Source organism: Helicobacter sp. L8, assembly GCF_003660355.1.
Lineage (GTDB): Bacteria > Campylobacterota > Campylobacteria > Campylobacterales > Helicobacteraceae > Helicobacter > Helicobacter labacensis.
This window is the reverse complement of the sequence record NZ_QXQR01000004.1, coordinates 1-56,606: the sequence shown is the minus strand read 5'-3', so window position 1 is coordinate 56,606 and position 56,606 is coordinate 1. Positions and strand designations below refer to the sequence as shown.

The following is a 56,606-nucleotide window of genomic DNA, read 5'->3' as shown; positions in this document are numbered from 1 at the left end:
CACAGGGTATCACACACCTCCCGGTGGCACTCTACGCCTTAGAAGGGGGAGTCGCCTTGCTTTACAAGGGCTTTAGAATCGCCATCATCGCCACCAATTTGAGCAAAACCTTCCGCGAACAACCCGAAAGCCACAACATCGGCACGGCTGAAGTCAGTTTTGCTTTTTAGAGTGTGGGCTATCTTCTAGGATTGGCTTCAGTAACGCGGATAGTTCTACCCATAAAATCCGTGTTGTCTAGAGTGCTGATCGCTTTGAGCGCGCCTTCGTCTTCCATTTCCACAAACCCAAATCCCTTAGGTCTTTTGGTTTCTCGATCTAAAATGAGTTTGACAGAACTCACCGCCCCAAACTGGCTAAAGAGCTCTTCTACCTCTTGCTCTGTAGCGCTATAAACCAAATTCCCTACATAAATATTCTTCAAAGTGCTCTCTCCGCGAAATTTCTCTTTAGCTGACGCTAAAAGACGCGCCCATTCTAGCGCAATCTAGCTTAAATTGTCCTATTCATTGCGCAACACCGCTAGTGCATTTACGCTGGCTGCCTTGCGCGCGGGGTAGTAAGAAGAGAGCGCGACAATCAAAGTAGCCCCAATGAGTGTGCCTAGAAAATCGCCCATCGCCAAATCTAGGGGCAGTTTATCCATGCCATAGACATCAGCAGGCAGAGAAATAATAGGGAAATGCGCCAACAAGCCCATCGCCAAAAAAGCCAAGATCACGCCCAAGATAATCCCGCTCCCCCCAATTACACTCCCCAAGACAAAAAAACTCTGCTGAATCTCCTTAGTGCTAGCCCCTAGACTGAGTAATAGAGCGATCTCTTTGCGGCGGTGCATCACCACCATGAGTAAAGAGCTAATGATGTTTAAAGAGGCCATTAAAATAATGAGCATCAACACGATAAAAAGCGCGCGCTTTTCTAAAGCCATTGCCGAAAAGAAATTCCCATTTTGTTGCCACCACCCCTCAATGCCTATGCCGTGATTGGGAATCTCCTTAAGTGCTTCTTTGATTTTGTCCATATCCTCCATTGCATGTTGTGAATACACATGGATTCCATCATATACCCCAGCAGGCAAGTTTCTGATTGCGCTCAGAGCTTTTAAATTAGTATAAAGATAGCTATTGTCATAAGCCCTAAGCCCGGATTCAAAGACCCCGTCTACCTCAAAGCGTTTCATGGTGGGGGAAAGCACAAAGCCAGTGGGCTCTAATTTGGTGAAAAATAGATCCAATTTCTTGGCGTTGCCCAGTAAAAGCGATTCTTTTAAGGTTTTACCCACAATGAGGTGGAAGGGCGTGGATTTAAAGCGTTGTAAACTCTGTGTATCAAAGCTTTTTTTTAAAATGGTGTTGATGCGCAATTCCCTGTCTATGTCCACCCCAAATAATAGCCCTCCATTCACCATGCCATTAAAGCGCGCCACAACCTGCATTTGCAAGTAGGGGCTAAAGAGCAAATGGGGAAACTTGCGTTCTAAGGCTTCTAAAGTGTTTTGTTCAATGCCCGCATAACTTGTTGTATACAAAGTTAAGGGGTAGTTCATCACAAATAGTTTGGCTTCGAACTCCTTATTCATGCCATTCATGATCGCCATCGCCACAATGAGCACCATCACCCCCACCCCCACCCCCAAAAAAGCCAACAATGCGGTGATGCTAATAAAGGGCTGGTTTTTATCAAAGCGCAAATAACGGCGCACCAAGAAGGGCACCAAAGAGGGCGCGATCACACTCATTTGGGTTTGGCAAAAATCCCTTTTTTAGGACCACTCTTGGCATGGCAATGCTTGTATTTCTTCCCGCTCCCGCAAGGACAGGGCGCGTTCCTAGAAATGCTCTTGGGCACTTCTTTTTCTTCCATCTCCCAATTACTCAAAGCCAACTCAATTTCTGAATTATTAAAACTCAACTCCTCGCGGGCTTCCTCTAGGTCGCTAAAGAATCTCTGGGTGTCCTCATGGGTGCTATGGCTCAATTCTAGCTTATGGAAAGTCTTGATCGCCTCTAGCTTGATCGAGTCGATGAGTTCTAAAAAGAGATTGTAGCTTTCTTTTTTATACTCCACCAAGGGGTCTTTCTGGTTATAGCCTCTAAGCCCGATCCCGGTCTTGAGATTGTCCATCGTGTAGAGATGTTCGCGCCACGCGTTGTCCAAAATCTGTAGATAGATGATGCGCTCGATCTTGTTGCGATCCTCTATCCCCTCCATCTTGGCTTGGTATTGCTCTTCTAGCGCGCCAAGAATAAACGCCTCCAAGCTAGCTAAACTATCCTCCTCCAAGTCCTCAAAATCAATATGGGCGTTGAACTCCTCCTGCAAGACATGGGCGATACTCTGTAAATCCTGCGCGCTGAAATCCTGCGCCTCAAAGGCTTGTTGGCTCTCTAAAATCTTCATCACCGCATATTGGCGATTCTCCTCGATACGCGCGCTGATGTCGTAATTATCATCCAACAACTCGTTGCGGAATTTGTAGACGGTTTTGCGTTGCTCGTTGGCTACATCATCGTATTCTAGCAAGTGTTTACGACTCTCAAAGTGTAGGGCTTCTACCTTCTTTTGGGCGTTCTCTACAGAGCGTGTTACTAGCTTGGATTCAATGTATTCCCCATCTTTCAAGCCCAATTTTTCCATCACCCCCTTAATGCGATCGCTCCCAAAAATGCGCAACAAGCTATCCTCTAGGCTCAAATAAAATTGACTAACCCCCGGATCGCCCTGCCGCCCGCTACGCCCTCTAAGTTGGTTGTCAATGCGCCTGCTCTCATGGCGTTCTGTGCCAATGATGTAAAGCCCGCCTAATTGCTTGATCTCCTCACTGAGCTTAATATCCACTCCACGCCCAGCCATGTTAGTGGCAATAGTAACAGCCCCTTTGAGTCCGGCATCCTTGATGATCTCGGCTTCTTTGGTGTGCTGTTTGGCGTTTAAAACGGTGTGGGGGATGCGCTCTTGTTGCAACAAAGCATGTAAAACCTCGCTTTTTTGGATGCTCGCTGTGCCCACCAGCACGGGTTGCCCCTTGGCGTGCAATTCTTTGATCTTGGCGATCACCGCTTCAAATTTCTCCCTCTCACTCTTATAGATGAGATCGTTTAAATCCTTGCGCTGGATGGGGATATTGGTGGGAATAGAGATCACCTCCAAATTATAGATTTCTAAAAACTCCGTGGCTTCTGTTTGGGCAGTGCCCGTCATGCCCGCTAGCTTGTCATAGAGCCTAAAATAGTTCTGAAAAGTGATGTCCGCTAGAGTTTGACTCTCTTCTTTGATTCCCACTTTTTCTTTTGCCTCTAGGGCTTGGTGTAAGCCCTCACTAAAGCGCCGCCCTTCACTCAAACGCCCGGTGAATTCGTCCACAATCACCACCTCCCCATTAGAAACCACATAGTCCCTATCTCGGGCAAATAAGTAATGCGCCTTGAGGGCTTGATCCAAATGGTGGGAGAGAATGGCGTTGTCTAGGCTGTAGAGATTATCCACCCCAAAGAGATTTTCAGCCTTCTTAATGCCCTCTTCGGTGATGAGAATCACGCGGTTTTTTTCATCAATGGTAAAATCTGTGTCAAGTTGCATGTTTTGGGCGACCATGTCCGCGCGTTCGTAATTCTCCATGCGCTTATTGACTGGTCCTGAGATGATTAGGGGCGTGCGGGCTTCATCAATCAAGATCGAATCCACCTCATCAATGATCGCAAAGGCGTGTTCTTTTTGCGCCTTTTGATCCAAAGAATACTTCATGTTGTCGCGCAAATAATCAAAGCCAAATTCATTATTCGTGCCATAAACAACATCATTGGCGTAAATCTCTAGGCGTTCCTCATCAAAACTTCCCCCCACCACCACGCCCACACTATAGCCCAAAAAATTATAAAGAGGCTCCATCTCCCTAGCATCCCTTTGGGCTAAATAGTCATTCACAGTCACCACATGCACACTTTGCCCGCTCATCGCATGCAAAGCCACTGCCAAAGTCGCCACCAAAGTTTTCCCCTCCCCGGTTTTCATCTCAGCGATCTTGCCCTCGTGCAAAACCATGCCCCCGATGAGTTGCACATCAAAATGGCGCATACCCAACACGCGCTTAGAAGCCTCCCGCGTGATCGCAAAACTCTGGCATAAGACCTCATCTAGACTTCTTTCTTGATGGCGCACTTGGGCTTTCAAACCCTCAAAGGCTTCTTGCAACTGCGCATCGCTAAACACGCTACACTCTTTCTCTAACGCATTGATTTTTGCTACGCGTTGTTGGTAAGCCTTGATGGCGCGCTGGTTTTTCGTGCCGATAATTTTATTCACAAGGGTTTTAATCATGCGAGTATCCATGTTGTTTTAAAGCCTAGATTCTAACAAAATTTTATACAATCGCGCCTAAAAGAAAAGACAATGCGTTGGATCGTGTTTTTATGCTTGGGCATGGGCGGGCTTTTGGGGCTGGATTTAAAATTCCAGAGTTTTAGCGCGCATTTTAAACAGGTGGTGTTGGGTGAGGGACCCAGCCCCGTGTATGAGGGCGAGCTCTTTGCCAAACTCCCCGATTCAATCAAATGGGTTTATTACAAGCCCTCCAATAAAGAGATTTACATGCGTGATAAGCGTGTGGTGGTCTATGAACCCCAGCTCATGCAAGCCACTCTCACCAAACTAGACAAGTCTTTAGATTTCTTTAGCATCGTTAAAAAAGCCAAACTCCAAAAAGATGGGCGTTACAAAGCCAAGATCAAAGACACCACCTATTATCTCACCTTACAAAATGGCTTGCCCTACTTGCTGGAGTTTGCCGACAAACTGGACAATAAAGTCCAAATCACTTTCAGCGCTGTGCAAACCAATGTCCCCTTAGAGGACTCTGTATTCACCTTTGTGCTCCCTAAGGGGGTAGATTTGGTGCGTCAGTAAATGCGCTTGAAATCCTCAATGACCTCTTGATACATCTCTAGAGTCTGCCTGATGGATCGATCTAAAGTGTAATTTTGTGTGCTTTGCGCGTAGGCTGTTTGCATTTGGGCGCGCTCTGTGGGGTGATCTAACCAATAGTCAATTTGGCGCGCCAAATCTGTAGGATCATTGGCTTTAAATAAAGAGCGATCATCTAGGGCAAATTGATTGGTCGCGCTGATCTTGCTATCTGAAATGATAGGCACAATCCCACAACTCATCGCTTCCAAACAGGCGATCGCCTCTCCCTCCACATCAGCACTGTGCACATACAAATCGCATTGGTAAAGCAATTCTACCAAGGCACTAGGTTCTACAAAGCCAAAATCCACAGAGTGGGCTAACTTACGCGCTTGCTTTTGCAACGCGTCCAAACAAGGTCCCTGCCCCTTGAGGTGTAATTGGATTTGGGAGCGGTGTTTGCTCAAATGCACCGCGTCAATAAGCACTTTTTGGTTTTTTTCAGGCGAATAACGCCCCACCATGACGATGTGGTAGAGATCGTCTGTCTTGGTATTATGGGTGCGGGGGGTGTAAAGAGGATCAAAACCATTGGAAATCACATATTTTTTTCCCCCATAGGCATGCCTATTTAATTCGGCTTTAATGAGCGCAGAGGGGCAATGGATATGGTTGAGGTGTTGGTAATAATTCTGCCTAAACCACCAAAAGATCGCCCGGTTTAACCACGCTAACCTCTCTAATTTGATATTATAAGTGATGTGTTCTGGCTGTAAGTGAAACGCCCCCACAAAGGGGATTTTCATAGCACGGGCTACTTCTATGGCGATCTTTTCTAATTTAAAGGGTAAAAAGAGATGGATGATGTGTGCCCCTTCAAAGGCGCGTTGCAACACTTCCTTTTGGGGTTTGCCAAAGAGGATATGTTGTTTATGCGCGATTGGGGTTACTAAAGGGATATGGCGTTCAGGCACGCTATAAAATCCCTCTCCTTGCACGAAAGGCGCGACCACGCGCACCTCATGCCCATGTTTTTGCAGGGCTTTATAAAAGCGGTAAGCCGTCATAGAAGTGCCATTGCTCTTGTTTTCAAAACTATCCACCACCAGCACAACAACCACTACTCCTCCTTAAAGTTGAACTTAAAGGGGCGTTTTTCAAAAACTAAAATCTCAAAATCCCCCTCAAACACCTTGATCTCCATAAATTCCCCCTCCACACGCACAGACACTTTTTTAGAGCTAGTGTGGTTGATGGTGGCGTTGAAATAAATCTCTTGTTTTAATTCAATGGGGGCAAGTAAACTGAGCTTGATCGAACTAATGAGGCTATTTTTTTTGTTGAGCGCGCATAGGGCTGCAAAACTTGCTGCTCCCACGATAAAGCCCGCATGCACCACATCTTCCTCACATAACATGAATTCTTTAGGAACGAGGCAAACTGTAGCTCGCCCCGATCCAAAAGAAATCAAATCCGCGCACAAGGTTTGCTCTAACCTAGAACAAACCACCAAACCTTCCTCAAGGGGGGGGGTATCACTCATGTCTAGCCTTTTGTTAAGATGAAATAACCCCGCACGGGGGGATCATAGCCCTCAAGAGTCTTAGAGCCACTAGAGTCTAAAAAATGCTCCAAACTCAAACCCTCAATCCACGCGCTCTTGTGTTGTTCTTGGGTGGTGGTGGGGCATCTAGCAAACAGATCACATGCGCTAAAACCCGCTTTAAGTGCCCAATTTTGCAAAGCACTAGGGCTAGGGATAAAATAGACATTGCGCATCTTGGCGTAAGTGCGCGGGCAAAGAGCCACCTCTAGGGGGCTCTCGTAAATGAGGGTGTCTAAAACCAACACACCCTGTTTATTTAACCCCATGTGCAAGGCTTTGAGCGCGCTATGGGGGTCTTTTCTATGGTAGAGCACGCCCAAGCAAAAAATCACATCAAAACGCCTAGGGTAAGCGCGCAAATCCTCCACTCCCAAACTCTCATAGAGAATATCAAGCCCCAATAATGCGTTTAGATACGCAAATTGGGCTTTGTAAAGCGCGCTAGGATCAAACCCGGTTAAACTCGCGCAAGCCTGTTTAGCCATACAAAAGAGATGGTAACCATTATTGCAACCCACATCAGCAACATGCTTGCCTCTTAGCTCTAAGCAATCTTTGAGAAGTTCCCATTTAAAATCGCTCCGCCATTCGCTTTGGATTTTAAAGCCCCGATCGCGCCCCTCTAGCATGAAAGGTCCCTTACGCCAAGGGCGCAAAGCCCATGCCTTTTCATAGAGTTGATCCAAATCCACCCCCTCATTAAGATAGATACGCAAGCCCTGATCCACACAATAACTAGCCAAACAAACTCCCTTGTTGGGGTTTATCCATTAACAGCGCGCCTATGTCCACATCCCCTAAGATAAAGCCCAAAGTGAAGGGGGCGCGCAACAAGTATCTGAGATGATCTGCATTGTGGTAGAGTTGGTGGGCGATTTTTAAGGGAGTGGGGGTAAAAATCTGCATTCTGTGCCAAGGGGCGCATTGGCGCGCGTAAGCAAGCCATGCAGGCATTTCTTGGGGGCTAATCCCGCCCACTAGCACCTTAGAGCCGTGCGCGCAGGGTTCTAGCGCGTCATTAGTATGAAAAACACGCAGGGGTAACATGCCTAAGTGTTCTAGTTGGGCGCGCTCTCCTAGTGCCTGACAAGCGCACAAAGCGCGCTTTAGTTGCGGGGCATAAAAGCTAGGCAATTTGAGATCAAAGCGCACGCCTTGATAGAGAACACTCAAACTAAATAACGACTTGGACAAGATTTGGAAGGGCGCAAAATCCTCTAATTCCAATTCTGCTCCAAACAACCCCCGCAAGGCACTCGTGTGCGCCACAACGCAAGAAATTTCCAAAAGGGACAAATTCAACAACGCCACACTCTCCCCCTCGAAGAATACCACACTTTTAGCATGCAAAATTTTAGAGAGAATGGCAAATTCGACACGGGAAACGCAAAGCAAGCGCACCCCCAGTAAGTGGTAGCGCAACAAGCGTTCTAGGGCTTTAACCACTTGGGGGACAACAATCCAAGCGATCTCAGAGTCGCTAATAGTTATGTCTTGATCGCAAAGCACTCCATAAGCCCCATTCTCCAGCGCGCACGCGATATTATGGGGTTGCAGGGCGACAAAGAGCCCCCCCCTAGTGTCTTTAGGATCGGTGCTGATGTGGCTGAAGGCGTGCACGCAAGGCGCGCCTTTAAGCACCCCCCGCGTGATCTCCACCACCTCAGCCACATGCACTAGCTAATGACACTCCCATTTTTCATGGGGGCTAGGGGCGCAATTAACCTTAAGTTTTCTCCATCTCCTGCGCTCAACACCATGCCCTCACTGAGCACTCCTAACATTTTACGCGGTTCTAAGTTTAGCAAAGCACACACCTGCTGCCCCTCTAGAGCTTTGGGCTCATAATGCTTGGCAATTCCAGAGAGAATCACGCGCACTCTATCCCCAAAATCCACACGCAACAATAAAAGCTTATCGCTTTGCTGGAGCTTTTCTGCGCTCAACACCTGCCCTACACGAATCTCGAGTTTTTGGAAATCCTTGAGAGTAATAGGGGCGCGGGGTTTTGGGGCTTTTGTTACTAAGAGTTCTAGGCGGGGGAAAAGGGGCTGGGCTTTTTGGATCACAAAAGAGTCTAGAAAAGGGGTTTTTTGCAGGCGCACAAATGCGCTAGCTTCCAACTCTAAACCCAAAATATCGGCTAACTTGCGCGCGCTCTGGGGGATTACCGGGTAAAGGTAGTAAGTGGCTTTGGCTAGTAGGGTAGCAATTAACCCCAACAACGCCATAATCTGGGCTCGATTGTGCATTTTCCATGGCTCCTCGCGTGCGATGAGCGCGTTAGCCCCCTCAAAGACTTTCCATAAATCCTCTAGGTATTTATGGGGTTGCATCTCTTGCATGCTCGCTTCTAAAGGCTCAAAAAACCCATTTAGAGTGGTGTAATCTTGGGTGTAGTATTGCAAAACCTGCGCGCTCTCAATGCGCCCTTCAAAATAACGCCATGCCATTCCGCTTAGGCGTTGCACCAAATTACCTAAGGTGTTGCTTAAATCCGCATTGGAGCGGCGTAACAACGCCTCAAGACTAAAATCTCCATCTTGCCCTAAGGGCACTTCACGCAAGAGAAAATAACGCAAGGTGTCCTTGCCATAATCTTGGGCGACCTCTTGGGCGTTGATCACATTGCCAATACTCTTGCTCATCTTCACGCCCTCAATGGTCCACCACCCGTGCACACACAAATGCTTAAAAAGAGGCAATTTCAAACTCATCAAAAAGGCGGGCCAGTAGATGGCATGGAAGCGCAAAATATCCTTACCGACCACATGAATAGCGTGGTTGAAATAGCCCATTTTCTCCCCCTCAGGGTAGCCTAGCGCGCTCACATAGTTGAGCAACGCGTCCAACCAAACATAAATGACATGCTTGGGGTCTTTGCATGCGGGGGGGAGCTTGATCCCCCATTCAAAACTGGTGCGTGTGATGGAGAGATCGTGTAAGCCCTGCTCAATGAAGCGCAACACTTCAGGCATGCGGTTGGTGGGCAAGATGGCTCTAGGGTTTTTAGCGTAAAATTCTAACAGGGGTTCTTGGTATTGGCTCAATCTAAAAAAATAACTCTCCTCTTCTAAAATGCTCGTTTCTCTCTGGCAATCCGGACAACGCGCATGGCTGGCGACAAAACTCTCACAACTCACGCAATAAGAACCCTTGTAAGTGCCCTTATAAATGTCGCCTTGTTCTAGCATGGTGGCAAAAGCGCGTTGCACGGCTATGGTGTGCGCGTGATCTGTAGTGCGGATGAAGTGATCGTAATCCATATTAAAAAAATCCCATTGCGATCTAAAATGCGCGCTGATTTGAGAGGCGTACTCTAGGGGGCTTAGACCATGTTTTTGCGCGCTTAGGGCGATCTTTTGCCCGTGTTCGTCCGTGCCGGTTAAAAAAAAGACCTCATGCCCTCTAAGGGCGTGGTGCCTCTTTAACATGTCAGCGATGATTGTGGTGTAAGCATGCCCTAAATGGGGGACATCATTGACATAGTAAATAGGGGTAGAGATTAGGGTTTGCATGCGTTTGCCTTTAAGTCTAAAAGCATATAATAGCACAAAAGGATGTCTATGTTAGCCAAGATGCTTTTAAAATCCATGTTTAAACGCTTTAAAAATGGGGATTACCGCGTGATTTTTTGGGATAAGGACATTTATCAAAACGGCACAAAAACCCCTAAATTCACCATCAAATTCAACCGCCCCCTTACAATGGGTGATGTCAAAAAAGACATGTCCCTAACCATCGCGGAAGCCTACATGGATCGCGTGATCGACATTGAGGGTTCTATGGATGAAGTGGCGCGCGTGCTGTATCTACACACCAATTATGCCCATCTACACAAGCATGACAGAGCCATTCCTTTCCAGCAACCCACCAAAGAGAGTTCCAATATCCAAAGCCATTACGATTTAGGCAATGATTTTTACAAGCTTTGGCTGGATGAAACCTTGAGTTATTCATGCGCCTATTTTAAAAAACATGACGACACCCTGCACCAAGCCCAATTACAAAAACTCGATCACACGCTCAAAAAACTCGATCTCAAACAGGGCGAAAAACTTCTAGATATTGGCTGTGGCTGGGGTTATCTCTCGATTCGGGCGGCTCAAGAATACAGCGTAGAAGTGGTGGGGATCACCATCTCAGAAGAGCAATTCAAGCAGGCTAGCCAACGGGTCAAAGACATGGGCTTAGAAGATCGGGTTACTATCCGTCTTTTGAATTATCAAGATTTAGATGGCATGCACGAGCGCTTTGATAAGGTGGTGAGTGTGGGCATGTTTGAACATGTGGGTAAGGAGAACCTGCCTTTTTACTTCAAAAAGGTCAAAGAGGTGCTAAAAGTAGGGGGCGTGTTTTTACTGCATTCTATTCTGTGTTGCTTTGAGGGCACAACCAACGCGTGGATTGATAAATACATTTTCCCGGGGGGGTATTTGCCCTCTTTAAGAGAGGTGATTTCTATTAGTGCAGAGAGTGATTTTCATTTAGTCTTGGCTGAGAGCTTGCGCTTGCACTACGCTAAAACCCTAGACATCTGGTATCAAAACTTCCTAGCCCACCAAGATCAAATCACTAAGATGTATGATGCGCGTTTTGTGCGCATGTGGGGGCTGTATTTGAATAGTTGCGCTTCGGCTTTTCGCGTGGGGAGTGTGGATCTCTACCAACTCCTATTCACCCACAGCGTGGATAATAGCATCCCCTTGACCCATGAGTATATTTACAAGAGCTAAGCCGCTATGGGTTATCCTCTTTAAATTTACGATAGCTTTGATCAAAACCAAATGAGTCCCCCTATTCTCTTAGCAAGCACCTCCCATTTTGCTTGGTGCGCTCTTTTGTATCGCCAATCTTGGCTAGCCCTCTGCTGGGTACCAAATGTGTTGTGAACCAGCAAAGACGCTAGTAAGCTTTAACCCACATCATTAGAGGATATTTTGGCTATGCCACCACACTTTTCAAAGCCAAAAGATCGAACGCGTGTCAAATACAGAGCGTCCTCCACGCCCAAAGCAGGTTAAAGACGCTTGTCTAGCTGTTTGTAATGGTATAGGGCGATGGCGCACAACAAGCCAAAGGGGAGCACAATCCCTAATTCGGGGTAAAATAGACCAGCGATGCTAAATTTTCCCAGCGCAAAGAATAAGCCCCAAAGAATCAAAGAGAGGATGATGAATTTCAAACTCAAGAGAGCAAGATTTTCATAGCGCGCTAAATTGGGGGTATAACGCGCAATGAGGATTGCTGTCAGGGGCACAAAAAAGGGCAAGAAGATAGACACATACAAAAAAGCGCGCACCTTTTTAGTGTCCCCGTGTTGGGCATAGAGCACACGCAGGGAGCGCAACGCATCTGTGATAGAAACGGCCGGCTTATTTTGGTAGATAGTGTCTAGCACTTTGGGGTGAAAACCCTTCAAGGTTTTAAGCAAAGCACTATTTTCTAAACGCAAGCCCTGTTGCCCTAAGACTAGGGGGGTGGGGAGTGTGGCTGTGCTTGCGTCATGCAAAACCCAATACCTGTGTTCAAACACCGCATGGTTAGCTTGGGCGACTGCGCTGAGTTGGTTGTGGGTGAGGGTAAAAATTTTGATGTTTTGGGCGCTTTGCAAGAGGGGGTTAATCTTGCCAAAGTAGACATAGTCATCGTTATACTTCACCAAGAGATTTTCTGAAATATTGGTGGGACCATCCTTGTAGATGATGGCTTGGGCTTTCTCTTGCATGTAGACAAAGGGGGTGGCATTCAGACCAATGAAGATGAGGATTAACACCAAATTGATGACCAACATCGGTCTTAGAACTTGTTTGATAGAGTAGCCAATAGCCAGCAGGGCACTATATTGGTTGGAGCGGATAAAGGCGATGTAAAAGAGCACCAAACCTAAGAGCAAAGAGATGGGGAGAGTGTAGTTAAGGGCATAGAGCGCATCGTAGACAAAGAATAATAAAATTAGATTAGCTGCATCGGGGAATTTGTCTGCATACTGCAGGCTGTCAATGCCAATAAAGAAAAACTCTAAGGCGCACAGAATAATCCCGCAATACTTCAGATAGTAAGAACCTACAAAGAGCCAGAGTCGCATGGGGAGGATTTGTGGGGGTTGTGCGTGAAACGCGCTTGCATGCGCGCAAAATCATCGTGTTCTAAATAAAAGCATAGGGCTTGCAAAGCGCGTTGGAAGACTTGTTGTTTTAGGGGTTCTTCTTGGGCGTTAAAACCCTCCAGCACATGCGTGCGCGCATCCTCACCCCGCCCGATTCCAATCTTGAGCTTGTAAAAGGGGTGTGGGTAGTGCGCCTCTAGGGATTTGAGCCCATTATGCCCCCCAGAACTTCCCTTAGCCTTGAAACGCAAAGCCCCCAGGGGCAGATCTAGATCGTCATGCACGACCAAGAGCGCGCGCACGGCATGCGTGCGCAAAAACGCGCTCAACGCTTCTCCGCTAAGGTTCATGTAAGTCATGGGTTTTAAAAGATAACAAGAATAGGGCGCGATTGTGGCGTAGTGGTAATTAGGGGCACTTTTGAAACGCGCCCCAAATTGTTGGGCTAGCAAATCCAGCACATCAAAACCCACATTATGGCGCGTGTGCGCGTAGACCAAAGTGGGATTTCCCAAGCCCACAAGTAATCTCAAGGGTTATTTAGCCTTAATTACACCCACTACAGCGTTATGGGGGTTTTCTAAGAGTTTGACAGAATCGGGCACCTGCAAATCCCGCACCAAGATCACATCGCCTACATCTAGGGGCGCGACATCTAGCTCGAAACTAGAAATGAGATGTTCTGGGGCGCACTGCACATGCACGCGCTCTTTAGAGAGCATCAAAATCCCCTTGTTTTTCAAGCCCACAGGAATGCCATGCACTTTCACGGGCACATAGAATTTAGAGGGCACCCCCGGATTTAAAACCAGCAAATCCACATGCATCAAGGCGTTGCTCACGGGGTCCTTTTGGTAGCTTTGAATCACCACATGGTAAGCTTGCGCGCCTACCTTGACTTGAAAATCCAAATGGGGCTTGTTTTTGACAAACCGGATAAAATCATTGCTCTTAAAGGTGGCGTAGACATTTTCTACCTTATTGCCATAGAGATTAGCTAGCAAATAGCCCTCTTTTCTAAGGGCTTTCCTTTGGGATTTGGATAGCACTGCGCGCGCCTGACCCTCTAACATCATTGTCCTTCATTAAAAAAGATAAACTCGAATTCTAACATATCCTAGCTTAAGTGGCTAATTTATGCTAGGATCGCCAAAAACTTTAGGATGGCAATGAAGTGGTGGTGCTTGGTGTGGGCGTTGGTGGGGAGTTTAGGGGCTAAGAATTTAAGCTACATGTCCTCATCGTATCAAGGTGGTATGGTTAGTTTTAAAACACGGGGCACGACCAAGCTCTTACAAGGCGCGTCCATTTCTTGGGGCTATGAAATCAATCCCAAACACGATTGGGCTTATGGACGCTACTATGTATTTGTAGATTATGGGAATGTGCTTTTAGAACCCCATTCTAAAAGCCAAGTCAATCTCTTCACCTATGGGGTGGGGGGGGATTTCATGGTGGCTTACAATAAAAACCCCATCAATTCCTGGGCGTTTTTCTTTGGTTTACAGCTTGGGGCTAACACTTGGATCGTGAATCAAAGGGCTAGCGACATCGTGCTGAACACTTGGAATTCTTTTAAAGAGTTGGTATTTGGTCCCTACCAATCCACCTATTTTAGGGCGATTGGGACCTTTGGGGTGCAATTTCGCACCATCGTAACCTGGCACATCGTAGATGTAGAGGTGGGGATGAAAATCTTTTTAAATCCTGAACCCAAAAGTGCCTTTGAGAGGAGTGTGGTGTTCTGCATCTCTCATGCCTGGCACTTTTAGACTAGGGCTAGAGGCGACTGGCGTGATCCCTAAGGTATTCTTGCACGCCTTCATGGGTGGGTTTCATGCCCGCATCGCCTTTGCGCCAACCAGCAGGGCACACCTCGCCATTTTCTTCAAAGAACACCAAAGCATCCACCATGCGCAACATTTCATCTACATTGCGCCCTAGAGGAAAGTCGTTAATGACGGCATGGCGCACTTTTTGGTGTTTGTCGATCAAAAAAGAGCCACGCAGAGCGATCGCCTCGTCAAAAAGCACTTCATAGCTCCTAGCGATCTCCTTTTTGACATCAGAAACCATAGGGAAACTCACTTGCCCGATCCCTCCATTTTCTACAGGGGTGTTTTTCCACGCGTAATGCACCACTTCGGTATCAATAGACACCCCAATTACATTGAAACCCCTGTCATGAAAATCTTTAATGCGGTGATCAAAGGCGATGATCTCAGAGGGGCACACAAAAGTGAAGTCTTTGGGCCAAAAGAATAGCACCGCGCCATTCCTCCCTAAGTTTTTAGAAAGCTCAAAATTATCGTCCACTTGGTTATTGGGCATAATGGCGGTGGCTTTGAAGTCTGGGGCCAATTTGGTAACTAACATGAAAACTCCTAGTGATTATTTGTCAAAAGACGCGCCACTATAGTCAAAATAGCCTAAATAATCAAGAGTCCTTAGTTATACTAGCCCAACTCTTCTTCAAGGATTGGCTTGAAACAACGCTCTGTTAAGCTATTTTGGCGTTCCCTAAAGCAACTCTTGTCTTTCTTAAACCGGCGCGACAAGAAGATCGCGTTTTTCTTAGTGTTGATGTCCATAGGCTTATCCCTCCTAGAAGTGCTCACCATTAGCATGATCATGCCCTTCATCACTTTGGCTAGCACCCCTAATCTCATTTTGAGTCATCCTTACAGCAAAGCCTTCTATGAATGGCTGCACTTCAAAACCCCCCTGCATTTCATGTTTGCCTTTAGCCTCGCTCTAGTGGGACTGTATTTATTCAGGATGGGTTATAGTGTGCTTTTTACCTATCTCAATAGCCGTTTTGCTAACCAAAAAGCCCATAAGATCGCCCAGCAATTATTCTTGCGCCATATCCAAGCCTCTTATTTAGAACACACCAACTTGCACTTAGATCGCATCCGCAACACCATCACCACCAAAAGCAACCAGACAATGGAAGGGTTTGGGGCATTGTGGAATTTGCTCTCAGAGAGCATGATCATTGTGTTTTTATACATTTTGCTTTTGTTGACAAACTGGAAGATGACTTTAGTCTTGAGCGTATTGCTCTTATTGCAGGTGTATTTTATCACCAAACACATGTCCAAGTCCATCCAAAAAAAAGGCCAAGTTGTCAGCACCTCAGGCGAATACTCTTTAAAGGTGCTCTCCAAATTCTTTGGTAACTTCAAACTCACCCGCCTTAAAAATAACCACCTAGAAGCCTGTGAGCGTTTTTCAGAATATAGCCTTAAAAGCGCGCGCGCCAAGGTCGCCTACCAAACCATGCAGGTGATGCCCAATAAAATTTTAGAAACCATTGGTTTTATTTTATTGATCTTGGCGGTGGCTTATGTGCTTTACAAATACGGCGAAGCCCAAATGGTCTTACCCATCATTTCCATGTATGCTCTAGCTCTCTACCGCATGCTGCCCTCTGTGAGTCGTATTTTAAGCAGTTACAACGCTATTGTCTACCACCAACACGCTATCAATGTGGTGTTTAAGGAGTTCCACAAACCCATCCTAGAAGAAGGAGATACCCCCCTGCACTTCAAACACAGTGTCCGTTTGGAAAATGTGTCCTTTGCCTACAAAGCCCACCATCCCGTGTTGCAAAACTTCAATCTCACGATCCACAAGGGACAAAAAGTGGCTTTCGTGGGGCCTAGTGGGTGTGGAAAATCCACTTTAGTGGATATTCTCATGGGCATGTTTACACCCAGTTTGGGCGCAATTTATGTGGACAACCAAGTCTTAAGCCCAGCAAATATCAAAAGCTGGCGGCAGAAATTTGGTTATATCCCCCAACATATTTATCTCTTTGAAGGCAGTATTGCAGAGAACATCGCCTTTGGTAGCCCCCTTGATGAGAAAAGAGTGGTAGAAGTGTGCCAAATAGCGCGCATTTATGATTTTTTAGCCCAGCACGAGGGGGTTTATACCCAAGTGGGCGAGGGAGGGGTGAAGCTTAGTGGAGGGCAAAAGCAACGCGTGGGGATTGCGCGCGCGCTGTATGACAATCCCGAAATTTTAGTGTTAGATGAGGCCACTTCTGCGCTTGATACCTTGACAGAGAGTGAGATCATGGAGGAAATCTACCAAGCTGCCCAAGATAAAACCCTCTTGGTGATCGCGCACCGCCTAAGCACGATCGAGCGTTGTGATATGGTTATTGATTTACAAAATATCTGCCACAATCCTGCAAGTTAAAGTCTTGGAAACTCTCAATATAGCCACTTCCAAGCCCCTTTAACGCCTTGAGCGCGGGGTTGTTATAGCCCAAAAAGGCGATGCCATTAGAGCGCGCGCTGGTGTAATCATTTTGGCTATCCCCAATCAACACCATCTCTTTGGGCGTGTAGCGATACGCCTCGATCAAGCGTGCTAACACCTTGACCTTAGCCGGGGGACTCCCGGCAATGCTTTTAAAGTAGGGCGTGATCCCTAAATAGCTACAAAGTGATTGCAACTCCGTATGCAAAGCTGCAGAGGCGACATGGAAAGGATAGTGTTGGTAATGCGCTTGGATAAAGCCCATCACTTCTGTATTGAGATGACTCTTAGAAAAGAGTTCTTTGGCGATGATTTGACCAAACTCTAACACCAACTCCTCTATTTGGGAGGACTCTAAGGGCGTGCCTAAGATGTGGCGGTAGAAATGATCGATTTTCTCTCCCCTAGAGACTCCCCCGCTTGCGTAGTGGTATACCTCAAAGGCTTGCCATGCTTGGGGGTCTATATCCCCAAAAAGACGCTTATACCCCATGCACTTCAAATGCATGCTATCAAAGATCACTCCGTCAAAATCCCACACCACCACTTTAAATTCCATCAACACTCCTTGAGATTGAAAATCTAACACAATCAAATTAACCGCCCAAATTTACGCTCTCTTCGCTCAAACAACGCGATGATCTCTTGCAAATGTGCGGGAGTAAAATCCGGCCACAGCACCGGACTAAAGAAGAGTTCAGCATAGCTAGATTGCCAAAGCAAGAAATTAGACAGGCGCATCTCCCCACCCGTGCGCACCAACAAATCTACATCGGGCATGCCTGCTGTGTCCAAATGCGCCCCAATGAGCTCTTGCATATCTGTCCCCTCTTTTTTGTGGTGTAAAATGCGCGCGCAAGCCCTAGCGATCTCATCGCGCGCACCGTAATTGAGGGCTAATACTTGGGTTAGGGCACTGTGGTGGGCGGTATCCTTCTCGAGGGCTAAGATGGTTTGGCGCAAAGAGGGGTTAAAGCGTTCTAAATTGCCAATGGCTTTAAAACGAATCTCGTTCTCTAAATAGGTGGATCGCTCTTGAATCAAGTATTTTTTGAGCATGCGCATTAAAAAATCAACCTCTGTTTTAGGGCGACTCCAATTTTCTGTAGAAAAAGCATAGAGGGTTAGATAGGCGATGTGGTTTTGGGCGCACCAAATGGTGATATTGCGCAGGGCGTTAATGCCTTGTTGGTGTCCATGTGTGCGGGGTTTGCCCTGTAATTTCGCCCACCTGCCATTGCCATCCATAATAATTGCTAGATGTCTTAAGGCATTCATTGCGCGCAAATATCCACTAAATAGGCGATGTGTTGGAAGGGGATTTTAGTCTGCTGGCTCAAGCCCACCTCACATGTGCTAGAGCTACAAAACCCGCGTTTTAAATGTTTATCCTTGTAAAAGCGCGCTAAATCTAAGAGGGCGTGTTGGTTTAACTCGGGAGTTAAAAAGCCCTTATTGCCTGCAAAGCCACAACAACCCGTATCGCTGTGCTCTAACACCTCCCCCTGCACGCATGCTTGGGCTAGATCGCGCATAGATTGGCTAAACCCCAATCTTTTAGAGGCGCACATAGCATACAACGCCACACTTTCATCTAAAGGCTTGATTGTGAGGGATTTTAGCAAGATTTCATAGATAAAAATAGGCATGTCATAAATGGGCAAGCCTGTATCATGCAAGCTCTCTACCAAATGCGCGCTACACGCGCTGTGATCGAGCACAATGGGGATCTGTCCATTGTCTGAGAGGCGTTTTAAAAGCTCGGTATTATTGCGCGTGTTTTGTGCGCTCAAGTCCTTATAATTGATAAAAGCCTTGCCACAACAAAATTTAGGCAATTCGTGCGGATAAATCACCCCAAAGCCCGCTTTTTTGCATAGAGATTCAAAGACTTCTTGCAAGCTACGCGAATCAGGCATGCGTTTTGAGGGCGCAAAGGCGCGATTGATGCAAGTAGAGAAATAGAGGACATTTTTAGCTGAGGGTTTGCTGTGCAATTTATAGGCATTGGAGCGGGGCATGTAGGCAGAGATGGCTGGTGTGCCCAGTTTGGCATGGGCTTGCTTGGAGAGTTCTTGCAATCTCTTAGGACCTAAAACCACTTGCCCTATTTGTGCCACGCTTAAACCTACTTTAAGCGCGCTAATGGTGTTGTCCAAATGTTTTAAAATCTCTTTGGCAAGCAGGGGGGCTTTTTCTTGAGCACGGCTTTTAAGCGCGATGGTTGCGCTATCAATGCCCAAAGGGCAAAGAGTGGAGCACATATGACATGCCGCACAGGTTTCATCGCTCAAATAGGCATACCCCTCTAATAACTCCTCTAGCAAGGCTTGATCGCTTACATGTCTTTCTTGAGCGCGCTTTGTCAAATGGGCGATCTCTCTTTGTAGCACGATGCGTTGGCGGGGCGTTAAAGAGAGATAACGACTCGGACAAATGCGCTCACAAAAGCCACACTCCATACAAGGTTCTAGCTCAGGGGTGATAGGCACACTCTCTTTTAAGTTTTTGGTGTGGATGTGGGGATCGTCTGAAATAATGACATCGGGATTAAGCAAGCCTTGCGGATCAAAGAGAGCTTTAATGCGCTGGCAAATGCTATAAGCCTTTGTCCCCCACTCTAGCTTGACAAAGGGGGCAACCATGCGCCCGGTGCCATGCTCGGCTTTGATCGAACCTTGCAAAGAGGCGACCATGTGGGCTAAATTCTCCATCAGCGCGCTAAATTGTGCCCTCTCTTGGGGGTTTTCTAGTAGGGGAGTGATCAAAAAGTGCAAATTCCCACTTAGGGCATGCCCAAAGATCACGCTGTGCTCTTTAAAACCATGCTTTTCTAGCAACTCTTGTAAGTGGGCGATCCCCTCTTGCAAATGCGCCATGTCAAAACATAGATCTTCTGTGATCACGCTTGCCCCCATGCGCCTGCGCCCCGCTACGATGGGGAAAAGCCCTTTGCGGATCTTCCACCAAGTGTTGTATTCTTGAGGCTTGGAGCTTTGCGCAAGGGGGAGGATTGTGCCCACAGCTTGTAATTTTTCTAGCACAAAGGCGCTATTTTTCTCTAAGGTGTTGGGGTCTGCGCTCTCTAGCTGGGCTAAAATGCAAGCATACCCGGGTTTGACTTGAGCTAATACGCTGGGCATCCCCTCCACGCCCTGCACACTGGCTAAACAGGCATAGTCCATCAATTCGGCGGCACTGATTTTATCCGCATTTTGGGCTAAAATGCGCACCGCCTCTAAAGCGGCGTTAAGAGTTTCATAAAAGAGTAAAAAGCAAGTTTTAAAAGGCAAATCGGGGACACAATGGAGCTCACAGCTAGAGATAAAACCTAGCGTGCCCTCTGAGCCAATGAAGAGATGGCTTAAAATCTCAATGGGGTCTTCAAAATCAATGAGGGCGTTTAGACTATAACCGGTGGTGTTTTTGATCTTATATTTCTTGGCAATGAGGGCGTGTAATTCTGTGTCCTCTAGGATTTCTTGGCGCAAATCTAAAAGAGTTTGCAAAAGGGGGGCATGGCTTTGCTTGAAGTTGGCTACACTTCTAGGATCGCTAGTGTCCAAAAGCGCGCCATCGGCTAAGATCAGGCGGATAGATTTGAGGGTTTGATAACTATTTTGCGCCACTCCACAACACATCCCACTGGCATTATTGGCTAAAATCCCCCCCAGCATTGCTGTAGCGATGGTCGCTGGGTCTGGTCCTATTTTTCTCAGGTAGGGTTTTAGGGCATTGTTAGCTTGTGCGCCGATCACACCACAACCCAAGCGCACACTTGAATCCTCAGGGTTGATTTGGATGTCTTGCCAACCCAAACTAGCCATCACCAAGACTCCCTCAGAACATGCTTGTCCAGAGAGTGAACTACCTGCCGCGCGAAAAGTAAGCGGGGTATGGTATTGACGCGCTAGGGCATAAATACGCATGATCTCCGACTCACTCTGTGCCTTGATCACAAGCTTTGGGATATAGCGATAACATGAAGCATCGATGCCATAGACCACGCGGCGTAAATAATCCTTGTAAATTCGATCGCCTAAAAACTGCTGGGCTTCTTGGTAAAAGGCGGTGTAGTTAGCCTGCATGAGATTGAGCCTTTGAAATGAGATAAGGCATTTTAGCACTTCTAGTTGTCTGTGCGTAGGGGTTTTTACATTCCAAACATAAATGTGCTAGAATTTGGGAAAAAATAAAGGATAGTGATGCATGAATACGCCCACCACCGCGTGGATTTACAGGATTTCAACCCTAAGGATTGGTGTATTATAGACATTCGAGATGCACAGGCTTACCAAGAGGCGCATTTGAAAGACGCGATCCACCTCAATGACCTAGAGGCTATTAGGCAATTTGCCCTAGAACGCCCCATGAGCAAAATTCTCTTGCAATGCTACATAGGGCGCAGTGCCGCCCATTATGCTAGCCTATTGCACGAAGCAGGGCTAGAAAATGTCTATTTTCTAAAGGCATGTGTGGAGGATTTTGAAGCGCATGGTTTAGAGATGGTGCGCGCCTAATTGCAACCTAGTATCGTGGTGGTAGGGCTTAGACCGTATGAGGACGATTTGCAGGTCCAAAGCCTTGTTTGCAACACCCTAGAGTATCTGCCCCTTGGTGCGCAAGGTGTGAATATAAGCACACCCCAAGGGGTGCTAGATGTGAGTGGCATCGGCGCGTTGCTATTCACCTCTAAAAATGCCCCCCTAGCCCTAGAACATAGTCTGCAAAACACGCATGTTTTGGCGGTGTTGAAGAGCTTGCCTAGCTTTGTGCTAGCTCCCCAAAGCGCGCGTTGGGCTCAAGATTTAGGCTTCCAAGTTGCCTTTGTCGGGCAAAGAGCCCAAGGCGCGTTATTCGCTCAAGAAGTGTTGCCCCACTTACAGGCGTGCTTGCAAACCAAAAGCGCGTTGTATGTGCGCGCCCAGCACAGCGCGTTCAATTTAGGGGCGTGGTTACAAGCCCATGTCAGCGTGCAAGAACTCATCGCCTACACCAATAAACCCCTAAAACTATCCGCCCATCTCAAGCCCCCACCCCACTCCATTCTCATTTTTAGTGCCCCGAGCGCTTACAAAGCCTTCGTGTTTAATTTTGGCTGGGATACAAGTTACCGCGCCATCGCCCTAGGAGAGAGCACCTACCGGGCTTTTGAATCCCATGTGCGCGCTCTCATTAGCCCTGAACCCAGCTTGCAAGCCAGCGTGGCGTTAGCCAAAGAATTGGCTAGCTGTGTTAGATTAGTCTAAAAAGGAGAGTGGCATGGGCATGGTGGTTTGGGCGGCTTTGGGGGGGGCTTTGGGGAGTTCTTTGCGCTATTTGGTGGGTAAAGTCGCCCCAACACGCTTTTTAATGTGGGAGAGTTTCCCCCTAGGCACTTTCAGTGTGAATTTGATCGGGTGCTTTGTGATCGGCTTTGCGGGGCATTTAGCCACAAGGGGGGTGTTAGGAGATCGCGTGGGGGTATTTTTCATCACGGGGGTGTTGGGAGGCTTTACCACCTTTTCTTCTTTTGGGCTAGATACCCTAAAACTCTTGCAAAAGCAGGCTGTCAGCGAAGCCCTAGCCTATGTGCTAGGCACAAATCTCTTAGGGTTAGGGTGCGTGGCGTTGGGCTGGGGCTTGGCTAAGCTGGTGGGTTAGCCACCTGCTTTTCTTGCGCCTTGATCTCTAAGAAATAGCGCGTTAAGATAAGGGTCTGCAATAAGGTAGCAAAGAAGTTAAAGACGGGGATTAAAGAGAAGAGATAGGCTAAAATCGCCACCTTGTGGAGGGGGATTTTGTGATCCCTTAGCACTTGTGTGTAGCGTTCTTGATTAAAAAGAGAAGTGGCGATGTCAAAACAGAGGGTGTTCTTAAAAAAGAAGTAATGGGGGATTAAAGAGAAGAAGACTCCAACAAAGGGGATGAAGTAAAGCGGGATACACACCAACAAAAACATACACAAATAAGCCAGCTGTTTGAGGAAGTGTTGTAAGCAAAAGTTAAAATCTCCAAAGCCCTCTAGGCAGAGGTCTGGGTAGTCTTTCTTGCGCACGAAAGAAACCACGATGGGGGTGTAAAAGATCGCCACTAGCACATTGCCAACCAAGCTTAAGATCAGCACAAACAAGCCCAGTAAGATGTAAACAAAGGTTTTAAACAGCAACAAGAAAAACGCGGGCATAAACCCCCCGCTGTGCGCGTAACGATACCAGCTAGTGGGTAAAAATCCCTCTATAATGCGCACCAGATTATCCCCAAAGTAAAAGAGCAAAATCCCCCAAAACAACAGCCCGACAAGCACAGGACCCAAATTTAAAAGCAACATTTTCCAACTCAAAAAGTCTTTCCAACTCTCTTGGATGGTGCGCAATGGACCTTTCATGACTCCCTCTTTCTTATTTATTTAAGTTTAGCATGCTAAAATGCAAGCTTATGTGCGCTTGCTGTAGCAGGCTCTCATTTTACAATACTTTGGAGAATTTTATGGTTAAAAAAAGCGTGTTGAGTGTGGTCTTGGCCGGTGTGCTTGGCGTGGGCATGGTGGGGGCAACCACCCTAGCGACCGTTACTTTTCCGAGCGCGCAAACGGGCAAGGCAAATAAAAAGACCAAAAAGGTTAGCCAACCCGAAGTGGTGGACATCACAGAGAGCGATTTTGATGTAATCAAGCAGAGAAACCCCAATTTTGACTTTGACAAGCTCAAAAAAGATCAACAAATGAGCTTGCTAGAACAAGCGATTAACAATCTCTTAATCGAACGAGAAGCTAAAAAAGAGAACTTAGAGGACACCCCAGAGTTTAAGCACAGCATGGAGAGCTATAAAAAGCAACTCTTAGTAGAGATTTGGGCTAAGCGCAAGGCAGAGGTTATTGGCAAAGAGGAAATTCCAGAAGCGCAGCTCAAAAAGTATTACGAAGCCAACAAGTCAAAATTTGTGCAACAAGAGGCACAGGCTAGGCATATCTTGGTTAAGACGGAAGCCGATGCCAAGCGCGTGATCTCTGAGCTCAATAAAGTGCCCAAGAACAAATTGGAGCACGAGTTTATCAAAATTGCCAACCGCGACTCCATTGATCCCAACACCAAAAACACCAAAAACGGAGGCGATCTAGGTAAATTCCAAAAAAACCAAATGGCACCCGAATTTTCTAACGCGGTTTTCTCTCTTAGACCGGGCACCTACACCAAAAAACCCATTAAAACAGAGTTTGGTTACCATGTCATCTACTTGATGAAAAAGAACGAACCTGTAACCCCTACCTACGCGCAAGCCAAACAAACCATCATTGGGATCATCAAAGAACACCAATTCCAAGAGTATGTCAAGGGCGAGTTAGACAAATTGCGCAAACAAGTCAAGATCGACATCAAATAAACCCCTGTTAGGAGCACCCCATGTTAGTCAAAGGCAGTGAGATTCTCAACAAAGCCCACCAAGAGGGCTATGGCGTGGGCGCGTTTAACTTCGTGAATGTGGAAATGTTACGCGCCATTTTTGAGGCAGCAGATAGTGCAAAATCCCCCTTAATCGTGCAAGCCAGTGAGGGAGCGATCAAGTATCTGGGCATTGACATGGTTTTAAGTCTCGTGCAAACAATGGTTAAGCGTTATCCTCACATCCCTGTAGCCCTGCATTTGGATCATGGGACGACTTTTGAGAGCTGTAAAAGAGCCGTGGATGCGGGCTTTACCTCTGTGATGATTGATGCCTCCCACCACCCTTTCAAAGAAAACCTAGAGCTCACTAAGCAGGTGGTCGATTACGCTCACTCTAAAAATGTAAGTGTAGAGGCAGAGTTAGGGCGTTTGATGGGGATTGAAGACAATATCTCTGTAGATGAAAAAGACGCGGTCTTGGTCAATCCGGACGAGGCTGAAGAGTTTGTCAAAATCAGCCATGTGGATTATTTAGCCCCAGCCATAGGCACAAGCCATGGAGCCTTTAAATTCAAGGGCGAACCTAAATTAGATTTTGAAAGGCTTGTAGAGGTCAAAGAGCGCACCAATATCCCTCTAGTCTTGCATGGTGCTAGCGCGATCCCCCAGAAAGTTAGCCAATCCTTCCTAGCCACAGGGGGGGATTTAAAGGGAAGCAAGGGCGTTCCCTACGCGTTCTTGCAAGAGTCCATCAAGGGGGGGATCAACAAGGTCAATATAGACACCGATTTGCGCATCGCTTTCATCGCGCAGGTGCGCAAAGTCGCCAACGAACACCCTAGCGAATTTGACTTACGCAAGTTTTTTACCCCGGGCATTGAGGCGGTCAAAGAGGTCATTGTAGAGCGCATGCACCTACTGGGTAGCGCTGATAAAATCTAGGAGGATTTGATGGCTATTGGGATGAGTGAGCTAAAGAAAAACCTCAAGATTGAGATTGCTGGTGTGCCTTACCGTATTGTGGAATACCAGCATGTCAAGCCGGGCAAGGGGGCAGCTTTTGTGCGCGCCAAGATCAAGTCTTTCCTAGATGGCAAGGTGATTGAGAAGACTTTTCATGCCGGGGATAAGTGTGAAGAGCCTAATTTAGTGCAAAAACCCATGCAATTTCTCTACTTTGATGGCACAAGCTACCAATTCATGGACACAGAAACCTATGAACAGATCGCTTTGAGTGAGGATCAGGTGGGCGAAGCTCCCAAATGGATGCTAGAGGGCTCGCAGGTGCAAGTGCTATTCCACAACCAAAAGGCGATCTCTGTAGAAGTCGCCCAAGTGGTCGCGCTCAAAATCGTGCAAACCCCCCCCAATTTCAAGGGCGACACTTCCAGCGGCAGCAAAAAGCCCGCCACCCTAGAAACCGGCGCGGTGGTGCAAGTGCCCTTCCACGCCCTAGAAGGAGAGGTGATCAAGGTCAATACCCAAACCGGGGAGTATTTAGAAAAACTCAAAGCCTAAAAGGGGGGGGTGCTCACATACTCTTTGGGACCTGCACATCGTCATAGTCGATCGCTTGATCGAAGACCTTACTAACGCCACGCATGATCTGCTGGATCGTCTTGTTGTCAAGCACCTCGATATTGGTCAATAGTTGTTGCAGGCGCGCTGGGTTGTAGCTATTAACCCGCACCAACATAAACACCTCTTGGTTATTGGGGTTGATGTATTCGCCTAGCTGGATTTCCTTGCCTAAGCTCGCTGCGATGGCTTGGGTGATCATCTTGAAAATCTCGCTATCAAAGGGTTTTTGTTCTGCGTTCTGGGCTACAGTGTAAGCCCCCTTGATTTTATCTGCGATGTGGATCGCCACGCGGAACCTAGCGCGCTCCCTAGCGATCTTTTCGGATCGCTCCACCTGCCCGTTGATGACATGGGAGCTGTCTATCCCTTGGGTTACAAACATGCTCCTATCTTGGATCATCCACATAGGCATGTTTTGCAAGAAGACCTGTTTTTGGTGTTGGGGTGCGCACGCACCTAGCCCAAAGACTCCTACCAGTGCTAAGGTGCTGATTTTCCAAGTCATCGACCTACACACCCCTACGCCAAAGCACCCTTGACTTCATTGACCCACGCCTCAATGCGCCCATCGGTGAGATCGTCTTGGTTGTCTTCATCTAAGACTAGCCCCACGAACTTACCCCCCTCTACAGATTTAGAAGCCTCAAAGGTATAGCCATCTGTGGAGGTGAAACCTACAACTTTACCCGCCTTAGCTTTTTCATACAGATGATAAATTCCCTCTGCAAAGGTCTCAGAATAGGTGTCTTGATCGCCCAACCCCACTAGCGCGATGGTTTTATTGGCAAAATCGGCTTCACTTAGAGTGCCCAAAAAGTCCTCCCAATCGCTTTGTAAGTCCCCAGCTCCTGCTGTGGGAGCCACCAACACCACAGAGCTAAAGCTATCAAAATCCGCCTTAGAGGCTTTAGCCACATCAAAAACCTTAGCCCCGCCTAGTTTTTCAGAAAGCTTATTGCTGATAGTCTCAGAATTCCCGCTATCCGTTCCATAAAAAATCCCAACTGCCATAACTATCCTTTAGCGAAATTTAGCATCAAGTGCTCCCCCCATTGTAGCCAAGTTTAAAGAAAATATCAAGCCCCCTTAATGTCCCCCGCGTTCCTTTGTGAAATCATGGTGGGTTTGCGCATCGCTCTCCAAAGCCACCTCTTCAAAGATTTTTTTGACACCTAACATAACCTGCTTGATTGTTTCTGGGTCTAAGAGACTGATCTCTGATAACGCCTTGCCTAAACGCTCTGGGCTATAGCTATTAACCCGCACTAGCATAAACACCTCGTGATTATTGGGGTTGATGTATTCGCCCAATTGCACTTCCTTATCCAAACTAGTCGCAATGGCTTGGATCACTTCTTTAAAGACTTCGTTGTCGTAGGGCTTTTGCTTAGAATTTTGCGTAACATTGAAGACATCTTTAAGCCTGTTGGCGATGTGGATTGCCACGCGGAATCTAGCGCGCTCCCTAGCGATTCCCTCTGAGCGTTCCACTTGACCGTTGATGACATGGGAGCTGTCGATCCCTTGTGTGATGTGCATGCTTTGATCTTGGATCATCCAAGTGGGCATGTTTTGCAAAAAAGCTTGTTTCTTGGGGCTCATCGCGCACGCCCCCAGCATGAGCGCGCCTACCAGCGTTAGGGTGATACGCCTAGACATAACTTTCCTTTAGGTTTGATAGAGGATTGTAGCGTATTTTTAGGCAGAACTTCAATAACAGTGCGCAGAGAGTTTAAAGGGGTTATGGCGGTAAGGATAAGGGTCGATACTCCACTCAAAAACGCGTTCTTGCTGGCGCGCTAGGGGGGTTTTAAAGGTTTTCAAATAGGTTTTGGCAAAGAGCCAATGGGAGAGAATCTCTTGCAACTTATTGTGGAAAGGATTCAACACATCCAGGCGCAGGCTACATTGCTGGAAATCCAATCTCCCTTCATTTTTGATCTTCACTTGCGCGACAAAGGCATTCGTGTAGACAAGCGCAGCGGCATGTTCGATGCTGGTTTGGATTTTCAAGAATTGGTCTTGGGTAACATAGCGCACCCCAAAGGGCGCGCCAAAGAGCGCCACAAACGAGAGCCCCAAACACAGCGCAGAGATCACCCCCCTAAAGACAATCCCCATAGAAAAAAAGCATAAAAAGAGAAAATAATGCCCTCCAAACACCCATAGAGCTAAGGGGCTGGTCTGCGCCCAAAAGGCTTGTAATGTCTCCAAAAGGTGTTGCAAAATGGCGTTCATGGCTATTTATGCGCCCCTTGTGTGGCTAGGGCTTTGGGTTTACTCTTGGTGTCTAGCCAAATATTGGGCACAGCCCCCCCGGGGGTAAGTAAAATCTGGGCGTTTTGGTTGGCTTTAAGCGCTTCATTAAATTGCCCTTGCACCTCAATTTGGCGTAAGCTTAAGAGCTTATCGGTCAGGCTTTGGGCGATGCTCAAATTAGCTGCGGATTTAGCCTTGGCTTCAATCACGATCGCATCAGCCACCCCCTGGGCTTTGATCCGATTGGCATCGGCTTCCCCCTTAGCTAAGGCTGCTAACTTCTGTGCCTCTTGCTTGGCGCGTTCCACCTCATACTTCACCCTTTCAGATTCCTGCCTAGCAATCTGCACCTTTTCAATCTGTTCCTTGATCTTTTGGGGCAACACAATCTCTCGAAGCTGGATTGAACTAAGTTCTACGGGGGCATTGGGCAATTTGGAAACCTCTTTATTGATGTCGGTATTGATCAGCGTGGCGATTTCATTGCGCTTGATGGGCAGATCCTCTGCAGGGTAGCGCCCCACCACGGAGCGTACCACATCGCGCACCACCGGGTTGATGATCTTTTGCTCCCAACTCAAGCCATAAGTGGCGATGGTTTGGGGTGTGGTTTGGGCATTGAGGCGATATTGCACGGTGAGCTCAATAGAAACCGTCAAACCCCTAGAATCCATCACATTGATTGCATCGTTTCTAAAAATGCCTTGATTCTTGCCCACAATCCCCATATCTTCCGTGCGGGAGAAATTGATGGTGCGCACGCGCGTATCGATCACCAAAATATCTTGCACTAGGGGGATGAAAAAGTGAATCCCGGGCTGTAAAGGCAGGGGATCGTATTTCCCGGCGGTGATCTTGATGCCAATTTCACCAGATTGGATAATGGTGAAGGGCTTGGCTAAAACCAACAACACCAACACGATCACAAAAACCACAAAGCTGGTGAATTTCTTAGATTGCAAGAAATTAGGAGGTAGAGTGGGTTTAAAAGGAGGAGGGTTCTTAGGCTGGTTGGAATTTTTCGAATCCTCAGGGCGGGGATTGGATTGTTTGTTTTTGAGATGCTCGTTGAGATCAATGGGCATGGCTGTCCTTGCGCGCGCGGGCTAAAATGGCTGTTGTCATAAACTACCTTTGTCTATACCCTTGTCGTGGGGGTTTATGAGTCTTAGAGTGGGATCTGGAGTGTTGGTAGGGTTTTTTGGAGGGGGGGCGATCTAGGGCATGTGGGTCTAGGGCGATCTTTTGGCTTTTAAATTGTAGGCTCAAGAGTTTTAAGGTGAGTTGAGCGGGTTCAAATTGTTCCATGAGTCGCTCATACACGCTCACCACCTCTTCATCGACCTCTACCTTAGAGAGCGCGCGCACCAAGCGATCTTCATCCATGTTGGGGATTTCATACAGTTCAATGCTAGAACCGATCTCTTTTTGCATGCGCAAGAGTTCTTTATACTCTAGGGGGGTTACTAGAGTGATGGCAATCCCCTTTTTGCCCGCGCGCCCCGTGCGTCCGATGCGATGGATATAACTCTCAGTGTTGAGGGGCAAGTGGTAGTTAAAGACATGGCTTACATCGCTAATATCTAACCCCCGACTGGCTACATCGGTAGCCACCAGCACATCGGCGCGCTTAGATTTAAAAGCCTTGATGGATTCTTGACGCGCGCGCTGTTCCATGTCCCCATGCAAAGGTGTGGTCTTATAACCTCTCTCCACTAAAAATTGGTGCAACTCGTCCACTTCGCGCTTCATGCGCATAAAGATGATGCTCTTGTTGTGGTTTTCTTTATCTAGCAAGCGCATGATCGCCTCATTGCGCTCGTGTTCGTTGATCACATAAAAGCGTTGTGAGATGTCGGCATTGGTAACATGGCTGGGCGCGATGTGGATAAAGGCGGGGTCTTGTAAAATTTTGGTGGCTAATTCTTTGATGGGGGGGGGCATGGTGGCTGAAAAGAGTAAAATTTGCGCGTCCTCGGGCAGGTAGTCAAAGATTTCTTCAATATCATCTAAAAAGCCCATGTCTAGCATCTCATCGCTTTCATCTAATACGACTACCTTAGGCGCAAAATTTTTTAACCTCTTGTGTTTGAGGTGGTCTAAGAGTCGCCCGGGTGTGGCGATCATCACTTGGGGCTTTCTCTCTAAAAGCTCGCATTGCTTGCGGATACTCTGCCCACCATAGACGCAAATAGTGCGCGTGCGCGCGCTCTTGCCCAAGCGGAAAATCTCATCGCTAATTTGCATCGCCAATTCTCTAGTGGGCGTGATGATGAGGGCTTCTACACTTTGGTCGTTCTTGAGATTGTGGATAATGGGCAGAGCAAAGGCGGCAGTCTTGCCCGTGCCCGTTTGGGCTTGGGCGATCACATCTTTGCCCTGCAAAATTAACGGGATAGCCTTTTCTTGAATAGGGCTAGGTTGCACAAAGCCCACATCCGCAATGGACTTCAAAATCTTGGGATGCAAACCCAAATCTTTAAAACTCACAGAAGTTTCTGGCGCGCTGGAATGTTCTGTTGGCATGGATAAAAACAACCTTTGTTGGGATTTTAATGGGGATAATCCTAAAGTAAATTCACGCTATTATAGCTAAAAAACCTTAGGATCGTCCATGCTAGAAAATGGTCTCTTATCTGTTTTTGATCAAACTCCCTTGTTCGCCTCTTTTTTAGCCGGGCTCTTGGCTTTTTTGAGCCCCTGCGTGTTGCCCTTGATTCCTGCCTATCTCTCCTACATTAGCCAAAGTTCCCTAGAAGAGATCAAAAACGGGCGGGTGCATCGTTTTGGGGTTTTGCTCAAGGCGGGGTTATTTGTGCTAGGCTTTGGGATCGTTTTTTGGCTCTTAGGCGCGTCTATGGCGCGTATTTTGCATAATTTCTTTTCGAATGTGTGGGTGCGTGTGCTGGCCGGGGGGATTGTCTTGCTCTTTGGTTTGCATTTTTTAGGGGTGTTGCGCTGGAGTTTTCTCTACCGCGCTAGGGTGCTTAACCTCAACATGGGGGCGCAAAATGCCCTTTTGCGCCACTTATTACCTATTGTGCTAGGTATGGGCTTTGCGCTGGGTTGGACTCCTTGCATTGGTCCCATTTTCACGAGCATTGTGCTCTTGAGCGGGAGCGAACAGGCTTATGGCTTGACGCTTTTAGGGGTGTTTATCGCCGGGTTTGGGATTCCTTGGTTAGTGGTGGCTTTGGCATTGGATAAGGCTTTGAATTTGCTTAAAAGCGTCAAACCTTACATGCGCGCTGTGGAGATAGGCACTGGGGCGATTTTGTTACTTATGGGTGTGCTGATTATGAGTGGCAAGATGGAATCCTTGGGCGCGTGGTTGGGCTAGGGGTGTGGCGTGTTATTGAAAAATGCGTGTGTCAATGGGGTTTCTTGTTGTGTGCGTGTGTTAGATGGGATCATTGCGCAGATAGGCACGCATTTAAACCCCCAAGCCCAAGAAATGTTTTTAGAGTGCGGGCATAAGACTTTATTACCTAGCGCGATAGATTTAGGGGTGTTTTTACACAGCCTAAGCGCGTCCACCTACACACATCTTAAAGCGCAAGCGTGCATGGGGGGGGTTGGCTCTTTAATGGGTGTGCCTCTAGCTCCGCTCTACTCTCTTAAAGAAGCGCATATGGAGCCCCTAGAGTTCGTGCAAGAGTTTAGCGACAACGCTTTTAGCCCCCTAGATTATGGCGCAACTAGGCAGGCTATCGCGCACAAAGACATCGTCTGTTTGCACCCCCTAGACACCAACCAACGCCTGCAAGATTTAGCTCTATTGCGCGCCGCGCTCCCTGACTCTATTCGCGCATGCTTGTATCTCTACAACCTAGAAGGGCAAAAACTTCTGCCCGTGTTAGATTACGCGCGTATGCTCGATCTCAAACTCATTTGTGGGGTGCGGGGTTATGAGGGGCGTTTTAGCATGGGGATAATGGATCAAACCTCCTTGGCTTACGAGCTAGGTTTACCTAGTGTGAGTCCGCTCATCCAAGTTAAAGAAGTGGGTAAAGTGGGGGCTATGGCTTTGCACACAGGGTTGGATATTTTGTTAGATAGCGTGGTGGAACCCGATGCTTTTAATGTCATTAGGGCTTTGAAAACTCTAGGCGCGCCCCTATGGGTGCAAACCCCCCTACACCATTTGGTTTTAGATGAAAGCGTTTACCAACACTACGATCCGCGCACAAAAATTCTCCCCCCTTTAAAAACTAAAGCCACCCAAATGCGCTTGCGCGCCTTGCTTGCCACAGACATTGACATCTTGACCAGTTTACACTACACCCACCCTCTGCACTTACACATCTTCGAGGACGCGCCCTTTGGGATGAATAGCATTGACGCTTTTTTCCCCTTAGCCTACACGCACTTGGTTAAAAGTGGCTGTATTAGTTTGTCAAGATTAATAGAGCTTATCGCCACGAATCCGGCACGCTTTTTAGGGCTCAATTGTGGGAGAGTCGAGGTTGGTCAAGAGGCGCGCTTAATGCTAGTGGATTTAACAGCCAAAAGCCAAGTGGATAACCCGGCTAGCATTTACCATAACCAAGTGTTAGACGCGCGCATAGAGTGGATCATGCAAGGCGATGAGGTGGTGTCTTTATGCAAGAGCTAGAGATCATCGGGGCGCGTGTGGTGGCTACTTGCGATGCCTCTTTTAGGGTGATAGAACATGGGGGCGTGGCAATCTCTAAGGGACAGATTATAGAGGTAGGATCGCTGGCGCGTTTGAAAAGCGTGTATGCGCGCGCACGCGTGGCTTTTTACAAACATGGTCTATTGATGCCAGCGCTCACCAACGCCCATATCCATTTTGAGTTTTCCAGCCATAAAAACACCTTTACTTATGGGAGTTTTGAGAATTGGTTAACTAGCGTGATCCAACACAGAGATTTGGTGTTCCGCCACGCCCAAAGGCATATCCGCCACGCCCTGCGCGTCCAAATGCAAAGTGGGGTGGGGAGTGTAGGGGCTATTAGTAGCTATGGCTTAGAGCGCGAAATTTTAGCCCATTCGCCTTTAAAAGTGGTCTTTTTCAATGAGTTGCTTGCCAGCGCACCCCTAGAGCAGAGTTTTCAAGACTTCCAAGCGCGCTATGCCCAAAGCCTCAAGCACAAAAGCGCGCGTTTTATCCCGGCTATTGCCATCCACGCGCCGTATTCGGCGCATAAGCAACTCGCTCAACGGGTGTTGGAGGGTATAGATAAGCGCACCCCTGTTTGCGCGCATTTTTTAGAATCGCAGGCTGAATTAGAGTGGTTAGAGAATCAAGGGGGTTGGTTTGCGCGCTTTTTTCAAGAAGTCTTGGGAGTGGCTAAACCCATGCCTTCTTACACGGGAGTGCTAGATTTTTTAAACCTGTTTACCAACAAACACCTATTGCTTGTGCATGCCCTCTTTGCCCGTTTGGAGCATCTCAAACACGCCCAAGAGATCGCCACCCAAGCCCACATCATCACCTGCCCTAGGTCTAACCGCCTTCTAAGCGGGCATCTGCTAGACCCTACGCGTTTGCGCCCTTTGGATTTGCCTTACGCGTTGGCTACCGATGGGAAAAGTTCTAATTTAGATGTGAATCTCTTAGAAGAATTGCGCCATGCCCTCTTTGCCCTACCGGGTAATCTAGAAGACAACGCCTTAGAACTCTTGTTAGCCTGTAGCGCACGCGCTAGCCAAGCCTTGGGCTTGAATAATGGGAGTTTAGAAGCGGGCAAGGACGCGGATTTAGCCATTTTCACATGCCAAAAAGCCCACACCCCCCTAGAGATCGCCCTAAGCCTCATACAGGCTAAAAAAGCCCGCGCTCTCTATATCCAAGGAAGGCGCGTTTTTCCCTAGTTTTAAGCCAAATTCAGCTACACTCGAAAACATTGTGAATAAGGGATTTGATGGAATTACACCTAGCCAAACAGAGCAGAAAACACACCAGTAAGAGTCTCAAGGTGCGCCTAGAGGACTTGCTAAACAAATACCACCACCATAACGAACATGTCTTCTACTTCGCGCCCACCAACACGCACAAGGACATGTTAAACGCGCTTGCTTGTTTAGAAAAGCAGGGCTATAAGGCGTATTTAAACGAAGTGAAGATCAGCGCGGACGACAAAGATTTTATTTACGCCCTACATATCATTTAGGAGATGTATTTGCAAAAGACCCTTTATATTGAAACGATGGGTTGTGCGATGAATGAGCGGGATAGCCAGCACTTGGCTGGTGAGCTAGCCAAAGTGGGCTACACCCAAATTGATGACCCCAAACAAGCCGATTTGATCTTGTTAAATACCTGCAGTGTGCGCGAAAAGCCTGAGCGCAAATTGTTTTCAGAGATTGGGCATTTTGCTAAGATCAAAAAAGGGGGGGCTAAGATCGGGGTATGCGGGTGTAGCGCTAGCCACATGGGGGCTAGCATTTTACAAAAAGCCCCCAGCGTGGATTTTGTGCTAGGAGCGCGCAACATTTCCAAGATAAGCCAGATCATCCACCAGCCCAAGGCTGTTGAGGTAGCCCTAGATCATGACGATAGCCATTATCTCTTTGAGAGCACCCAAAGCGCGCTCAAAGCCTTTATCAATGTGTCCATTGGATGCGATAAACATTGCACCTATTGCATTGTGCCCCACACACGCGGCAAAGAGATCTCCATTCCCCTAGACTTGATCTTGAAGGAGGCTAGGCGTTGCGTAGAGCGAGGGGTTAAAGAGATCATCTTGTTAGGGCAAAATGTCAATAATTACGGCGCGCGTTTTTCTAGCGCGCACCCTAAGGTGGATTTTAGCGCGTTGCTATGCGCTCTGTGCGCGATTGAGGGTTTGGAGCGAATCCGTTTCACTTCTCCCCACCCCCTGCATATGGACGATGCTTTTTTGGAGTGCTTTGCGCGCCACCCCAAAGTATGTAAGAGTATCCACATCCCTCTGCAAAGCGGTTCTAATGCGATTTTAAGGGCGATGAAACGCGGGTATACCAGGGAGTGGTATTTAAATCGTGTAGAAAAATTGCGCACGCTTGTGCCCGAAGTGGGGATTGGCACGGATATTATCGTGGGTTTCCCCGGAGAGAGTGAGGCGGATTTTCAAGACACCCTAGATGTGGTGCAACGCGTGCAATTTGACACCCTCTATAGTTTTGTTTATTCCCCCCGCCCCTTGACCCCGGCAGCCCATTTAGAACCCAAGGTGCCCACCCCCATTGCCAAAGATCGCTTGCGCCTTTTGCAACAATGCCACCAAGAACTATTGACCCAAAAAGCCAAGCGGGAATTAGGCAAGGTCTATGAAGTCTTAGTGGAACATATAGAACAAGGGCGCGCGCAGGGCAAAAGCGATCAAGGGCGTTTGTTGAGTTTTGAAGCCCGGGGGGTGAGTGTGGGGGATTTGGTGGCCGTGCAAGTGGTGGCGCACCACAAGGGGAGTTTGCAAGCCCAACGCTTAGGGGCTTAATTTGTGTTAAAACGCTTGCGTAATGGAGTGGTGCTAAAAGCCTTGCCCGTGCTATTGTATTGGGTGTTGTGGCTGTTATTCAAGACTTGTAAAAACCGCTTTTTTTTAGCGCAGAGTCTGCAACGCACCTCTTTTATCGCCAGTTTTTGGCATGGGGAGATCGCTATGTTGCCCTTTGCTTACCTACGGCTTAAAAAAACTCCCAATCTCTATGTGATCGCCAGCCAACATTTTGATGGCTCTTTAGCTGCAAGGCTCTATGAGTGCTTTGGCTTCCATGCGATTCGAGGTTCTAGCAAAAAAGGGGGGGTGAGAGTGCTTGTGGAGGGGATCAAACACCTAAAGGCGGGAGCAGATGTGGGGTTAACCCAGATGGTCCTAGGGGACCTTATCATAGCATCGCCGATGGTGTGGTGGCTTTAGCGCAAAAAAGTGGGGTGGGCGTAGTGGTGTGCCGTGTGATCTTTGCTAACGCCTTCACCTTCAACACTTGGGATCGCTTCCAGCTCCCCAAACCCTTTTCAGAAGTGCGCTACTACATGCAAGAACCTTTCTTTATCCCTAAGGACATGGCTTTAGAGCAGGCTAAGGCGTTAGTGGCGACACGCATGCAGGAGTGTGGCTGATGTGGCGCGCGATTAAGGGGATGTTCTATGACACCATTAAAGAATTGTTCTTTTCTGATGTCTTTATCTGTTTCAATGTGGATCATGAGATTTTAGTGGGGCGGGTGGAACATCTCAAACGGGGCAAAACCTTAGAAGTGGTGAATAAAGTCTACGCGCTCAAAAATGGGGTGATCCCCATTAAAGCCCTGAAGGACGCTAGGAATTTCACGCGAATCTACCCCTTTTCTTATCTGTGTGGCATGGCTAAGAGTTTGGATCAAGGGGTGTGCCCAAAGGAACATTTGGAGCACTATGCCCCTGTGCCTAAGAAAGAGTTGGTGTTTTTAGAAATAGATCAGCATTACTTTTTCATCCCTAAGAAATCCCTCAAAGAGGAGATCGCCTTCTTTGAAAGCGCGCTCTTCAAGGCAGACTATATTTTTTCGCCCTTCTTACTCATGTATGGCTGCATCCGCCCTAATTTACAAGAATGCGCTACCTTGTATGCTATGTTGGAGTATTCTAGGCTCTGTGTGCTCATCACGCACCACAAAAAGATTTGCTACGCGCAATGCTACAATCTAAAAATCCCCGAACATTTGAGTGTGGACACTAAGGAGGAACAAGAGGACTATGCCCAAGAGGAAGTCTTTTTAAAATCCCTATTGAGTTCTATGGAAGCCAATTTGACTCACATGGGCGATACCGCCCAAATGCACGAGCAAATCCCGGGTGAAAACACGCCCTCCTCTTCAGCCCAAGAGATCAAACTCTTAGAAGAAGAAAAAGCCACCCTTGGAGAAATTGTCAGGCTTCTGCAAGACAGCCTCAAGCAGGCTTACAAGCACCCTGTTTATCCCCTAGAAGACTTTGTGGAGCAAGCCTATATCCTCAACACCTACCAGGTAGGATCGCGCATGTTGGAGAAATTGCAAGATGAGTTGATGTTGGAAGTGTCTTGTATCCCCATTTCTGTCGTGGAACAATTGAGTCTATTTGCCCGCAGAGAACAGAACGATGATGCGCTATAGTTATAGTAAACCCCACGCCAAACACATGGTTAGCCCACACACGAAGGTGTGGGTATTTTACATGGTGTTGGCGGTGGGTTTAAGCGTGTGGATGGCGCATTTTTTAAACCAAGAAAGCCGTGTAGCCAACCACAGAAGTGAGATCGCCCAAGTGGAGAGCAATATCTATGGGCATGAGAGCCAACGGGTGCGCAGCAAACACAAGCAATTGGAAAAAAGAGTCCAAGAAGTGGATCACAAGAAAGTTTACATTCTCAATGTCAGGGATTCAATCAAGGGCATTTTGGAGATCATTCCAGATTCCATCACGATCCAATCCATCACCATTGATTATTCCAGCCTCACCATTAAAGGGATCGTGCCCTCTAAAGAAGTGTTCCAATTGTCCTTACAGCAGCGCCTCAATTCCATTTTTGAAAATAGCCAAGTTAGCTTCTACCCCATGGGGAATGGGTCATTTAGGTTTGTGTCCAATAATTCTTCTGTCATACCCTTCATCGACAAGGACCCCAAATGAGCAAAGAAGCCCAAGAGAGCAAACAGGAAAGCCACTTTACCGAGAGCGTAGCCTTTGAGAGGCTGGTTAGAAACTCCCTATTCACTCTGATGTTTTTCCTCTTGGCGATCCTCTCTGTGCGTTTTTTGGTATGGGACAATTTAGAGAAGTTTCGCTCCCAACATGGCGATGAAGTGCAAAAACTCATGATCATGGCGCACAAGCAAAAAGCCTTTTTTGAAACCTTTGCAAACTACCAAGCCTACAAACACTCCATCGCGTCCAAACTCGCCCACCCTAGTTACCAAGATAGTATTAACACACTCAACCAGCTTCTCAAACAACACTTCACCCAAGTGCAAATCCAAGCGGGCACTGAGGACAAACACTCCCAAGCCGACATTATCCACGAAATTTTCTACATCAAAGCCCATGCCCACTCTTTAGACGATCTATATACCTTTTTAAAAAACATGCTCAATATCAGCAATTATGCCCAAGTGGCACTTCCCATCAGTATCACCAAACAAAAGCACGATTTGGCTTTAGAGTTTAGGATTCACATTGAATACAGAGTTACAGAGTTTTAAATTTGACCCAAAGGCTTGCGCTTCTTGCGGGGCGCGTTGTTGCAAGGGCGCGGGTTATGTGTTTTTGAGTGTCATGGAGATACAAGAGATCGCGGCATTCTTGCAGATGTCCCTCGATCAATTTGGGAGGCGCTATCTTAGGCGTGTAGGGCATGCCTACAGTTTGCTAGAGCGCGCAGATAGCCAAAAAGCCTGCGTGTTCTTAGACATCCCAAGCCAACGATGCCAAATCTACCCCGTGCGTCCCAAACAATGCCGCACCTACCCTTTTTGGCACAATGACAAAACCCCTCAAGAGCGCGCGTTAGAGTGCCCGGGGGTGGTGCTTGAGTAAATCAAATGTGGAGGATTTATGCTATATTTTACTAAAGGAGCCAACATGAAAAAAACGACTTCTTTTAGGCGCAAAGGCGCGCTATTAACCATGACGCTTGCTAGCATGCTTTTTGCCCAAAACTTAACAGAAGACCAACAAATTCTCATCACTTCCGATGCGTTCCATCGGGGCGATTTTGCCACCGCCAAGCGGGGCTATTTGCATCTCTACAAGGAAACAAACAACATTTTATATGCCAAAGAAGCGGCGATCTCTGCGGCAAGTTTGGGCGACATTGGCACCGCCGTGAAACTAGCCATGCTCTATAGGAAAATCACCAAGGACAAAAAGGATGTCTCTATCAATAAGATTTTAGTAGATGGCTATATCCAAACCGGGCAGACTGACAAGGCGATCGCGCTCTTGGAAAATATCCGGCGCGAAGACAAGTCCTTGATGTTAGATGATGTGCTAGGTTCTTTGTATTTGAGCCAGAAACGCTACGACAAGGCGTTTTCTCTACTCAACCGCTTTTACAACCAAACCCATAGCGAAGATAGCCTAGAGAAACTCATCACCATCTATTTCATGCAAAATAGCCACCAAGAGGCGGTGAGTTTGCTCAGTTCGCATCTAAAAAATTATGGCTGTTCGCCCGATCTGTGCCAACGCGCCTACAACACTTTTTCGCAACTCAATGAGTTGGACAGGGCTAAGGATGTCTTTGGGGCTCTGTATGAGAGAGATCCCATCGTGCAAAATGCCCAACTCTACATCGCTGTGTTAGTGGCACTCAAAGAATTTGACAAAGCCCAGAAGATTGCCGAGAATTTCCCCTTTGATCGCCGCTTGCTTTTAGACCTCTACACCGCGCAAAAGAAATTCGCTCTAGCCGCCAAACAAGCCAGCCTCATCTACAATGAGAAAAAAGACCCTAGCTTTTTAGCCCTAGAGGCTATTTACACCTACGAGCATCTCAACGCCCTGCACACCCCCAAGAAATCCGAAGTGGTGAAAATCACCCAAAAACTAGAACGCGCCATCGCCGAGCGCACCCAGAATCTCAAACGCACTAAGGGGGATATGAATCCCCAAGACGCGTTTTTTTACAATTTCTTGGGCTATTCTCTCATCGATTACAATTTAGACATCAAAAAAGGCATCGCCTATGTCAAAACCGCCCTAGAGTTAGAACCCGACTCTATTTTCTATTTGGATTCTCTAGCGTGGGGGTATTACAAATTAGGCGAGTGCACGCAGGCTAAAGATGTCTTTGCTAAGATCGACTCTCAAGAAGTCAAAGCCCAGCCCGAACTCAAAGAGCACGCCGATGCAATCGCCAAATGCCACTAGATTTAGACACCCTAAAGCGTTATCTAGAGAACAAACAGGCTTTAACCCCCCTAGAGGTTTTGGGGCGCACTCTAGCTTATAACCCCTATGTGCCCAGACTCAAGGCTCAGGATTTACAGCGCGCCCAAGATCATCCCCAACAGATTGTACGCCTCAATGCGGGTCTAGAACTGGAAGTTTTGCTAGAGCGTTTGGAGTGTGTAGCCAACGCCCTCTTGCTGGATTTCACCCCCCTTTACACCCCCACACCCCCCCTAGAGAGTTTAGACCTGCTAGGCTATGTGCGCCGTCTAAGCTCTAAACCCCTCATCCACCAAGATTATTTTTTAACCCCCTACCAACTCTTAGAAAGCCTAGTGCATGGGAGCGATGGAGTGCTCTTAAACGCGCAACTCTTGGGCGCACAGCTCAAGGACATGTGCGCCTACGCAAGCCGTCTAGGGCTATTAGACATCATAGAAGTGCGTTGCAAGGCGGATTTGAAGGCGAGCGTCTTGGCTAGGGCGAGCGCGCTTTATTTGAGCCAAGATTTTGCTACCCTTTTAGAACTCACCCCCCAACGCTTCCTCATTCTCAAAGACTTTGACGCGCACGATTTGGAGCATGACGGCGTGGACGCGCTGGTTTACCCCTAACTCCCAGCGATTATTTTTTTCACAGATGTAATATATTATTTATTTATTCAATAAGAGTTAAGCTTTTATTATATACAATCAAAATATATTACTAAACAAGTTAGGATTCATAAATGAAACAAGTTAATCAAAATCCTAGTGTGCTTTTAGGAAAGAATCAAACACCAAACACGCTCCCCTCTTTGGCACGCGCCCTCCTGACCTTGAGTTTAGTGGGAGTTGCAAGCCTCTATGCCGAGCAAGAAACCCATACTCTAGGCAAGGTTACCACTTTAGGCGAACGCACCTTTGAGTACAACAACAAGATGTATATCGAGCGCAAAGAACTCCAGCAGCGCCAGAGCAACCAAGTCAACGATCTCTTTAGAACTAGGGCTGACATCAATGTGGCCGGGGGAGGCTTGATGGCACAAAAGATTTATGTCAGGGGCATGGAAAGCCGTCTACTCAGGGTTACCATCGATGGGGCAGCCCAAAATGGGAATATTTTTCACCATGATGCCAACACCGTGATCGACCCGGGCATGCTCAAGGAAATAGAAGTCATCAAGGGGGCAGCCAACGCCTCAGCAGGACCCGGGGCGATCGCGGGGAAAATGGCGATGGAAACCATCGGGGCTAATGACTTCTTGCGTAAAGGGCAAAATTATGGGGGTAGTGCTGCGGTGAGTTTTTACACTAATTTTGGGATGCGCTTTAACACCATTGCTGCTTATAGGGCTGAAAAGTGGGATATACTGGGCTATTTCACCCACCAAAACATCTTTTATTACCGCGATGGGAATAACCTGATGAAAAATCTCTTTAACCCCACCTACGACCTTAGCGACCCCTTTGCGAGCGATAAAGTGATTGGTAGCCCTAGCGAAGAGAACAATGTCCTCTTTAAGATCAACACCTATTTTAACGACAGGGACAGCTTGGCGGTGAGCTATAACATGACGCGTTACAATTCTACGCGTCTATTGCGCCCTAATACCACAAGCGCGATGAGTAAAGCCAATGATCCGGGCACCCAGCCTGCGCCCTTTGTGATAGACTTTGGCAAGGAACTTGCCCACACGATCAACTCTAACAATAATCTCTCTTTCAAATTCAACCATGAGGGTGGGGAGAGTTTCGATCAACCCCGTATCACTTCTACCGCTTTTTTGAGTGTCCGCAATGGGAATTACAATCCCGTCAATAACCCCTTTGCACTCAGCTCTGTAGAACCCACCAACCCAGAATACATCGCCAATGTGCAAACATGGTGCGCGCAAAACCCTAGCGAATGCACCAAAGGGAGTATCACACCCCTATCCACAGGGGGTTATCGCATGACAGATAATAGCACGGGGACTCAGATGGTGCCCAAATACCCCGAATACCACATGGCACCCCCCACCAGTGGCACAAATGGCTGGACCTTGGGCAACGCGGATGCAGAGGGCACTCTGCAACGCGATATTTTCTTGATCAACTCTGGGGTGAATGTTAAGGTGCAACACCCCATTAGCGAGGATTATGGCAATGTCTTTGAATACGGCGGGATTTACCAAAATCTCAGCGTGTTCTCTGGTCTGCCAAGGGGCAATAATGGGCTTTACAAGGGCAATATTAACCCTAATGACCCCACTGGTCCGGGTCTGCCCTATCGCCACTACTATGTGGACCCGGGCACAGAATACCAACAAAACATGAGCTCGCCCAATGCGATCTACCGCGGGTTGCCCCAAAACTCCTATGCCATCGGGCATATCATCGGGGGCTACATGCAGGCTAACTACAATTTCTTAAAAAATCTCATCGTGGGAGCGGGGACGCGCTATGACATCTATCTCTTGCAAGATAAGGATGGTCAGCCCCACATGACTTCTGGGTTTTCTCCCAGCGCGACTATTCTTTATAACCCCATTGACGCGTTGGGCTTGAAACTCAGTTATGCCTATGTAACTAAGGGCGCGTTACCCGGCGATGGGGTTTTGATGCGCGATCCTTCCGTGATCTACCAAAAGAATTTGAAACCAGCTATAGGGCAGAATGTAGAATTTAACATCGACTACAACAACCCCTATTTCAATGTGCGCGGGGCGGCTTTCTACCAGGTCATTAACAACTTTGTCAACTCCTATGGGCAGGACACTTCCAAAAATGGGGGTGGGAACGCCACAGCCAAGAACTTGACGGGCAATTTACCCCAAACCATCGCCATCTTTGGGTATGAGATCAGCGGGAATGTCAAATACAAGAATTTCACGGGCACTTTCTCCTTTGCGCGCTCTTGGCCTACAGCAGCTAACCCCACTGGGTATCCCAAGGGGTATTACTTGCTAGCAGACACCTACGCGCTAGCGGCCACCTATGGGAATGTGGTGATCTTAAAGGGGGATTACACTTTCCCTAGAGCCGGACTCACCTTCACATGGCTTAGCCGTTTTGTTACAAATATGTTTTACAATGGCTATAGTATCTACTACCCGGGCTATGGTTTGATGAATATCCACAAGCCCGGCTATGGAGTGAGTAGTATCTTTGTCAACTGGTCGCCTCCGTCCGGACGCATGAAGGGTTTGCTCTTGAGCGCGGTTTTCAATAATATCTTCAACAAGCAGTATGTTAACCAAACTTCGGTGTGGCAGGCTAGCGCAGACGCGCCCCATGAAGATATGATCGCCACAGCCGGGCATATCCGCATGGCTTTGCCCGAACCCGGGTTTAACGCCCGTTTTGAGGTTTCTTACCAATTTTAATGCGGGGAAACCCGCCCGCTAAAGAACCCCCTCAATGGAATTTTGTTACCATGCGCTCCAAATTTTTTTAAGGAGTTTGTATGCTTTTTGGTGTCATTGGGGTGGGCGGGTTTATCGCCCCCAAACATTTACAGGCGATTCAAGAATTAGGGCATGTATTAGATTGCGCGATGGATGTCCATGATAGCGTGCGCATTTTGGATCAGTATGGGCTAGATTGTGAATTTTTCAACGATCTAGAAGACTTGCACCAATACCTGCAAGATTGCAAGGAGCAAGAGAAATATTTGGACTACATGGCAATTTGTAGCCCTAACTACCTGCATTTTGAGCACATAGAATTTGCCCTCTCGCATGGCGCGCATGTGATCTGCGAAAAACCCCTTGTGCTAGACCCTAGCGAAATTGATGAGATCGCCGCGTTGGAAAAAAAATACAATAGGCGGGTTTTCAATATTTTACAATTACGCCTGCACCCCAATATCATCCAACTAAAAGAGGATGTGCGCGCCGAATTACTCAAAATCCCGGACAAGATTTATGAGGTGTCCTTGACCTATTTGATCTTGCGCGGGAAATGGTATCTCAACTCTTGGAAAGGCGATGAAAACAAGAGTGGGGGGCTGGCGACCAATATTGGAATCCACTTCTTTGACATTTTGCTAGATATTTTTGGGGGCGTGGTAGAAAATGTGGTGCATGTGCACCAAAATGATTGCATGGGCGGGGTGTTGAGCCTAGAACACGCCAAGATTTCGTGGTTTCTCTCTATCAATCCCGAACATTTAGGCGTGCACCGCGACAACGCTTATCGATCCTTAGTGCTAGAGGGCAATGAAATTGACTTTAGCGATGGCTTTGACGATCTGCACACCCAGAGCTACAAACAGATTTTAGAAGGGGAGGGGATAGGCATTGAGAGCGCGCGCCCGGCTGTTGCGCTCGTCAATGCCATTAGGTGTATGCCGGTTAGCGATTTAGACGAAGAGTGCCACCCTCTATGCCACAAAGCCCTAAGCGATTCGCCAGCACCCTAATCGCGCAGGGGTGGGTTTTAGTGTTGGGGGCGTTGTTATTGGGTGGGTGCGCTAAGCAGGCGTATTTAAAGAGTGCTAACAAAGCGCGTTATGCCCAAGACTTCCAACAAGCCATTGCAGACTACCAAAGGGCTGGGGAGTTGGGTAGCGCACGGGCGTATGAAAATTTGGGCTTTTTTTACTGGGAGCGCGCGCCCAAAGACATCACAAAAGCCGTTGTTTCTTTTAGAAAAGCGTGCAAGTTAGGCTCTAAGCAGGCTTGCGCGCTGGTGGCACGCCCCTCTGAGAGCCAAGCACCCACCTATTTAGAAGGCTTGCTCCAAGCCGGTTATACTAATGATCGCCCAAAGATTATGGCTTATTTAAACAAGATGGCACAAATGGGGATCGCACGCGCTTATTTGGCTCGTGGGCTACTAGAAGAGAGCACTAACCCTAAGCAAGCCCTCTTGGACTACCAACAAGCGGGTAAAATGGGGGATATGCAGGCTTACCACACTTTGGGCTGGATTTATGAGCGGGGTTTATTAGGGGTGCACAAAGACATGCACCAAGCGATCAAATATTACAAACGGGGCGCAAAACTAGGCGATCCTTATGCTTGTCATAGCTTAGGGGTGATTTATTGGACTGCTCAAGGCGTGTCCAAAGATCGCAAAAAAGCTAAGAAGTATTTCCTCAAGGCTTGCACACTAGGCTTTAAAGGGGCTTGTGATATGCTCAAAGTGGAGTGGGGATCTGTGCGTTTTTAAAGGTTTTTATCTTGTTTTGATCTAGCCCATTGGTATTTCTCACACTCTTTTTAGGGGATTGGTGCTTGGTTAGTCTTCTTGTATTAGAGTGTGCCCCATGCTAGGTTCTTTGTGTAGATTTTTGATCTTAATATCGTTAGGGGGGTGCTTGATGTGTGCCAAGCCCAATATTTACATTTTAGCCACAGGGGGCACGATTGCGGGGAGTTCTGCAAGCGCGCTCAGTAGTGCTTATAAGTCAGGCTCGTTGGGCGTAGATAGCCTCATTGGGGCGATTCCACAGGCTAAAGAATTAGCCCATCTCAAAGCCGAACAAGTGAGCAATATCGGCTCTCAAGAGATGAATAACACCATTTGGCTTAAACTGGCTAGGCGCGTGCAGACTTTACTCTCTGAAAAAGGCGTAGATGGGGTGGTGATCACGCATGGCACGGACACGATGGAGGAGAGTGCTTACTTTTTAGACTTGGTGATCAAGAGCCATAAACCCATCGTGATGGTGGGCGCGATGCGTAACGCGGATTCTCTAAGTGCTGATGGTCCGCTCAATCTCTACAACGCCATCGCGCTGGCTTGTAGCCAAGAAGCTAGGGGTAAGGGGGTGTTGGTGCTTATGGATGAGAATATCCATGCCGCCAGAGAGGTGAGTAAAACTAACACGACCAGCGTGGCTACTTTCAAGTCGCCCAATAGCGGTCCTTTAGGACAAGTCCTCTATGGGCATGTGCGCTTTTACATGCAACCCTTGCGCAAGCACACATTGGAAAGCGCGTTTGACATCGCTAAAATCCACGATTTGCCCCGCGTGGATATTCTCTATAGCCATGCCAATGATAGTGCAGACTTTGTGCAAAATGCGCTAAAACACGGGGCTAAGGGGATTGTGAGCGCAGGATTAGGCAATGGGAATCTCTACCCAGCCGTGCTAGACGCGTTAGCTGACGCGGCTAAAAGAGGTGTGGTGGTGGTGCGCTCCTCTCGTGTGGGGAGCGGGTTTATCACTAATCCCGGGGAGATTGATGATGCGCAATATGGCTTTGTGAGTGGAGACAATCTCAATCCCCAAAAGGCTAGAGTATTGTTGATGCTAGCCTTGAGCCAACATGCCAACCGCCAACAAATCCAGCATTACTTCGACACACATTGAACCATTAGGATTTTTGGCGTATACTTCTAGGGACTTTTTTAGTAAGGGGTTATTCGTGTTTGTGAAGCGTTTGTTAAAAGTTTCTTTATTATCCTTGGGTTTGTGCGCGTCCTTGCAAGCTGGCAAGCCCAAGCCCATCAACCCACAGGACTTGATCAAAAAAGCCCTACAGGCTAATTTGATGCCCATGCCAACAGGCAAGGCTTTGGACAAATACCTCAAGGATAAGGTGCATAACTTGGGGATTTCTTACAAGGGAGCAGTGCTCACAAAAGCCCAAGTGGAATTAGGGAAGATGCTGTTTTTAGACCCTAGAATCTCCACTTCTTATCTCATCTCCTGCAACACATGCCATAATTTGGGGCTGGCTGGGGTGGATATGGTTTCGCGCGCGGTGGGTGAGGGGTGGAAACCCAACCCGCATTTTTTAAATTCTCCTACGGTTTATAATTCCGTTTTTAATGCCGTGCAGTTTTGGGACGGGCGTGCCGCACATCTAGATGAACAAGCCAAAGGTCCCATCACCAATCCAGTGGAGATGAACGCCGATCCCAAAGTCGTGGAGGCTAAGATCAATTCCATGCCTGAGTATGTCAAGGCTTTTAAGCGCGCTTATGGGAATCATATCAAGATCGATCTCAACCTCATCGCCGATACCATTGCCATGTTTGAAGCCACTCTTAACACCCCTAACCGCTTTGATGACTTCTTGCGGGGCAATGTCAAGGCGTTGAGTCTCAAGGAACAAGAAGGTCTTGCCCTCTTTTTGGAAAAAGGGTGCACAGGATGCCACAATGGGATCAATTTGGGCGGGACAATGCAACCTTTCCAAGTGGCTGCCCCTTATGAGTTTGCCAATGTGGGGGATTTCAAGGGGAATAAAGATGGACTCATCAAAGTGCCCACCTTGCGTAATATCTTAGAAACCATGCCCTATTTCCACAACGGGCAGTATTGGGATATTAAAGACGCGATCAAGGCGATGGGCGCGGTGCAACTAGGAATCCATATCAGCGATGCGGACGCTGCCAAGATCGCTACTTTCTTTGGCGCGCTCACGGGTAAAAAACCCACTATCACTTACCCCCACCTACCCACCATTACAGACAGCACCCCTAAACCACAGGGGATCATGGAAAAGGATATGCCAGCTAAAAGCACCCCGGCAAAAGCACCAGCTAAGAGCACTCCCGCTCCAGCTAAAAGCACCCCGGCAAAATCCTAATTAAGCACAAAGACGCGCGCATTAGGTTATAATGTGCGCTTTTAATCTAAAGGAGAGTTTATGGCTCGTAGATGTGATGTAACCCTTAAGGGACCCATGGTGGGCAACCATGTCAGTCATGCAAACAACAAGAGCAAAAGGCGTTTGCTCCCCAATTTGCGCACGATTCGCATCACCTTAGGAGACGGCACGAAACAAAAAATCCGTGTGGCAGCTTCCACTTTAAGGACCATGCGTAAAAGCCACTAGTCCGTAAGGACGATGTTTAATTTTAAGCCGCTATTCAAGAAGAAATCCCCTAAAGACGACCCCGCGCACCAGATCAACGCGGAGCTTTACGCCCATCTTAAGCTCTTTGCTCCACCGCTGGTGCTAATCCAGCTCTTCATTCTCTTAGGCACTTTGGGCTATTTGGGCTTAGAGAATTACTCCTTAATGCAGGCTTTTTTTCAAACTTCCTACACTTTCACGGCGACCGGGTTTGGAGCCTTGGATGAAAGCAAGTTTGGGACATGGAGCATCTTCTTAAGCGTGCTGATCATGTTTTGTGGGGAAGCTTTGATGACTTTCACGGTCGCCGTGTTGATTGGGATCATCAATAAGGGGGTTTTAGCCAAACTCATTAGGGAGAAAAAGATGATTTATAAGATCGCGCGTTTGAAAAACCACTATGTGATCTGCTACCACAATGAATACACCATAGAACTTGCCAAGCAATTTAGAAGCGCGCAAATCCCCTTTGTGGTGGTGGACGATAACCCTGAATTTGAAGAAGAGGCCATCAAATACAAATACCCCTACCACATCGTGGGCGACCCGCACACCAATTTGAGCATGCTCAAAACCAATTTAAGTAGCGCTAAGGGGGTGGTTACCTTTTCTAAAACCTTTTCTGTGAACATCTCTTTGATCGCCAATGTGCGCTTACTAGAAAAAGAATTAGGGCGTAAACCCTATTACATCATTTCCAGCGCGCACAATGATGAGGATTTAGAAAAGCTCAAGAAGCTAGGCGCGGATAGTGTGGTTTCACCCACAAAATTGATGGCGCAACGGGTGAGCGCGATGGCGATTCGCCCCGATATGGAAAATATTTTAGAACGATTCATTTACAAGAAAGACACCTTGCTAGACTTAGAGGAAGTGATCGTGCCTAAAGAAAGTTGGCTGGTGCAACGCAAACTCAAAGAAGCGCATTTTAGAGAGATCACTAAAGTCTTTGTGATCGGGATTATCCAAAAAGACGGGCGTTACATCCCCATGCCCGAGGGGGATACCATCGTGGCGAGCGAGGCGAAGTTGTTGGTGATTGGGACTTCTGAGGGGGTGGCTAAATCCAAAAACTTGGTGTTGCAACACCACGCCCCAGAGAAGTGGATTATGTAGCGCTGTAGGCGCGCAACAAGCGTTCTTGCTTGAAGTGTTGGTAATCTTGTGTGGCGTAGTTGGCAAAGGGGGTGATGGTGATCCCTCCGCGCGCGCTAAAATACGCCTGCACTTCTAGGTATTTAGGGGCTAAAAGCGCGACTAGATCGTTTAGAATTTTACCCACACAATCCTCCCCAAAAATCCCCTCATTGCGGAAACTAAATAAGTAGAGCTTGAGCGATTTGCTCTCTAGCATTTTCAAATGCGCGATATAGGCGATACGCACGCGCGCAAAATCGGGTTGGGCAGTGATGGGGCATAGGCTGGTGAACTCTTGACTTTCTAGGCAGGTAAAAATGTCCTGCCCGGGGTGGGGGTTGTCAAAAGCCTCTAGCAGGTGGGGGCTGTAGTGTTGTGCGTAGCTGGTCTTACCCCCCAAGTGGCTAAGGGAATTAGGCATGCAAGACTTCTTGGCAACGCCCACACAGGCTACCATGGGAGGCTAAAAAACGCCAACAGCGCGGACATTTCTCTAAAGAGGCTTTGGTTAACACGAACTCGGGAGTGTCCAATAGCACCTCTTTAGCACTCCCCTCCCATGCGCTAGCGCAACTGACCATCAACCACTCCGCATAATGGGGAAATTCCATATCCTTGGGATCTTTGAAGTGGATTTGCACCTCTAGGGAGGTTTTGACTTGCTTGCTTTTCTTGAGCGCGTCCAAGCCTTCACTAAAACGCGCGCGCAATTCCAAGGGACGCTCAAACTGGTTTAACACTCCCTGTGCCCCCTCAAATAAAACGGGCATTTTTAGATCAAAGACTCCCTCCCCAGCCAAAGCCACCTCTTTAAAGAGATCGCTAGCGTGTTCTAGCACCTCCTCAATGGTGTAGGTGAGAACGGGGGCAAGCGCAAAGCTCAAATGGTGGGCTAGATAAAGCATGGTGGTTTGGATCGCGCGCCTAGCGGGGTTATTTTGATCGTCGCAATACAAGCTGTCCTTGCAGATGTCCATGTAAATGCCGCTTAAGTCGTTAGCGATGAAGGTGAATAATTTTTGCAAACCCTTCACAAAATCAAATTGCTTGAAATGCTCTTGCACCTGCATAAAGACCTTAGAGCTTAGGGCTAAAATCCACGAATCGATCAAGCCCAATTCTGGCAAGGGGGTGAGGCTTTTTAGTCCAGCGGTGTTAGCCAGCAAAAAGCGCAAGGTGTTACGCACTTTTTTGTAGCCTTCCGCTGTTTGGGCGAAAAACTCATGGGAAACGCTCAAATTGTCTTGGTAGTCGTTCATCACCACCCATAGGCGCAAAATGTCGCTCCCATAAGTGCCCAATACATCATTGAGGGAAAAGACATTGCCCTTAGACTTGCTCATCTTATGCCCCTTAGAATCCACGGTAAAGCCATGGGTAAGCACCCCTTTAAAGGGCGCGCGCGAGTGCTTGATGCAACTTAGAAGTAAAGAGCTTTGGAACCACCCGCGGTGTTGGTCGCTCCCCTCTAACACTAAATCGCTGGGGTAAACCCCTAAGCGCTCCTCACACACCGCCTTAAAGGTGCTCCCGCTATCAAACCACACATCTAAAATGTGGGTGTTTTTTTCTAAATTAGGGGCTAGGTGTTTGAACGCGGGTGGCAAGAGCTCCTCCACGCTTTGCTCCCACCATGCGTTACAGCCCTTCTCTTTGAAAATGTTGTAGATGTGCTTTAACACCTCTTCTTCTAGCAAGGGTTCTTGGGTGCGCTTATCTAGGAAGAAAGCCATGGGCACGCCCCAATTGCGCTGCCTAGAAACACACCAATCTGGGCGTTGCTCTAGCATGGTTTTAAGACGATTTTTGCCTTGTTTGGGGTAAAAGGCGACATCTTCAATGGCTTCTAAAGCCACTTGGCGTAAGGTTTTTTCACTCCCATCCTCTTGCTTAAAGGGCGTATCCATCATGATAAACCACTGCGTGGTGGCGCGGTATAAGATGGGCTCATGGGTGCGCCAACAATGCGGGTAGGAGTGCGTGATAGTGCTGTGGTGCAACACATGATCGCCTAGTAGCTCGATGATCTGGGGTTGGATTTTAAGCACATGCTGACCCAAAAACTCTTGGGGCAATAGTTTTTTTTGTAAGATTTCCTCGTTGTAGCGCCCGTAATCATCTACAGGCACCAAGACCTCCAAGCCATATTGCAGGCACAAACGATAGTCCTCTTCCCCGTGCCCGGGGGCGGTGTGCACCGCGCCACTTCCCTCTTCTAAACTGACATGATCGCCTAGTAAAACCACCGAATCGCGCTGGTTTAAAGGGTTGGTGCTCAGTGTTCTGTCTAATAATTCACTCTCAAAACTCCCGATGATTTCCCCGCTTAAGATGCCTTGGTTGAGTAATTTTTGGGCTAAATCCAGCGCGGCAATATGCCCCTTGGAGGTGATCGCGTAGGTGGTTTTGGGTTTGAGCGCGATGCCCACATTAGCCGCTAGTGTCCAAGGGGTGGTTGTCCAGATCACAAGGGCAAATTCCTTAGGGCTCTCTTGCGTGCTAAAATGCGCCTGCTGTGCGAGCTTTTGTGCGCTTTGGGGCTGGAGGGGAAAACTCACAAAGATCGAATCGGACTGCTTGTCTTTGTATTCTACCTCCGCTTCGGCTAGCGCGCTCTGGCACGCCCAACTCCAATAGACGGGTTTAAAGCGTTGTTTGAGCAAACCCTTTTTGGCAGCGATGCAAAGCATTTCATAAATACTAGCTTCAAATTCATATCTGTAGGTTTCATAGGGTTTTTCATAATCCCCCACCACCCCTAAGCGCAAAAACTCCTCGCGTTGCACATCAATGAACTTTTGGGCGTGTTGGTAGCAACGATCGCGAAATTCTAGGGCATTTAGAGAGTGGCGTTGTTCAGGGGGCAACTTGTGTTGTGCGGCTTTAAAATCCTTTTCTACCTGTTGTTCTATAGGCAGACCATGGCAATCCCATCCGGGGACATAATCCACCTTCTTGCCCAAAAAGTATTGGTGCTTGACAATGACATCTTTTAGGATTTTATTGAGTGCGTGCCCGATATGCAAATGCCCGTTGGCATAGGGGGGACCATCGTGTAAGATGAAGCTTTGGGGCGCGCTTTGGCGCTGGGCTAGCATGTGTGTATAGACTTCTTGTTCGCGCCAGCGTGCGTAGAGCTTGGGGGCGTTGGCGATAGCGTTGGCTTTCATCGGAAAGGAAGTTTGGGGGAGAATCAGACTATCTTTATAATCTTGCATAAAAAAACCTTTGTGTTGGGATTATGGCAACTCTTCCACATACAAGTGGCTTTGAGCTTTAGGGATGGTTTTGAGTGTGGGGATCGCCAGTACGCGGTAAGACTTAGTGCGATCTAAATAGCTAATGGCTAACACATCGCCCACCTTGACCTCTTTACTGGGCTTGATCTTCACGCCATTTAAAAACACCACGCCCTCTTTAAGCATGTCCAGCGCGATCGCGCGTCTTTTTGTGATATTGGTCGCGTTTAAAAATTTGTCAATACGCATGCGCTATTGTAGCACAACACGCCTAAATCTGTGCTAAGATCGCCAAGGGATTTTGTTGCCTCCAGCGCGCTTTTATCCGCTCAATGGAGGCTAAAGATAACAATCGAAATACGACATAATACTTTAGACAGGTGTTATCGTGGGGTTGGAGTGGAACGCATTAACTTTTGGAGGTTACGCTTTGCTTGTGGATGTTTTCTGGAGAACTGTCATGTTTTTGGGGAGCAGTGTTAGGAGCGTGTTAGGGCGTGTTGTGTTTGTCAGATATGCGCTTGTTTTGTTCGCTTTTATGTGTCTTGAAGCTAAGGATTTTGTGATTCACTGCCAAAAATGCATTATTACGGCTAATCTTAGCGATGCAGAGATTGCCCAAACAAAAAAAGAAATGGGCAAGGAGGCTTTTTATGTGATGGCTGATGATGTCAATCATGACCAGTATGAAATTAGGCGTTATGCCAAGGCCAATCATATCCCTTGTATTGTTGTGGATGAGGAGTATAATTATTTGGTTACACCCAAACAAAGAGTCAAAATGGAGAATAAATGGGGTTATTGGCTCTATGCGCAAGGCAAGCCCATCAAGTTTTTCCCCGACCTTTTTGAAGAGGACATCAATGCTTATTTTGCCATCAAACACCCTAAAACCCCCCAATAATTTACTCTGGGCTTTAAAAACCCAAACTATGCTAGGACCCATGAAAGATACACGAGCAATTTTTACAAGGGCGTTGTTTTTAATTCTTAGCTTGTGCCTTTCTTGGCATAGCCTGCACGCCTTAGAACTCAAAGAGGCGCAAGCGGTGGTGAAAAAATGGGTAGATGACTATTGGAAGGAGAGTAAGTATGAGATATTAAAAGGGGAGTGTACCTACAATGATGCTAGTGAGCAGTGGAGCGAAACGATCTATGATCAAGAAGATGCCCGCACATTAACCAAAGGCAAACCCGACAAGTCTCAAGCCTACACCCTGATTTTTTATCGGGGCTGTGTTGCGCTTTCAACGGCTCGGCCCGCTGATGGCGTGCGTACATGCATGGGTATTTTGCATAAGGGGCAATTATCTAAGGGGTTTTGCACCGACACGCCCTTAGACATTGAGGTTAAAAATAATCTCTTGGTGATCTCAGCAAAATACCAAGAGGTTGGATTCGATGATCATTACTCCGCTAACCAATACATCTTTGAAATGTTGCGGGGGCGTTTTTATCTGCGCACTTATAGCAAACAAGTGTTTTCTTGCCACGATCCAGATAATGCGCATGGATGTCCCGATCCGGGTCTAACTTATCTCTACGGTTTGGGAGGCGATCTGATGAAATTGCTGGGTAGCCATCTTTATTACAGCCAACCTAGGGACGATCCACAGGGCAAATTCAGAATTTCTATGCAAGATTTTTTGTATTTTTGGGGCAAGGAGGGGCTGGATAATTTTGTAGGAGGAGATGTAGGAAGAGATAACGACTATTATGGGTGGGATGCTTTTGGCAGGGATACACTCTTGTATAAGCTAAGAAGCGCGTGTTTTAGGAGTCAAAAATGTAAATATCTTAATCTCAAAGCCTTGCACAAAGTGTGCGACAATAATGATCTATACACCACGCCGGGGTATTGTTTAGATAGCACTGATTAAAAGGAGGTTTTATGCGTTGGGTTGTCATTTTATTATTGTGTTTGCAAATCGCCCATGCCTTTAGTTTTGAGCAAGAGGTGCTTTGGCTAGGTGATGGTAGATGGACCGATGCGTATCAAGTCGCCTACCCTGAGTGGTTTTGTGATCGCTATAAAGCTAAAGATCAAGCCCTGCACGATCAGGTGATCTGCGATGTCTCTGATGGAGGCATGACAGACTTTAGCAACATTGCTCTAACCATGCTCCATCGTTTTTATGCAGATTATTACCACTATGTGCGCGTGCGCATGCGCTCAAAGGATCGCCAAAAGGTGCGCCAAATCTCCCTAAAATACATTTATAAGAAGGGTAAGGAGTGCAGTGCCATGATGCATGAGCAATACAGCTTGGCAGAAAAAGAACACATCAATGTGCACAACATACCCATGTTTGAAGAGATTAGATGTATGGAGGAGAATTACACCCGTGCTTTTCAAGAGATCACACGCCTACTTTTCAACAACCCGACATACGCGCCCATTTTTGCGCAATTTTTCTACCCCGATGCGCCTAAATACTACAAACTCATTTTTGTGAGTAAAGACAAAGAGGCGTTAGCCAATGAAGACCCTACTGACAATGGCTACTCCCGTACCTTCATGGGGCAGGTAGCACAGGATAATTTGATCGATCAAAGGGGCAGATGGCTCAAGCCAGAGCTTAAAAAAGCCCATGATCAAGTGCAACAATGGTTAGCCACTTATTTAAAGGGCAAGCACACTAAGAAATTCACGGCTAATATGCAAACCATGACACACCACCAAGAGGCTTATACCTTTATTTTTGCGGCTTTTAATTATGGAAGCTCGCACTATTACACCTGCATGGGGATTTTGCATGCCAAACACCTAGAGCGCGGGTTTTGCACTGATAGAAATGGTTTTGATGTGGGCATGCAACTTTTCATTAAAGGGACTTTTTTTACTCTCCGTGTGAGCGGTCGTTTAAAGCCGGGTGATCGTGCTTATAGGGATTATTTCACTTTCAAGCTGGTTAATCATCGGTTTTATTTGCACCAATACAGCCAAGAAATGCTTACCTGTAGGGGGAGCTGTTATAATTTGGATTATGACACATCAATACTACGCACCCAAATTTTTTACCGCCAAAGTAGGGACGACCCCCAAAGCCAACACCCTATTTCTTTGCAAACTTTCTTTGAGAGCTTGCGCAATGGCAATGTTGAAAACTAAGTTGAACTAGCGTGCATGTGGGGGAGATTTTGACGATTTTTTTGGTTCGCTTTTGGTTTAGGGTTTGGAGGCAATGAGGCATATTGCAAAACATAGCCCTAAAAAGCTCTACAATCATTTTTTTAGGAGGGTTGTTGGTTTGATACTCTTTTTCAACAAATCGCGCTGTATAATCCCTCTATGTGGCTAGAAACGCTATATTCACACTTTCATTCGCCCATTTCCAAACTCAGCAAGGATTTTAATGGACGACGAGCTGTTTGGTAAACAAGCCTTACATGCCGCCAATATTTTTTCGTTTGCCTGGATCGTGTTTTACATCGTTTTTATTCACGATGGTTTGCGCGCACGATGGATTGATGTATTTCCCTTCGTAATGTACCTTGAGATGGGTGCTATCATTTTAGCGTTATGTCCTAACAAATACATCTCTTTAGGACTCATTGCTTTAGGATTTGTGTTGTGTTACTATGACTCTCCTCCCCCTCCTCCAAGATATATGGGAGCAATCACATTTAGTGTAGGGGCTCTCATCTTTTGGGCATATATTGGCGATAAAAAATGGTGGCTCTTTTTCATTCCGCCTTCAATCGCTATCATCGTGTTAACCACGCTAATCTACTGTGGCGTTATACTTTTTTGCGTGTTTTGCACTTATCCCATTAGAAACACGCATTGGCTTGTGCGCTGTTTCATAGCTATAGCTATTTTATCGTGTCTCTTTCCCATAATGATATTTGTAAATTAACCATCAGTTGCACGCTAACAAGGCAACGACTTTTTATTGCGCGTCTAGTAGAGTTGGTCGCTCCATAGCACATCAAAGGAGGCGCGCGTAAGCTTTTGAAAGCAGAGACGACCCCCAAAGCCAACACCCTATTTCTTTACAAACCTTCTTTGAGAGCCTGCGCAATGGCAACCTTTGGAATATGTTGCATCCAATTAAAGCTTCTATGCCCTAGATGCCAAGGGCAATTATACAGATCATGCCTATATTCCCTCAAATACCCTAATCTTTACATCTACCTCCATAGCACTAAAACCCTCTTAGAAACCATTTATAGTCTGCAAGGCTGGTTGCAATTCCCACAAGACTCACAGACCCACATGCGGGTGGAGATTATTTACTAAGGTGTCTTTGCGCTGGTTTTTTAGTGGCTAGAATGAGCTATCCACCCCTTAAGTGTCCAAAGTGCAGGGCACCTCTTTTGAGTTTTTTCATCTACCCCCTAAACTTAGCCACCACTAAGACCTCAAATTCGCCTAGTGGCAAACTATTTAAGTAGATGAGCACCCCCTAATCCTAGAGTGTGCTACAATCAAGTTTTACTAGCATAGTTAAAAGGCTTTGTATGCCCCTTGTTAACACCCTCTTCACCCCCTACACC

Annotated in this window: 57 protein-coding genes and 2 pseudogenes (1 of these 59 running past the window's edge); 34 read left to right on the top strand and 25 right to left on the bottom strand. The window is 47.4% G+C overall.

Annotated features, from left to right (window positions below):
- Positions 1-170: the final stretch of a lipid A deacylase LpxR family protein gene (locus EAO37_RS03420; protein ID WP_120943847.1), read on the top strand. Its footprint begins 844 nt before the window's first position; only the last 170 of its 1,014 coding nucleotides appear in the window; the start codon falls outside the window, past its left edge; it ends in the stop codon at positions 168-170.
- Between the two features lie 8 nt (positions 171-178).
- On the opposite strand, the gene EAO37_RS03415 is transcribed toward EAO37_RS03420, so the two are convergent.
- The 3 genes from EAO37_RS03415 to secA all read right to left on the bottom strand — a co-directional run bounded on the left by EAO37_RS03415 (position 179) and on the right by secA (position 4,320).
- A complete protein-coding gene (locus tag EAO37_RS03415; protein WP_120943844.1) occupies positions 179-424 on the bottom strand; it encodes an RNA-binding protein in 246 nt (81 codons plus the stop codon).
- 78 nt (positions 425-502) lie between these two features.
- Complete coding sequence (locus tag EAO37_RS03410; RefSeq protein WP_120943841.1) at positions 503-1,741, bottom strand: ABC transporter permease; 1,239 nt, start codon at positions 1,739-1,741, stop codon at positions 503-505.
- Positions 1,738-4,320 carry a preprotein translocase subunit SecA gene (gene secA / locus EAO37_RS03405; protein WP_120951546.1) on the bottom strand — a complete coding sequence of 861 codons (2,583 nt, stop codon included), beginning with the start codon at positions 4,318-4,320 and terminating at the stop codon, positions 1,738-1,740. Before secA ends, EAO37_RS03410 begins: the two co-directional genes overlap by 4 nt.
- A gap of 72 nt (positions 4,321-4,392) precedes the next feature.
- Between secA and lolA the strand changes: the two genes are divergently transcribed.
- On the top strand, positions 4,393-4,905 hold the full coding sequence (lolA, locus tag EAO37_RS03400; protein WP_120943835.1) for a LolA-like outer membrane lipoprotein chaperone: 513 nt from the start codon (positions 4,393-4,395) through the stop codon (positions 4,903-4,905).
- On the opposite strand, the gene EAO37_RS03395 is transcribed toward lolA, so the two are convergent.
- From EAO37_RS03395 to metG, 5 genes are read right to left on the bottom strand one after another with little or no spacing between them, the layout of a single operon-like run.
- Positions 4,899-6,026, bottom strand: coding sequence for a glycosyltransferase (locus EAO37_RS03395; protein WP_120943831.1), 1,128 nt, complete (start codon positions 6,024-6,026; stop codon positions 4,899-4,901). The genes lolA and EAO37_RS03395 overlap by 7 nt on opposite strands.
- Positions 6,026-6,448, bottom strand: a complete 423-nt coding sequence (locus EAO37_RS03390) for a PaaI family thioesterase (RefSeq protein WP_120943828.1) — start codon at positions 6,446-6,448, stop codon at positions 6,026-6,028. Before EAO37_RS03390 ends, EAO37_RS03395 begins: the two co-directional genes overlap by 1 nt.
- Before the next feature lie 2 nt (positions 6,449-6,450).
- Positions 6,451-7,254 carry a tRNA 5-methoxyuridine(34)/uridine 5-oxyacetic acid(34) synthase CmoB gene (cmoB, locus tag EAO37_RS03385; protein WP_120943825.1) on the bottom strand — a complete coding sequence of 268 codons (804 nt, stop codon included), beginning with the start codon at positions 7,252-7,254 and terminating at the stop codon, positions 6,451-6,453.
- Entirely contained in the window at positions 7,247-8,188 is a 942-nt protein-coding gene (locus EAO37_RS03380) for a hypothetical protein (protein ID WP_120951544.1), read from the bottom strand. Before EAO37_RS03380 ends, cmoB begins: the two co-directional genes overlap by 8 nt.
- On the bottom strand, positions 8,188-10,029 hold the full coding sequence (metG, locus tag EAO37_RS03375; RefSeq protein ID WP_120951542.1) for a methionine--tRNA ligase: 1,842 nt from the start codon (positions 10,027-10,029) through the stop codon (positions 8,188-8,190). The genes EAO37_RS03380 and metG overlap by 1 nt, the downstream gene beginning before the upstream one ends.
- Positions 10,030-10,077: 48 nt before the next feature.
- On the opposite strand from metG, the gene EAO37_RS03370 reads away from it, so the two are divergent.
- A complete protein-coding gene (locus EAO37_RS03370) occupies positions 10,078-11,247 on the top strand; it encodes a class I SAM-dependent methyltransferase (protein ID WP_120943817.1) in 1,170 nt (389 codons plus the stop codon).
- A gap of 284 nt (positions 11,248-11,531) precedes the next feature.
- Here the strand turns inward: EAO37_RS03370 and EAO37_RS03365 are convergent, their stop codons facing one another.
- The 3 genes from EAO37_RS03365 to EAO37_RS03355 are packed head-to-tail and all read right to left on the bottom strand — an operon-like array spanning position 11,532 to position 13,693.
- The gene (locus tag EAO37_RS03365) at positions 11,532-12,599 is read right to left on the bottom strand and encodes an LptF/LptG family permease (RefSeq protein WP_120943814.1); all 1,068 of its coding nucleotides are present in this window, start codon (positions 12,597-12,599) and stop codon (positions 11,532-11,534) included.
- The gene (pth, locus tag EAO37_RS03360; protein ID WP_120943812.1) at positions 12,578-13,153 is read right to left on the bottom strand and encodes an aminoacyl-tRNA hydrolase; all 576 of its coding nucleotides are present in this window, start codon (positions 13,151-13,153) and stop codon (positions 12,578-12,580) included. Before pth ends, EAO37_RS03365 begins: the two co-directional genes overlap by 22 nt.
- A gap of 3 nt (positions 13,154-13,156) precedes the next feature.
- Positions 13,157-13,693: a 50S ribosomal protein L25/general stress protein Ctc gene (locus EAO37_RS03355; protein ID WP_120943809.1), complete on the bottom strand. Its 537-nt coding sequence runs from the start codon at positions 13,691-13,693 to the stop codon at positions 13,157-13,159.
- A gap of 90 nt (positions 13,694-13,783) precedes the next feature.
- Here EAO37_RS03355 and EAO37_RS03350 point away from each other — a divergent pair, with 90 nt between their 5' ends.
- Positions 13,784-14,392 carry an outer membrane protein gene (locus tag EAO37_RS03350; RefSeq protein ID WP_120951540.1) on the top strand — a complete coding sequence of 203 codons (609 nt, stop codon included), beginning with the start codon at positions 13,784-13,786 and terminating at the stop codon, positions 14,390-14,392.
- A gap of 7 nt (positions 14,393-14,399) precedes the next feature.
- Here EAO37_RS03350 and EAO37_RS03345 read toward each other — a convergent pair whose 3' ends face one another.
- Positions 14,400-14,996 (bottom strand): peroxiredoxin, encoded by a 597-nt coding sequence (locus tag EAO37_RS03345; protein WP_120943806.1) that lies wholly within the window; start codon positions 14,994-14,996, stop codon positions 14,400-14,402.
- A gap of 255 nt (positions 14,997-15,251) precedes the next feature.
- Between EAO37_RS03345 and EAO37_RS03340 the strand changes: the two genes are divergently transcribed.
- Complete coding sequence (locus EAO37_RS03340; protein WP_240451717.1) at positions 15,252-16,829, top strand: ATP-binding cassette domain-containing protein; 1,578 nt, start codon at positions 15,252-15,254, stop codon at positions 16,827-16,829.
- Here the strand turns inward: EAO37_RS03340 and EAO37_RS03335 are convergent.
- Genes EAO37_RS03335 through EAO37_RS03325 form a run of 3 tightly spaced genes read right to left on the bottom strand, consistent with a single transcriptional unit; the run spans position 16,789 to position 20,980 of the window.
- Positions 16,789-17,451, bottom strand: coding sequence for an HAD family hydrolase (locus EAO37_RS03335; RefSeq protein ID WP_120943801.1), 663 nt, complete (start codon positions 17,449-17,451; stop codon positions 16,789-16,791). The two genes, EAO37_RS03340 and EAO37_RS03335, sit on opposite strands and share 41 nt — an antisense overlap.
- Positions 17,452-17,483: 32 nt before the next feature.
- Positions 17,484-18,170 (bottom strand): di-trans,poly-cis-decaprenylcistransferase, encoded by a 687-nt coding sequence (locus EAO37_RS03330; RefSeq protein WP_120951536.1) that lies wholly within the window; start codon positions 18,168-18,170, stop codon positions 17,484-17,486.
- The gene (locus tag EAO37_RS03325; RefSeq protein ID WP_120951533.1) at positions 18,167-20,980 is read right to left on the bottom strand and encodes an FAD-binding and (Fe-S)-binding domain-containing protein; all 2,814 of its coding nucleotides are present in this window, start codon (positions 20,978-20,980) and stop codon (positions 18,167-18,169) included. Before EAO37_RS03325 ends, EAO37_RS03330 begins: the two co-directional genes overlap by 4 nt.
- 117 nt (positions 20,981-21,097) lie before the next feature.
- Here EAO37_RS03325 and EAO37_RS03320 point away from each other — a divergent pair, with 117 nt between their 5' ends.
- From EAO37_RS03320 to crcB, 3 genes are read left to right on the top strand one after another with little or no spacing between them, the layout of a single operon-like run.
- Positions 21,098-21,412: a rhodanese-like domain-containing protein gene (locus EAO37_RS03320; RefSeq protein WP_162982146.1), complete on the top strand. Its 315-nt coding sequence runs from the start codon at positions 21,098-21,100 to the stop codon at positions 21,410-21,412.
- The gene (locus tag EAO37_RS03315) at positions 21,413-22,141 is read left to right on the top strand and encodes a uroporphyrinogen-III synthase (RefSeq protein WP_120943792.1); all 729 of its coding nucleotides are present in this window, start codon (positions 21,413-21,415) and stop codon (positions 22,139-22,141) included.
- 13 nt (positions 22,142-22,154) lie between these two features.
- Positions 22,155-22,535 carry a fluoride efflux transporter CrcB gene (crcB, locus tag EAO37_RS03310; RefSeq protein ID WP_120943790.1) on the top strand — a complete coding sequence of 127 codons (381 nt, stop codon included), beginning with the start codon at positions 22,155-22,157 and terminating at the stop codon, positions 22,533-22,535.
- Here the strand turns inward: crcB and EAO37_RS03305 are convergent.
- Positions 22,519-23,259, bottom strand: a complete 741-nt coding sequence (locus EAO37_RS03305; RefSeq protein ID WP_120943787.1) for an EI24 domain-containing protein — start codon at positions 23,257-23,259, stop codon at positions 22,519-22,521. The genes crcB and EAO37_RS03305 overlap by 17 nt on opposite strands.
- Positions 23,260-23,360: 101 nt before the next feature.
- On the opposite strand from EAO37_RS03305, the gene EAO37_RS03300 reads away from it, so the two are divergent.
- From EAO37_RS03300 to efp, 3 genes are read left to right on the top strand one after another with little or no spacing between them, the layout of a single operon-like run.
- Positions 23,361-24,254, top strand: a complete 894-nt coding sequence (locus EAO37_RS03300; RefSeq protein WP_120943784.1) for a peptidyl-prolyl cis-trans isomerase — start codon at positions 23,361-23,363, stop codon at positions 24,252-24,254.
- A 20-nt stretch (positions 24,255-24,274) separates the two neighbouring features.
- A complete protein-coding gene (locus EAO37_RS03295; protein WP_120943781.1) occupies positions 24,275-25,198 on the top strand; it encodes a class II fructose-bisphosphate aldolase in 924 nt (307 codons plus the stop codon).
- 9 nt (positions 25,199-25,207) lie between these two features.
- A complete protein-coding gene (efp, locus tag EAO37_RS03290; protein WP_120943778.1) occupies positions 25,208-25,774 on the top strand; it encodes an elongation factor P in 567 nt (188 codons plus the stop codon).
- A gap of 13 nt (positions 25,775-25,787) precedes the next feature.
- Here efp and EAO37_RS03285 read toward each other — a convergent pair whose 3' ends face one another.
- The 6 genes from EAO37_RS03285 to EAO37_RS03260 form a co-directional block, all read right to left on the bottom strand.
- Positions 25,788-26,342 carry a hypothetical protein gene (locus tag EAO37_RS03285; protein WP_120943775.1) on the bottom strand — a complete coding sequence of 185 codons (555 nt, stop codon included), beginning with the start codon at positions 26,340-26,342 and terminating at the stop codon, positions 25,788-25,790.
- 14 nt (positions 26,343-26,356) lie between these two features.
- A complete protein-coding gene (locus EAO37_RS03280) occupies positions 26,357-26,848 on the bottom strand; it encodes a flavodoxin (RefSeq protein ID WP_120943772.1) in 492 nt (163 codons plus the stop codon).
- 75 nt (positions 26,849-26,923) lie between these two features.
- Positions 26,924-27,496 (bottom strand): hypothetical protein, encoded by a 573-nt coding sequence (locus tag EAO37_RS03275; protein ID WP_120943769.1) that lies wholly within the window; start codon positions 27,494-27,496, stop codon positions 26,924-26,926.
- 51 nt (positions 27,497-27,547) lie between these two features.
- A complete protein-coding gene (locus tag EAO37_RS03270; RefSeq protein ID WP_120943767.1) occupies positions 27,548-28,075 on the bottom strand; it encodes a DUF2393 family protein in 528 nt (175 codons plus the stop codon).
- A gap of 2 nt (positions 28,076-28,077) precedes the next feature.
- The gene (locus EAO37_RS03265) at positions 28,078-29,181 is read right to left on the bottom strand and encodes an SPFH domain-containing protein (RefSeq protein ID WP_120943764.1); all 1,104 of its coding nucleotides are present in this window, start codon (positions 29,179-29,181) and stop codon (positions 28,078-28,080) included.
- 43 nt (positions 29,182-29,224) lie between these two features.
- On the bottom strand, positions 29,225-30,622 hold the full coding sequence (locus EAO37_RS03260) for a DEAD/DEAH box helicase (RefSeq protein WP_120943761.1): 1,398 nt from the start codon (positions 30,620-30,622) through the stop codon (positions 29,225-29,227).
- 88 nt (positions 30,623-30,710) lie between these two features.
- Between EAO37_RS03260 and EAO37_RS03255 the strand changes: the two genes are divergently transcribed.
- From EAO37_RS03255 to EAO37_RS03165, 19 genes and pseudogenes are all read left to right on the top strand, one after another.
- On the top strand, positions 30,711-31,436 hold the full coding sequence (locus EAO37_RS03255; protein WP_120951531.1) for a cytochrome c biogenesis protein CcdA: 726 nt from the start codon (positions 30,711-30,713) through the stop codon (positions 31,434-31,436).
- Between the two features lie 9 nt (positions 31,437-31,445).
- A complete protein-coding gene (locus tag EAO37_RS03250; RefSeq protein WP_120951529.1) occupies positions 31,446-32,711 on the top strand; it encodes an amidohydrolase family protein in 1,266 nt (421 codons plus the stop codon).
- Entirely contained in the window at positions 32,699-33,934 is a 1,236-nt protein-coding gene (locus tag EAO37_RS03245) for an aminofutalosine deaminase family hydrolase (protein ID WP_120951527.1), read from the top strand. Before EAO37_RS03250 ends, EAO37_RS03245 begins: the two co-directional genes overlap by 13 nt.
- A gap of 50 nt (positions 33,935-33,984) precedes the next feature.
- Positions 33,985-34,233, top strand: coding sequence for an HP0268 family nuclease (locus EAO37_RS03240; protein ID WP_120943749.1), 249 nt, complete (start codon positions 33,985-33,987; stop codon positions 34,231-34,233).
- Positions 34,234-34,236: 3 nt separating this feature from the next.
- Entirely contained in the window at positions 34,237-35,538 is a 1,302-nt protein-coding gene (gene miaB, locus EAO37_RS03235; protein WP_120951525.1) for a tRNA (N6-isopentenyl adenosine(37)-C2)-methylthiotransferase MiaB, read from the top strand.
- Positions 35,539-35,541: 3 nt separating this feature from the next.
- Positions 35,542-36,164, top strand: a pseudogene (locus tag EAO37_RS03230) (lysophospholipid acyltransferase family protein).
- Positions 36,164-37,177, top strand: a complete 1,014-nt coding sequence (locus EAO37_RS03225) for a hypothetical protein (protein WP_120943740.1) — start codon at positions 36,164-36,166, stop codon at positions 37,175-37,177. The pseudogene EAO37_RS03230 and the gene EAO37_RS03225 overlap by 1 nt, the downstream one beginning before the upstream one ends.
- Positions 37,167-37,694, top strand: coding sequence for a hypothetical protein (locus EAO37_RS03220; RefSeq protein ID WP_120944111.1), 528 nt, complete (start codon positions 37,167-37,169; stop codon positions 37,692-37,694). The genes EAO37_RS03225 and EAO37_RS03220 overlap by 11 nt, the downstream gene beginning before the upstream one ends.
- Positions 37,691-38,263, top strand: coding sequence for a hypothetical protein (locus EAO37_RS03215; RefSeq protein ID WP_120943737.1), 573 nt, complete (start codon positions 37,691-37,693; stop codon positions 38,261-38,263). Before EAO37_RS03220 ends, EAO37_RS03215 begins: the two co-directional genes overlap by 4 nt.
- Positions 38,238-38,597: a YkgJ family cysteine cluster protein gene (locus EAO37_RS03210; RefSeq protein WP_120943734.1), complete on the top strand. Its 360-nt coding sequence runs from the start codon at positions 38,238-38,240 to the stop codon at positions 38,595-38,597. Before EAO37_RS03215 ends, EAO37_RS03210 begins: the two co-directional genes overlap by 26 nt.
- Positions 38,598-38,687: 90 nt before the next feature.
- Positions 38,688-39,932 (top strand): ATP-dependent nuclease subunit B, encoded by a 1,245-nt coding sequence (locus tag EAO37_RS03205; protein WP_235852962.1) that lies wholly within the window; start codon positions 38,688-38,690, stop codon positions 39,930-39,932.
- Positions 39,923-40,567: an indole-3-glycerol phosphate synthase gene (locus tag EAO37_RS03200; protein ID WP_120951522.1), complete on the top strand. Its 645-nt coding sequence runs from the start codon at positions 39,923-39,925 to the stop codon at positions 40,565-40,567. The genes EAO37_RS03205 and EAO37_RS03200 overlap by 10 nt, the downstream gene beginning before the upstream one ends.
- A 113-nt stretch (positions 40,568-40,680) precedes the next feature.
- Positions 40,681-43,299 carry a TonB-dependent receptor gene (locus tag EAO37_RS03195; RefSeq protein WP_120943724.1) on the top strand — a complete coding sequence of 873 codons (2,619 nt, stop codon included), beginning with the start codon at positions 40,681-40,683 and terminating at the stop codon, positions 43,297-43,299.
- Positions 43,300-43,379: 80 nt separating this feature from the next.
- On the top strand, positions 43,380-44,336 hold the full coding sequence (locus EAO37_RS03190) for a Gfo/Idh/MocA family oxidoreductase (protein ID WP_120943720.1): 957 nt from the start codon (positions 43,380-43,382) through the stop codon (positions 44,334-44,336).
- Positions 44,300-45,088, top strand: a complete 789-nt coding sequence (locus tag EAO37_RS03185) for a tetratricopeptide repeat protein (RefSeq protein ID WP_120943717.1) — start codon at positions 44,300-44,302, stop codon at positions 45,086-45,088. The genes EAO37_RS03190 and EAO37_RS03185 overlap by 37 nt, the downstream gene beginning before the upstream one ends.
- Positions 45,089-45,239: 151 nt before the next feature.
- A complete protein-coding gene (locus tag EAO37_RS03180) occupies positions 45,240-46,235 on the top strand; it encodes a type II asparaginase (protein ID WP_240451716.1) in 996 nt (331 codons plus the stop codon).
- A gap of 181 nt (positions 46,236-46,416) precedes the next feature.
- Complete coding sequence (locus EAO37_RS03175; RefSeq protein ID WP_120944107.1) at positions 46,417-47,460, top strand: cytochrome-c peroxidase; 1,044 nt, start codon at positions 46,417-46,419, stop codon at positions 47,458-47,460.
- 60 nt (positions 47,461-47,520) lie between these two features.
- Positions 47,521-47,709: a 50S ribosomal protein L28 gene (rpmB, locus tag EAO37_RS03170; protein ID WP_120951517.1), complete on the top strand. Its 189-nt coding sequence runs from the start codon at positions 47,521-47,523 to the stop codon at positions 47,707-47,709.
- Positions 47,710-47,721: 12 nt separating this feature from the next.
- Positions 47,722-48,854 (top strand): annotated as a pseudogene (locus EAO37_RS03165) (NAD-binding protein).
- Here EAO37_RS03165 and queF read toward each other — a convergent pair.
- The 3 genes from queF to EAO37_RS03150 are packed head-to-tail and all read right to left on the bottom strand — an operon-like array spanning position 48,839 to position 52,355.
- On the bottom strand, positions 48,839-49,288 hold the full coding sequence (gene queF / locus EAO37_RS03160) for a preQ(1) synthase (RefSeq protein ID WP_162982144.1): 450 nt from the start codon (positions 49,286-49,288) through the stop codon (positions 48,839-48,841). The pseudogene EAO37_RS03165 and the gene queF overlap by 16 nt on opposite strands.
- The gene (gene ileS, locus EAO37_RS03155; RefSeq protein ID WP_120943708.1) at positions 49,281-52,085 is read right to left on the bottom strand and encodes an isoleucine--tRNA ligase; all 2,805 of its coding nucleotides are present in this window, start codon (positions 52,083-52,085) and stop codon (positions 49,281-49,283) included. Before ileS ends, queF begins: the two co-directional genes overlap by 8 nt.
- Positions 52,086-52,106: 21 nt before the next feature.
- Positions 52,107-52,355: an RNA-binding S4 domain-containing protein gene (locus EAO37_RS03150; protein ID WP_120943706.1), complete on the bottom strand. Its 249-nt coding sequence runs from the start codon at positions 52,353-52,355 to the stop codon at positions 52,107-52,109.
- Between the two features lie 253 nt (positions 52,356-52,608).
- On the opposite strand from EAO37_RS03150, the gene EAO37_RS03145 reads away from it, so the two are divergent.
- The 4 genes from EAO37_RS03145 to EAO37_RS03130 all read left to right on the top strand — a co-directional run bounded on the left by EAO37_RS03145 (position 52,609) and on the right by EAO37_RS03130 (position 55,966).
- Positions 52,609-53,010, top strand: a complete 402-nt coding sequence (locus EAO37_RS03145) for a hypothetical protein (protein ID WP_240451711.1) — start codon at positions 52,609-52,611, stop codon at positions 53,008-53,010.
- Positions 53,011-53,050: 40 nt separating this feature from the next.
- On the top strand, positions 53,051-53,986 hold the full coding sequence (locus tag EAO37_RS03140) for a hypothetical protein (protein ID WP_162982945.1): 936 nt from the start codon (positions 53,051-53,053) through the stop codon (positions 53,984-53,986).
- Positions 53,987-53,997: 11 nt separating this feature from the next.
- Positions 53,998-55,218, top strand: coding sequence for a hypothetical protein (locus EAO37_RS03135; protein WP_120951513.1), 1,221 nt, complete (start codon positions 53,998-54,000; stop codon positions 55,216-55,218).
- 244 nt (positions 55,219-55,462) lie between these two features.
- A complete protein-coding gene (locus tag EAO37_RS03130) occupies positions 55,463-55,966 on the top strand; it encodes a hypothetical protein (protein ID WP_120951511.1) in 504 nt (167 codons plus the stop codon).
- Positions 55,967-56,606 lie beyond the last annotated feature (640 nt).

Excerpts from the sequence above, each read along its gene's own strand:
- EAO37_RS03410 (WP_120943841.1), bottom strand. The coding sequence starts at position 1,741 with ATGAGTGTGATCGCGCCCTCTTTGGTGCCCTTCTTGGTGCGCCGTTAT.
- secA (WP_120951546.1), bottom strand. The coding sequence starts at position 4,320 with ATGATTAAAACCCTTGTGAATAAAATTATCGGCACGAAAAACCAGCGC.
- lolA (WP_120943835.1), top strand. The coding sequence starts at position 4,393 with ATGCGTTGGATCGTGTTTTTATGCTTGGGCATGGGCGGGCTTTTGGGG.
- EAO37_RS03390 (WP_120943828.1), bottom strand. The coding sequence starts at position 6,448 with ATGAGTGATACCCCCCCCCTTGAGGAAGGTTTGGTGGTTTGTTCTAGG.
- metG (WP_120951542.1), bottom strand. The coding sequence starts at position 10,029 with ATGCAAACCCTAATCTCTACCCCTATTTACTATGTCAATGATGTCCCC.
- EAO37_RS03370 (WP_120943817.1), top strand. The coding sequence starts at position 10,078 with ATGTTAGCCAAGATGCTTTTAAAATCCATGTTTAAACGCTTTAAAAAT.
- EAO37_RS03365 (WP_120943814.1), bottom strand. The coding sequence starts at position 12,599 with ATGCGACTCTGGCTCTTTGTAGGTTCTTACTATCTGAAGTATTGCGGG.
- EAO37_RS03355 (WP_120943809.1), bottom strand. The coding sequence starts at position 13,693 with ATGTTAGAGGGTCAGGCGCGCGCAGTGCTATCCAAATCCCAAAGGAAA.
- EAO37_RS03350 (WP_120951540.1), top strand. The coding sequence starts at position 13,784 with ATGGCAATGAAGTGGTGGTGCTTGGTGTGGGCGTTGGTGGGGAGTTTA.
- EAO37_RS03345 (WP_120943806.1), bottom strand. The coding sequence starts at position 14,996 with ATGTTAGTTACCAAATTGGCCCCAGACTTCAAAGCCACCGCCATTATG.
- EAO37_RS03340 (WP_240451717.1), top strand. The coding sequence starts at position 15,252 with ATGCCCTTCATCACTTTGGCTAGCACCCCTAATCTCATTTTGAGTCAT.
- EAO37_RS03335 (WP_120943801.1), bottom strand. The coding sequence starts at position 17,451 with ATGGAATTTAAAGTGGTGGTGTGGGATTTTGACGGAGTGATCTTTGAT.
- EAO37_RS03330 (WP_120951536.1), bottom strand. The coding sequence starts at position 18,170 with ATGAATGCCTTAAGACATCTAGCAATTATTATGGATGGCAATGGCAGG.
- EAO37_RS03325 (WP_120951533.1), bottom strand. The coding sequence starts at position 20,980 with ATGCAGGCTAACTACACCGCCTTTTACCAAGAAGCCCAGCAGTTTTTA.
- EAO37_RS03320 (WP_162982146.1), top strand. The coding sequence starts at position 21,098 with ATGCATGAATACGCCCACCACCGCGTGGATTTACAGGATTTCAACCCT.
- crcB (WP_120943790.1), top strand. The coding sequence starts at position 22,155 with ATGGGCATGGTGGTTTGGGCGGCTTTGGGGGGGGCTTTGGGGAGTTCT.
- EAO37_RS03305 (WP_120943787.1), bottom strand. The coding sequence starts at position 23,259 with ATGAAAGGTCCATTGCGCACCATCCAAGAGAGTTGGAAAGACTTTTTG.
- EAO37_RS03300 (WP_120943784.1), top strand. The coding sequence starts at position 23,361 with ATGGTTAAAAAAAGCGTGTTGAGTGTGGTCTTGGCCGGTGTGCTTGGC.
- EAO37_RS03295 (WP_120943781.1), top strand. The coding sequence starts at position 24,275 with ATGTTAGTCAAAGGCAGTGAGATTCTCAACAAAGCCCACCAAGAGGGC.
- efp (WP_120943778.1), top strand. The coding sequence starts at position 25,208 with ATGGCTATTGGGATGAGTGAGCTAAAGAAAAACCTCAAGATTGAGATT.
- EAO37_RS03285 (WP_120943775.1), bottom strand. The coding sequence starts at position 26,342 with ATGACTTGGAAAATCAGCACCTTAGCACTGGTAGGAGTCTTTGGGCTA.
- EAO37_RS03280 (WP_120943772.1), bottom strand. The coding sequence starts at position 26,848 with ATGGCAGTTGGGATTTTTTATGGAACGGATAGCGGGAATTCTGAGACT.
- EAO37_RS03275 (WP_120943769.1), bottom strand. The coding sequence starts at position 27,496 with ATGTCTAGGCGTATCACCCTAACGCTGGTAGGCGCGCTCATGCTGGGG.
- EAO37_RS03270 (WP_120943767.1), bottom strand. The coding sequence starts at position 28,075 with ATGAACGCCATTTTGCAACACCTTTTGGAGACATTACAAGCCTTTTGG.
- EAO37_RS03265 (WP_120943764.1), bottom strand. The coding sequence starts at position 29,181 with ATGCCCATTGATCTCAACGAGCATCTCAAAAACAAACAATCCAATCCC.
- EAO37_RS03260 (WP_120943761.1), bottom strand. The coding sequence starts at position 30,622 with ATGCCAACAGAACATTCCAGCGCGCCAGAAACTTCTGTGAGTTTTAAA.
- EAO37_RS03255 (WP_120951531.1), top strand. The coding sequence starts at position 30,711 with ATGCTAGAAAATGGTCTCTTATCTGTTTTTGATCAAACTCCCTTGTTC.
- EAO37_RS03245 (WP_120951527.1), top strand. The coding sequence starts at position 32,699 with ATGCAAGAGCTAGAGATCATCGGGGCGCGTGTGGTGGCTACTTGCGAT.
- EAO37_RS03240 (WP_120943749.1), top strand. The coding sequence starts at position 33,985 with ATGGAATTACACCTAGCCAAACAGAGCAGAAAACACACCAGTAAGAGT.
- miaB (WP_120951525.1), top strand. The coding sequence starts at position 34,237 with ATGTATTTGCAAAAGACCCTTTATATTGAAACGATGGGTTGTGCGATG.
- EAO37_RS03225 (WP_120943740.1), top strand. The coding sequence starts at position 36,164 with ATGTGGCGCGCGATTAAGGGGATGTTCTATGACACCATTAAAGAATTG.
- EAO37_RS03220 (WP_120944111.1), top strand. The coding sequence starts at position 37,167 with ATGCGCTATAGTTATAGTAAACCCCACGCCAAACACATGGTTAGCCCA.
- EAO37_RS03215 (WP_120943737.1), top strand. The coding sequence starts at position 37,691 with ATGAGCAAAGAAGCCCAAGAGAGCAAACAGGAAAGCCACTTTACCGAG.
- EAO37_RS03205 (WP_235852962.1), top strand. The coding sequence starts at position 38,688 with ATGACGCTTGCTAGCATGCTTTTTGCCCAAAACTTAACAGAAGACCAA.
- EAO37_RS03200 (WP_120951522.1), top strand. The coding sequence starts at position 39,923 with ATGCCACTAGATTTAGACACCCTAAAGCGTTATCTAGAGAACAAACAG.
- EAO37_RS03195 (WP_120943724.1), top strand. The coding sequence starts at position 40,681 with ATGAAACAAGTTAATCAAAATCCTAGTGTGCTTTTAGGAAAGAATCAA.
- EAO37_RS03190 (WP_120943720.1), top strand. The coding sequence starts at position 43,380 with ATGCTTTTTGGTGTCATTGGGGTGGGCGGGTTTATCGCCCCCAAACAT.
- EAO37_RS03185 (WP_120943717.1), top strand. The coding sequence starts at position 44,300 with ATGCCACAAAGCCCTAAGCGATTCGCCAGCACCCTAATCGCGCAGGGG.
- EAO37_RS03180 (WP_240451716.1), top strand. The coding sequence starts at position 45,240 with ATGTGTGCCAAGCCCAATATTTACATTTTAGCCACAGGGGGCACGATT.
- EAO37_RS03175 (WP_120944107.1), top strand. The coding sequence starts at position 46,417 with ATGCCCATGCCAACAGGCAAGGCTTTGGACAAATACCTCAAGGATAAG.
- rpmB (WP_120951517.1), top strand. The coding sequence starts at position 47,521 with ATGGCTCGTAGATGTGATGTAACCCTTAAGGGACCCATGGTGGGCAAC.
- queF (WP_162982144.1), bottom strand. The coding sequence starts at position 49,288 with ATGCCTAATTCCCTTAGCCACTTGGGGGGTAAGACCAGCTACGCACAA.
- ileS (WP_120943708.1), bottom strand. The coding sequence starts at position 52,085 with ATGCAAGATTATAAAGATAGTCTGATTCTCCCCCAAACTTCCTTTCCG.
- EAO37_RS03150 (WP_120943706.1), bottom strand. The coding sequence starts at position 52,355 with ATGCGTATTGACAAATTTTTAAACGCGACCAATATCACAAAAAGACGC.
- EAO37_RS03140 (WP_162982945.1), top strand. The coding sequence starts at position 53,051 with ATGAAAGATACACGAGCAATTTTTACAAGGGCGTTGTTTTTAATTCTT.
- EAO37_RS03135 (WP_120951513.1), top strand. The coding sequence starts at position 53,998 with ATGCGTTGGGTTGTCATTTTATTATTGTGTTTGCAAATCGCCCATGCC.
- EAO37_RS03130 (WP_120951511.1), top strand. The coding sequence starts at position 55,463 with ATGGACGACGAGCTGTTTGGTAAACAAGCCTTACATGCCGCCAATATT.